The sequence below is a fragment of the Amycolatopsis sp. NPDC021455 genome (genome assembly GCF_040640995.1).
In the GTDB taxonomy this organism is placed as follows: Bacteria; Actinomycetota; Actinomycetes; order Mycobacteriales; family Pseudonocardiaceae; genus Amycolatopsis.
In genome coordinates, this window is the sequence record NZ_JBFACT010000008.1 from 111,498 (window position 1) to 168,280 (window position 56,783).

A 56,783-nucleotide genomic window follows, 5' to 3' on the forward strand; every position below is an offset into this window, starting at 1 on the left:
GCTCGGCTGTCCGCGTTGCGCGCGGCGGCCGGACGTCTCGGCGTCCCCGACCCGGTCGCGGCCCTGCGGCACCTCGACTGCTCACCCGCCTCGATCCGCGCGTCCGCCTCGGCGGTCGACACCGGCGCGCTGGCGGTGACCGCCGCGCAGACGGAGTTCCGCGCCGGCGCCGACCACGCGGAAAACGGTGGCAGCACCGAGGCTTTCGGCACGTGGGCGGACACAGTGGACGGTCAGTACATGGCGGCGGCCCGCGCGGCGGCGTCGACGGCCGCGGTGGGCGTCCGGATCGCCGAGCGGCTGGACGAGCTGGCCGGTTCGGTGTCGTCGGAGGTGTCCGAGATCGCCGCCTCCGCCGAGCCTTCGGTGGCGGCGGTGCTGACGGGCGACCGGTCCGCCGAGGTGGTGAGCGAGGTCAGCGCCGCGTGCACCGCCGTGATCCGTGCGGTGCAGGAGAAAGTCGCGGCGCTGGCCGAGCTCGCGGCGGAGCTGGAGCCGTTGACGGCCCCCGCCGTCCAGCTCAGCTGAAGTGCTCCCGCGCCCATTCCGCGAAGGTCCGCGCTGGATGCCCGCTGACCCGGGCAACGTCCGGTGAGACGGGTTCCGGTTCCTCGACGAGCGACGCCCAGTGGTTCAGCGCGCTCTCCGCGAATTCCTCGCCCATGGAGAGAGCCAGCTGCGTTTTCGCTTCCTCTCGAGGCTGTTCTTCCCACCGGACGGGCTTCCCGAGCGCTTCGCCGATCAACCGGGCCTGCTCGGCCTGGGTGAGGGCTTCCGGGCCGGTGACGAGGTAGCGCCGCTTGGCGTGGCCGTCCTCGGTTAGTGCTTTGACGGCCATGCCGGCGACGTCGCGTTCGTGGACGAGAGACCGCTTCGCCTGGCCGTACGGCCCTCGGACGACGCCGGCGCGCGCCTGCTCGGCCCAGCCGAGGGCGTTGGTGGCGAGCCCGGTGACGCGGAGGAAGGTCCAGTCGTCGGTGACCTCTTCGACGGCGGCTTCGACGTCTCCCCACACGCCGCCCGCATCGGCGGACATCGCGGAGAGGTAGACGATTCTCTTGCCCTTGAAGGGTTCCACGGCTTTCTTGATGCCTTCGGCGGCGAAGAAGGGCCAGAGAAGGTAGACGGCGTCGACCCCCTCGGCGGCTCGGGCGGGATCGGTGATGTCGCCCTGGACGACGTCGACGCCTTCGGGTGCCTTCGCGGGATCCCGGACGAGAACTCTCGTGGCGACGCCCGCGGCTTTCAACCCGGCGACGACGTGCCGTCCGGAGTGGCCGGTGGCCCCGGTGACGAGAACGGTCATGCTGCACTCCTCTTGATCAGCTGGTACCGGCCACGGTCACACTTCAAGAGCCCTTCAAGTCAAGGTTCTCTACGATCGGTCTCCGAAGGAACCGGTACGGATTGCGGACGAGGGGCGGCTGATGGATCTGACTCTCACCCGGTTCGAGGGTGACACGCTCCACGCGGTCCACGATTTGATTGGTCGCGGCCAACCGCTGATCATCGTGGCCAACAGGTCAGCCTGGGAGAAAGTAAGCGAGGGAGCAGACCCGGAGGAGGTCTCCCGAACGGTGATAACACGCCCGACGGGGAACTTCTCCGTCGTCCGGGCCGATCTCAATTTCGTCCGGGCCGAGCCCGAATCGCTGGCCCGGTCGATCGGGAATCTGGACGCTGATGCCGTTGCGCTGCGCAAGCCGGAGAACTGGGCGGATGCGGATTTGTCGGCATTGGTGGAACTCCTCCTCCGCCACGGTCGGCCGGTCGTCTTCTTCGTGGGCCGGACAGCTCGGCTCGGCGTCTTGGCGACGCTCACCCCTCCCGCCGTCCTGATCAGCCCGCTGTCGCAGAACGTGGTTCTGGTCGGCACTCTGTCGGGCTCGCCGCTCGCGCTTCCGCAGCCGGTCGAGTGGCTGGAGCAAGAGCTTGCGGACGATCCTCCGCCCCTGGCCGTCGAGCACGTGGACGATCCTCAAGGCCTGTCCATCGAGCATATCTTCGATCTTTACGCCGGCCGGCTGGTAGCGCGCAATGTCGATCTCCCCATCGTGCTGGATTGGTGGACCAGCTACGGCTCCGGCGAGGGCAGCGGTTACCCAGTCGGCCGGGTGCCGGAACATTCCGCCGAGCCGCCCGAGTTCGACGGGAAACCGCCCCAGCCCGCCGTGCGACAGCCGGAAGCACGCAGTGTCAACGCGCTGATCGTCCGCCCCGGCACCGAAGTGCCGGTGCCCGCGGACGAGCCGATGGAACCGGCCGGCGACTACGAACTGCTGGTGAACATAGCCGCGTACCGAACGGCGAGCCTGCTCGCCGAAACCGACTCGCGCTGGCCGAGCGAGCCGCTGCCGAGCGGTGACCTCGTGCTGCGGGCCCTGCTGAGCATGGACGGCGAAGCCGAGCCACAGATCGCCCGCTTCACCTTGCCGAGCGATCGGGCGAGCTTCGCCTGCGCCTGTCCGGACGACGGACATACACGCGACTGCGTGCCGCGGCGCTGGGTGCGGTTCTCCCTCACTGCTCCGGCCAAGCCGGTCGTGTGGACCGGCGAGCTGGTCGTCTACTACGGGGTGGTCGCCGTGCACGCGCAGCGGTTGTTCCTGCCCGTCGGCACGGCGGCCACCGATGGAATGCACTCCCGGCTCGTCTACCGGCTCACGCGCACGTTCGCCGACCTCGGCTCGCTGGCCGAGCGCACGGTGAGCGTGCTGGTCACCGACCGTAGCTCACGCACCTTGGTCAACGGCGTCACCTTCGCCCGGAACCCGGCGTGGATCAGTGCGAACGCCGCCGACAACGCGGTTCGCGCGGCTCGGCAGCTGCTTTACGACCTGCATCTCTCCGACGGCCGAAGCACGCTTGACGGGAACTACGGGAAATCCGCCGCGGAGTTCACCGCCGACCTGGCCGCCCTGGCTTGTCAGGGCGCGGTCCTCTTCGAGCGGCTGTTCCGCGACAACGACGTTTTCGACACCCTGCCGGAGCTGATCCGGCACGAAGCCGTCGCCAGGAACCGGCCGGCGGTGCTCAACGTCGCCGACCCGACGATCAGCGACCCGGACCGCCGGCACCCCGTCCCGTGGTCGCTGATCTACGACCTGCCCATGCCGCAGGACCCGCGTGGCGCGTACGAAATATGCCCGTCGGTGCGACGATTCGGTCCAGGGGGAACCGAGGAAACGATTCCGCCGCATTGCCCCGAAGGCGACCACACCGGCAATGTCCTGTGCCCGTTCGGGTTCTGGGGTCTGTCCGCCATAATCGAACAACCGGCGAGCACGGATTCGCTGGTGTGGCACGTTTTCGACGACGCGAAGCCGATGCAGGTCGAAGTGGCGGCCGACCCCCGGCTGGACCCCGAGCTGAGCGCCCGGCATCTCGCCGCACTCGAAACCGCGCTGCCACGCGGAACTGTCCACCTGTCGACCATCGAGTCGGCACAGCAGCTGGCGGACGCGCTCGCCCTCGAAACGATGGACGTCGCCTACCTTTACTGCCACGGCGGGTACCACAAGGTGGCCACCAACGCGCTGCCGTCGCCCGTGTTGCGGTTCGGCGCGAGCGTGCTCGACCCGGTCACGGTCGCGAACTGGCGCCGCGACGGCCGGTGGCCCCGACCGCACTGGCCGTCCCGCAAGCCACTGATCGTCCTCAACGGCTGCCACACCGCCGAACTCACCACCGCGACGCTTTCCAACTTCGTCGACGCGTTCGCCAACCGCGCCGGGGCCGCCGGCGTGATCGGCACGGAAATCACCATCGAACAAGGCATGGCGGGGTGGGCCATGGAAGAACTGCTCCGGTCGCTCGTCGACGGAGCCGGCGTGGGGCAGGCACTGCGCGCCCTGCGTTGGCGAATGATCAATCGCGGCAACGTGATGGGCCTGGCTTACACGCTGTACTGTGTGGCCGGCTTGCGCCTTCGCCCACAGGGACTCACGCTCAAGGAGCCAACATGACCGTCGTCGGAGGCCTGGTTTTCGGCCTGGTGGTCGGTTTCATCACCTACCGGACCCTCGTCCGCACCACCCCCAACGCGGCGATCACCGACCTCGCCGCCGTCATCAGCGCCATCGGCGGCGGCGCCGTCACGAGCCTGTACAACCCGACCAGCGCCGCATTCGCGTGGTACGCCATCGGCTTGGCCGTGGGGATGGGCACGTTCTTCTTCGCCTACTGGAAGCTGAACGGCAAAGCCGCGCTCGCCAAGGTGATGAACGGCGACACGACGGTGCTCACCCGGCGGCCCACCTCCGGCGGCAACTCCGACGACGGCCCGCAGGCTTGACCACGGGCCGCTCGAACCCGGGAGACGACCGGACCCCCGGCCAGCTGGGCTGACCGGGGGTCCGGATCGAATCGAGCGGTGGCGGTGGGATTTGAACCCACGGACGGGATTAAACCGTCACACGATTTCAAGTTCCGAGCCTACCTGTCCGGAGCGGTTCGAACGGATACATTTCCGCAGGTCAACGCGACCTCTGCAACACCAGCGCCGCGCCGAACCGGCACGAACTGAGACGCCGTCTGAGACCCCCGGAGCTGGCCACGAGCGACCTGGGTGCCGGGCAGCTCACCTCGCCCGTCGTCAGGTCGAGATCTCCAGGCCCAGCGCCCAGCGCCGAACATGAAAGTGGCCTCGCACATCGTGCGAGGCCACTTCAAGCCGATGGGCGCCCGGGCCATCGGGCGTTTCCATCGAGGCTCCCCAGCTGCTCGGCTCTAGTCCAGAACGTGCCCCGGGTCGCCGACGCAGCATACCGAGAATGTGGTCGCTCTGGCAGTGGTCGCCCAGAGCGTCTACCTGCGTCGTTGGACACGAGACACCCGTCTGGCGTGCACAGTGCGCCATGCGATGAGACACCGTCGTTGGACGCGGTATGTGCCTCATGGCACACAAGTAGGCAGTCGTTAGACATCGCGAAGAGCCGACTCGGCTGGGATTCTGATCCGGCCGCCGTATCCGATGGCGCTTCCCGCGCTATGCGCTGGACACCAAAATCGGCGTGCCTACCGCCACTGCTGGTGAAAGCCGTGTTGCGGGTGACAAGATGACCGGGTGCCCGGTCCGACACCGGGCATGCGTCGTTCGCAGGGTGGCCATACCCGTAGGCGTGCGGCGGGGTAGTCGAGGTCAAAGTCTCGGCTCTAGTCCAAAGGGTGTTCCCCGGGGCGGAGCTCTATGCGCACCCGGGGCGCCTGACGGTCACTTTGGTGGCCGTTCCCTTGAGGAGGCACCCCCCGGTGTCAGGACCATTCGAGAGGCCAGCTGACGCCTGGCCGAACCCGTTCGGGGCGGGCGAGCAGCCCTCGAACGTGGAGTACCTTCCCGGGCCGTTCTCGGCCGGGTTGCCGGACGCGCCGCCGCCGGAGTACGGGGGCGCGCCGCGTGCGTTCGGCTGGCCTGCGGCTGTGGCGCTGATCGTCCTCGTGATCGCGACGTACGGTTTCTCCTTCGCGCTGCTGCGGACCGGGTCCGACCCCAAGTCGGCGGTCGTCATCCCCCTTCTGCTGCTGTTCGGTGCCGGTCTGCTGATCGTCCCGGTCGCGAACACGAAGCTGCGGACCCGGATCGGGGAGGCGGCCAAGGGCGCCTACAACGGTGCGCGGGGGAAGAAGTGAATCCGGTGATGGCGAGCGAACATCTGCCGGGCTGGCCCAACGTGGACGACCTCATCCGGATGAACGCGGACTCCGTGGAGACCGAGGCGGAGTTCTTGTTCCTGCTGCGCGAGATCTTGTCCGGGTCCGGCCGGACCGCGGGCCGCGTTGCGGCGTACGCGGGGCCAGTGTTGCCGCGGTCTACGGCGTACCGGTTTGTCTCGAAGTCGAACCGGCGGGTGCCGCAACACGAGGACCAGCTGAAGGCATTCCTTGCAGGTTGCGGATGTCGAGCAGAGAGCATCGCCGTGATGGTGATCGCGTGGCGCCGCGCGCTCGATTCCGTCGCTTCCACATGTGACATAAGCGCGGGTACTGCTGTGATCCGGTCAATTCCGCTCGAGAACGTGCCGGTCGAAGGTGAGTTGATCGAGCACGCCGGCACGCGGACTGCCAGCCAGCCGCGGGAGCTCGAGCTGCGCCCGGTCGGCGAGGTGCGCCCGCTTCCGCGCTTCACGACCCGGCAGGACATCCCGACGTTGCCCGACTTGGTCGGCGAGAGTGGCGGCGTGGTGGTGCACGGCGACGTGCACATCAACTACACCAACACGTCGCACGCCACCAGCACGAACGGCGACGGCGACCTGGCGGGCGAGGAGCCGTCAATGCGGGGGGAGCCGGCCGTGTCGCGGGTTGTTGTCACCGAGTTCGCTTTTTCGTTGACGCCTCTCATCCGAATGCAATTCAAGATGGGGCATGGCGATCCCACCCGGCTGGTGAGGTTGTTCATGACGTACCTGGTCGTGCTCGTGCTCCTCTTCTTCGCGGGCGTCACCGCCTACGTGGCGCTCCGCTAAAGCGAACACAGAGGGGCCTCGTGCATCCAGCCGATGCGCGGGGCCCTTCTGCGCGTGTCTCGGCTGGATGCCCGGGTGCCGGTCGCGCGAGGCCGGCGGACGGGCAGGGCCGCCCCACCGAGGTGATGACCGCGGTCGAGTTGACCGCCGACGGCTGACCCCTGCGCGGTAAGCGCAGTAGCGCGGTAAGTCGCTGACCAGCGCAACGCGAGCGCGGTTCTCGACTTACCGCGCATCGTGCGCGGTATATCCCGCCCCAACCCGCCGCAAAACCGCAGATCAGGCAATTACCGCGCGCAGCCGCGCATACGGCGCTGCCGGATCGGCCTGGCGAGAGGTTCAGCGCGTCGGTGTGCAAGCACCTGATTCCGAGCATCGGCGCGCATCGGCTCGACAAGTTGCAGCCTGAGCACCTGGAGCTGGCTTACCGGAAGATCCTCCGAAAAGGACTCAAGCCGTCGACCGCGCACCTCGCGCACCGGACCGTCCGCGCGGCGCTCAACGAAGCGGTGCGACGGCGGCACATCACGGAGAATCCCGCGCGTATCGCGAAGGCGCCGCGCGTGGTGGGAGGAGGAGGCGCGGCGCCTGATCACCGCGGCCGGGGAGATCCGGAACGGCGCGCGGTTCATCGTCGCGCTTTCGCTCGGGCTCCGGCGCGGCGAAGCGCTCGGGCTCAAGTGGTCCGACGTCACGATCACGTGGAAGCACGGGTGCGCGCGGCGAAACCTGCCGCCGGAAGCTGACCGCCGTCGAGTGCCCGGCGCGGCGCGATTCCGGCACGATCACCGTCCGCGGCTCGATCCAGCAACTCAACTGGCAGCACGGGTGCACGCCCGACAAGCCGTGCAGGCATGAGCACGGCGCCTACTGCCCAGAGCGGTACGGCGGCGGCCTGGTCGTCGGTGAGGTGAAGTCGCGGGCCGGGCGCCGCGTCATCGGCCTCCCCAGCCCGTGATCGAGGCCCTGGAGGCGCACCGCGTCCAGCAGGCGGAGGAACGCGAGGCGGCGGCAGACCTCTGGGAGGGAGGGGATTGGGTGTTCGCCACGCCGATCGGCCGGCCGACGCACCCGACGCCGGACAACCGGGCGTGGAAGGCGTTGCTGCGCTTGGCAGGCGTGCGCAACGCGCGGCTCCACGACGCGCGGCACACGGCCGCCACGGTGCTGCTTGAACTCAAGGTGCCGCTGCCCGCGGTGATGGAGCTGATGGGCTGGTCCAACGCGGCGGTGGCCAAGCGGCACATACACGTCAACACCGAGCTCGTGACGTCGGTGGCGGAGCAGGTAGGCGCCCACATGTGGGCCTCCCCGGACGACGAAGACGAGGAGGACGACGGCCAGGAAGGCGCGCTCGCACCCGCCTGAGGACAGACTCGGGACGGAAAGCATGCAATACTGCGGGCGACGGTGAGCGGCGCTTGATGCCGATTACGTCGGAGCGGAGCGGGGTCGACCAGGTTGCTTGCCGCCCCCGCCCCTACCAATGAACAAGCTGGTCAGCTGCCCACGAAGCTGCGAACTTCGTGTACCAACAGCGTCAGCGCGATCAGGGGCGGGGTGCTGCTTAGCGCCGCGCCCCTGATCAACTTCAGAAGCTTGTCCACCTTGCTGCACTCGCTGCAGCGCGGTCTGTCATTGGACATTGCCTACCTTCGTTCGCACATTGAGGATCTTCTTGTGCCACGTGGCTTCGAAGGCCCCAGCGGATCGCGCTGAGGCGCTTCCGAGGTCGACGCACAGACTGTAACGTCTTGGGGCCGCTCCATCCGAGCGTCGAACAGTAATGAGTTGATAACCGGCCAAGGCGTGCGCCGATAATGACCTGGTTACTTGCCTGCAGAGGCCCTTCTACCAGCGGTTCCAGGCAGCGTCCCGGAACTTTCGTGCCACGCGAACTCGGCCACCTCGACGTTCGTTCGACCACGCCAACGCTGGGTCTAAACACATTTGGCCACGCAACACCGGGTAGATCAGCGCATCCGGCCACACCAACACCGGGTAGTTCAACAATCGTGAGGGCAGTACAAATTGCAGGCTTGCGAGTCATCATGTCTCCAAGGCCACTCATGACCCGACAGGCAAGGCCAGATCCTTGCACTAGCAAATCAGCCACGCCGCTTCCGAGCGGCTACGAAGGCCGCCCGGCTAGGGCTGCCCGCCTCCGGTCGACCACTTGAGAGTACGTATGAGACGGAAACTGAGACGCACACAGCAGAACGCCCGGCGACCTTCACCGGGTCGCCGGGCGTTCTGCCTGCTCAAGAGCGGTGGCGGTGGGATTTGAACCCACGGACGGGATTAACCGTCACACGATTTCGAGTCGTGCTCCTTCGGCCGCTCGGACACGCCACCGCCGAGAACAATACCGGAGGGTCTTCCCGAGCCTCACAAGGGGTCGACTGGGCGGTGGGAACGCCGCCTGACCTGGGCATCGCGTACCACGCCGCGCGCGCGGGTGCGCAGGTCGTGGGCCGCCTCGCGGGCCTGGGCGCCGCGCCGCTGGAGCATGCCTGACATCTGGAGCCTGCGGTTGCCCGTCACCGAGCCGAGCTTCTGACGAGCGCCGCCGACCGTCTGCTGGATCTTGTGCTTCATCGTCATACCGGAGAGGTACCCAGCAGCGGAGACCCGAATCAGCGCCGCATGGCGAAGTACGTCTCCATGAGCCCGGCGCACTCCCGCTCCAGGACGCCGCCGTGCACCTCGGGGCGGTGGTTGAGACGGCGGTCACGGACGACGTCCCACAGCGAGCCCACCGCGCCCGTCTTGGGCTCCCACGCGCCGAACACGAGCCGGGCGATGCGCGCCAGCACCAGCGCGCCCGCGCACATCGTGCACGGCTCCAGCGTCACCGCCAGCGTGCAGCCTTCCAGTCGCCAGCCGTCGCCCACCACGGCCGCCGCCGCGCGCAGCGCCAGGACCTCCGCGTGGGCCGTCGGGTCTCCCAGCTCGACGCGCGCGTTGCGAGCCGCGGCCAGGGGGGTGCCGTCGGGGCCGAACACGACCGCCCCGATCGGCACGTCCGCGCCGGGAGCGCGCGCCGCTTCCAGCGCGGCCTCCACGGCCTCGGTGTCGGACGGGCGTCTCAGAGCTCGTCCAGGAGCTTGGCGAACTCGTTGCCGAACCCGCAGCGCTGCGCGACCATCTGCAGCTGCTCGTCCGGGTACAGGTCGACCTCGCCGACGATGACCTCCAGCTCCGGCCCGGGCAGCCCGAGATCCGCCAGGATCTCCAGGTCGCCCTCGGGCCAGACCGAGTCGTCCTCTTCGTCGGGGGGATCGACGCGCAGGACGTCGAGGACGTCCGCCGCGATGTCGTAGTCCAGTGCCGCCGCCGCGTCCGAGAGCAGCAACGACGGCCCCCGCGGGCTCGGCCGGACGATGACGAAGAACTCGTCGTCGACCGCCAGCAGCCCGAAGCTCGCGCCGGTGGAGCGTAGTTTGCCCAGTTCAGTGATCGCTGCGTCCAGCTCGGTCAACGCCCCCGGGTCGAGCGCACTGCACCGCCACCGACCGTCTTCCCGGACCACAGCCACCGCGAAGCCCGTGACCGGCTCATCCACCGCCATGCGCACACCGTATTCCGCCGGTCGGCCGGGCGCACGCACGGTGCGCCCGAAGCGCCGCATGAGGCACTATCGGGACCATGACCGGCCCCACTGACCTGCCCACCCTGCCCGGCACGCCGTTCGCCGGCCTCCTCGACGACGCGCGGGCGCTGCAGGACCGCACGGTCGCCCTCCGGCGGGCCGTGCACCGCCACCCGGAACAGGGCCTCCACCTGCCGCGCACGCAGGCCGCGATCCGCGAAGCGCTCGACGGCCTGCCGCTGGAGATCACCGAGGGCAAGGCCACGACGTCGCTGACCGCCGTCCTGCGCGGCTCCCGGCCGGGCCCGGCCGTGCTGCTGCGCGGCGACATGGACGCGCTGCCGCTGACCGAGGAGACCGGGCTCGACTTCGCCTCCGAAGACCCGGAGTCGATGCACGCGTGCGGGCACGACACGCACGTCGCCATGCTGGCGTCGGCGGCACGGCTGCTCGCCGAACGCCGGGACCGGCTGGCCGGGTCGGTCGTGTTCATGTTCCAGCCGGGTGAGGAAGGTCACCACGGCGCCCGGTTCATGATCCACGAGGGTGTGCTCGACGCCGCCGGGACGCGGGTCGAGCGCGCGTTCGGCGTGCACATCCTCGCCAACGCGCGCAGCGGGCTGCTGCAGCTGCGGCCCGGCGCGCTGATGGCGTCGGCGGACTCGTTCCACGTGCGCGTCACCGGCAAGGGCGGCCACGGCTCGGCGCCGCAGCACACGATCGACCCGGTGCCCGCGGCCGCGGCGATGGTCGGCGCGCTGCACACGATGATCACGCGCCGGGTCAGCGTGTTCGACCCCGCGGTGCTCTCGGTGACCCGCATCCAGGCCGGCACGACGTCCAACATCATCCCGGAGACCGCCGAGCTCGAGGGCACCATCCGCACGCTGTCCGAGCAGACGCGCGCGCTGGTCCGCGCCGAGCTGCCGAAGGTGTGCGAGCAGGTCGGCGCGGCCTACGGCTGCCGGGTCGTCGCGGACGTCGAGCCGGGCTACCCGGTGACGGTCAACGACGACCGGATCGCCGCCGAGGTGCTGCGGCTCGGCGCGGCCGTGCTCGGACCGGAGAACGTGGAGCTGCTCGCCGACCCGCTGATGGGTGCCGAGGACTTTTCGTACGTCCTGCAACGCGTTCCGGGCGCCTACGCGTTCCTCGGCGCGTGCCCGCCCGGGGTCGACCCGGCCGAAGCGGCGGCGAACCACTCCAACCGGGTGCTCTTCGACGAGGACGCGATGCCGAGCGGTGTCGCGATGCTCGCCGCCTTCGCGCTGGACGCCCTGCGTTAAGGCGCGGTGCGCGACGGGCGGCCGTCCTCGAGGTGGCCGGCGAAGCGGCGGCGCCACCCCGGCGCCTCGAACGTGACGTCGTACCAGCCGTTCTCCGTCGGCACCGGAAAGTCTTGCGAGCCACCAGGCGGGACGGTGACGCCGTTCACCGTGACCGGCTCCGGCCCGCTGTTGGTCACCGTCACCCGCAGCTTGTTCACGAACGTGACGGCGGCATCGAGGCCCGAGCCACCCGAAGCCTCGACGACGAAGCCGTTCGGGCCGTGGATGGCCACGTCGTACGTCCCGCTGTAAGCGACTTCGCCGGTCATCTCGCTCTTCGGGCCGACGTCGAAGCGTTGTGACGTCCCGCCCGCGTGGTAGGCGTACGCGGCCAGCTGCAGTGCCTGCGTGCCGTGGTTGGCCAGGTTCAGCTTCAGGGCGTCCGCCCCGGCCGTGACCCAGGCGACCGGCTGGTAGGGCAGCGGACGTGCCTTCGCCGTGCCGGGCTCCTGCCGCAGCGCGCCCGGCCCCAGCCCGGGTTTGGGGAGCCGTTTCTGCGTCCGGTCGGCTTCGGCGCGCAACGCGTCCGCGTCCGGCAGCAGCGGGATCGTCGTGTCGTGGGTGCCGAAGTCGAAACAGCTGGTCAGGTCGCCGCAGATGGCGCGGCGCCACGCCGAGATGTTCGGCTCGCGCACGCCGGTCCACGTCTCCAGGAACCGCAGGACCGACGTGTGGTCGAAGACCTGCGAGTTCACCCAGCCGCCACGGCTCCACGGCGAGACGACCGTCATCGGCACACGCGGCCCCAGCCCGATCGGGACGGGTGGCCCGGACGGACGGCCCTTCTCCGGCCGGTTGCCGGGCAGGTACTCGCCGGGCGTGCCGGGCGGCGGGGTCGGCGGGACGACGTGGTCGAAGAAGCCGTCGTTCTCGTCGTAGTTGATGAAGACGACGGTCGACGCCCACAGGTCCGGGTTGTCCCACAACGCTCTCAGCATCCGCTGGACGTAGGCGGCGCCGTCGACCGGCCGCGCGGCGGGGTGCTCGCAGTAGCCGTACGGGGCGACGACCCACGAGACCGCGGGCAGTGTCCCGGCCGCGCAGTCGGCGAGGAACTCGGCCAGCACGTGGTCGAGGTCCTTGCCCTTCCCGGAGTCGGGCTTGAGCTTCGTGCGCAGGTTCGCGCGCTCGGCCAGCCGCCGCTTCACCGGGTCCATCGAGTGCAGCGCGTCGTGGAAGTTCTGGAACAGCCACAGCGGGTTGTCGCCGTAGTCGCCGACGAAGTGCTCGGGGACTCCGCGCTCCTCGTCGTTCGCGTAGATCCGCCACGAGACGCCCGCCGCCTCGAGTCGTTCGGGGTACGTCGTCCAGCGGAAGGAGGGCTGGTAGTCGGGCGCGTTGTGCGTCGCGGGACCACCGGCGAGGCCGTCCGGGTCGATCGTGCCGGTCCAGTGGTAGAGCCGGTTCGGGTGGGTCGGGCCCTGGATCGAGCAGAAGTAGTGGTCGCACAGCGTGAACGCGCTCGCCAGCGCGTGCTGGAACGGGATGTCCTCGCGCGTGAAGTACCCCATCGTCATGGGGCTCTTCGCCGCGATCCAGCCGTCGTACGCGCCGCCGTTCCACGCGCGGTGCGTGCTGTTCCAGTCGTGCGGCAGCTCGCCGAGGTCCTGGCCGTCCACAACGGACGTGTCGACCCGGAACGGCAGTACCGGCGCACCTTTTCCGCGTTGGCGGAAGACGTCACGCAGCGCGGCGCGGTCGCCGAACCCGCGTACGCCCGCCATGGTGCCGTAGTAGTGGTCGAACGACCGGTTCTCCTGCATCAGCACCACGACGTGGCGGACGTCCTCGATCGTGCCCTTCCGCGGCACCGGAGCGCACGCGGCGGACAGCGCACCCGCGCCCGCGACGGTGGCCGCGGCCGCGCCACCGAGCACCGTGCGCCGGCGGATCCGGCCCATGCCCACCTCCTCGTCCCCAGGTCAGCGGACCGCTCGAGGAGTACCTTCGCCGCCGAGAGAGGTGAAGCCATGCTCAACTCAGCGGAACTGGTCGCCTTCGCACCGTCGACCGACCTGGAGCGCTCACGTGCCTTCTACACGGATGTCGCCGGGCTCGAGTTCATCGAGCAGACCCCCTTCGCGTGTGTGTTCCGCAGTGGCTCGACCATGCTGCGCGTGACCGCCGTGGCCGAGTTCACGCCGCAGCCGTTCACGGTGCTCGGCTGGGCGGTCACCGACGTCCGGGCGGCGGTGGCCGAGCTGCGTGGCCGTGGCGTGGAGTTCCTCACGTTCGACACGCTGCCACAGGACACCGACAAAATCTGGACCACGCCCGGTGGCCGGATCGCCTGGTTCACCGATCCGGATGGCAACGTGCTGTCCCTGACCGAGTTCACTGGCGATTAAACAACACTGTTGATTTAATGGCGGCATGACCGACGCCGACGTCCTCGCCCAGCTCGCCGACCAGGAGGAACGCCTCCAGTTCGCGAAGTTCGACAACGAGACCGCACTCGCGCTGGGCCAGCAGCTTCTCGCGGCCGCGCGGGACCGCGGACTGCCGGTGACGGTCTCCGTCCGCCGCAACGGCCAGCGGCTCTTCCACGCCGCACTGCCCGGCACGTCGGCCGACAACGACGCCTGGATCGACCGCAAGAGCCGCGTCGTCGACCGCTACGGGCACAGCTCCTTCCTGGTCGGCGCGCAGTTCCGGGCGAAGGGCGGCTCATTCGAGGAGGACTCCCGCCTGGCCCCGGACGAATACGCGGCCCACGGCGGCGTATTCCCGGTGCTCGTCCGCGGCGTCGGCCCGGTCGGCACGGTCGGCGTGTCCGGGCTCCCGCAGGCCGACGACCACGCGTTCGTCGTCGAGCAGCTGGAGCTGTTCCTGGCCGACGGCGGGAAATGAGCTGGCGCCCGCTGTTACCGTCGAAGACATGAAGCGCGCTGTTTCCACGACGACGCCGGAGAGTGTCCCGGCGCGCTGAACGATGTTTCCGGCCCGGGGCGGTTCGCCTCGGGTTTCGTCTTGTGGTCATCCGCCTCGCCGTCCACGAGGAGTCCACATGCACGACCACCGAATGCACGACCACCGCAAGCTCGGCCGCGAACTCGGCCTGTTCGGTACCGACCCGCTGATCGGCGCGGGGCTGCCCTACTGGCTGCCCGACGGCGCGATCGTCCGCCACAGCCTCGAGGAGTACGTCCGCGGCCTCGAACGGCGCGCGGGATACCGGCACGTCCATTCGCCGGTGCTCGGCAAACGCGAGCTGTACGAGATCTCGGGGCACTGGGCGCACTACCGCGACGACATGTACCCGCCCATGGACGTCGGCGGCGAGCAGCTCGTGCTGCGGCCGAGCCTGTGCCCGCACCACGCGTTGATCTACCGTTCGCGCGGACGCAGCTACCGCGAGCTGCCGCTGCGGATCGCCGAACTCGGCGGGATGTACCGCAGCGAGCTGTCCGGCGTGCTCGGCGGGCTGAACCGCGTCCGCGCGATCCACCTCAACGACGCGCACATCTTCTGCACCCTCGACCAGGTCGAAGCCGAAGCGGCCGCCGCGTTGGCGATGATCCGGCGGGCCTACGACGCACTCGGCATCAGCCCGGCGCGGTACCGGCTTTCGCTCCCGGGCCCCGGCGGGAAGTACGTGGCCGGCGACTGGGACCGTTCGGCGGAAATCCTGCGGTCCGTCCTCGACGGCCTGCCGTACGACGCCGTCGAGGGCGAAGCGGCGTTCTACGGCCCGAAGATCGACGTTCAGATCGCCGACAGCGCGGGCCGCGAGTCGACCCTGTCCACCGTCCAGGTCGACTTCCACCAACCGGAGCGGTTCGGCCTGGAGTACGTCGGGGCGGACGCGGCGAGACACCGGCCGGTCATGGTGCACCGCAGCATCATCGGCAGCGTGGAGCGCGCGGTGGCGCACCTCCTCGAGGTCCACGGCGGCGCGTTCCCGGCTTGGCTCGCGCCGGTCCAGCTGCGGTTGCTCCCGTTGTCGGCTGCCGAACTGCCCTACGCGCAGTCCGTCCTGGACCGATGTGGGGACCTGCGCGCGGAGATCGCCTCGGAGGGCAGCCTCGGCGCGCGGATCCGCGAGGGACGACTGGTGCCGTTCCAGGCCGTGATCGGCCGGGACGAGGTCGCCGCGGGACGGCTTTCCGTCCGGTTGCGCGACGGGCGCCGCCGCGAAGCGCAGCCGGTCGAGAACGCGCTGGCCTCGATCCAGGAGGCGGTCAAGCTGCCATAGCCTCGGCCAGCCAATCGAAGGCGGGTGCCAGGCTTTCCGGTGCCGCCCAGCCGTTGATCACCCCCAATAGCTCCACGTAGCGCTCGCGGCGCGGATCGTTGACGACGTCGAGCCATTGCCGTAGCTCGCCGGGATCGCGCCCCAGGCCGTCGACGATCGCCTTCCCCTCGGGGGACGTCGGCGCGATCCCGGCCGCGACGGCCGGGGTGACGGCGTCCCGCACCTCGGCCGCCAGGTCACGTCGCAAGCCGGCTTCATGACCGTCCGCGAGCCGGCGAAGGTTCGCGCGGAACTCCGTGTCCCGCATCAGCGCGGCCAGCTCCACCCACGCCTCGGCCTGTTCGAGGCTGGGATCCTCGGGTAGCTCCGGGGTCAAGGTGCGGGCGATCCCCGCCAGCTCGGGACGATCACCCAAGGCATCGGCGAGGAAGTCGCCGACCAGGCATTGTCGCTCCACTTCGGACAGCAGGGCCTGCTGGCGCACGACACTCCTCTCTTCGGAAGGCGAACCGCGGTTCGCCACTGCCTTCAGCACCGCGCTTCGCCTGCGCAGCACGCCGATCTGTACTTCCACCGCCGCGGCGTGCTCCGCCGCGACCTCCGCGACGGTGGTCTCGCCGTCGATCACCCGCCGGATCGTGGCGAGGTCGATGCCGAGGTCGCGGAGGACGCGGATGACGTCGAGCCGGGCGAGCGCGGCGTCGTCGTAACGGCGCTGGCCCGCGGTGTTGCGCCCGGACGGCGGCACGAGGCCGCGATCCGAGTAGAACCGGACAGCCTTGACGGTCAGCCCGGTCCGGTGGGCGAGTTCGCCGATCGAGTAAGCCATGCCGTAAGCGTGGCAGCTCCCCTCAGGGGAGGCGCAAGACCTGCGAGTTCGCTCGATCGTGTCGATCACATGTTCGAAGATTCACGGTAGAGTCGATCACATGAGCGAACGGACTAGGTCTCCTCCCGGATCCGGGTCACCAGCTGGGTCGGGTTCACGAACCGCAACGCGATGAGAAGGAGCACGAGCATGGAGGCGGTGTAGATGGTCGCCATGGCGTCGACCGACTGGTTGGCCCGGATACCCGCGGCGAACACGGAGTTGTAGAGCGCCACGACGAGGGTCGTCGAGTCCGGGCCCGCGGTGAGGAAGGTCAGCTCGAACATGCCGACTGTCCGCACCAGCACGAGGATCGACGCGGCCAGGATCCCCGGCAGCAGGAGCGGGCCCAGGATGCGGGTGAACACCGAGAAGGTCCGCGCGCCGGACATGCGGGCCGCGGCTTCGATCTTCGGGTCGATCTGCTCGATGAACGGCGTCATCGTCAGCACGACGAACGGCACCGAAGGCACCAGGTTGGCCAGGATGACGCCGGTGATCGTGCCGGCGAGGTGGAACTTGTACAGCACGGTGGCCAGCGGGATCCCGTAGGTGATGGGAGGGATCAGGATCGGCAGGACGAACAGCAGCATCACCAGGCGCTTGCCGGGGAACGACCGGCGAGCCAGCGCGTAGGCGGCCGGGACACCGACCCCCACCGACACGGCGATCACCACCAGGGCGACGATCGCCGTCGTGAGGAGGACGTCCGACAGGCCGAACTCGCGCCAGGCGTCGGCGTACCAGTGGGTCGTGAAGCCGTCCGGGAGCCAGCTGCCGAACCACTGCGTGCCGAACGAGTCGACGACCACCGAGAGCACCACGCCCGCGAGGTTGACGAAGAAGAACACGACGACGGCCCAGACGACCCAACGTCCGGGACGCGCGACCCAACCGGTCATCCCTTGCCTGGTCGCCCCTTGCCCGATCAACCCCTGCCTGGTCAACCCTTGCCTCCGGTCGCTCCGCGGTACAGCGTGCCGCGCCACGCCATGACCAGGCCGATCACGATCAGCATGACCACCGCCATGAGCATCGCGACGGCCGAGCCCATCGAGTAGTCGTACTCCTCGAAGGCGGCGTGGTAGGCCGCGATCGAGATGACACGGGTCTCGTTCGCGGGGTCGCCGACGAGCTGCGCCGAAGGGAACACCGAGAACGCCATGACGAACGAGAGACAGAAGGTGATCGCCAGCCCGGGCGCCAGCAGGGGCAGCGTGATCCGCCGGAAGCGCTGGACGCCGTTCGCGCCGAGCGTGGCGGCCGCCTTCTCCAAGGAGGGGTCGATGCCCGAGAGATAGGACAACGTGAGCAGGAAGGAGAACGGGAAGCCGGTGATCACGAGCGACAACAGCACGCCGGTGTAGTTGTGGATCAGCGGCAGCGGCTGGTCGGTGACGCCGAGGACGGTGAGCACCTTGTTCAGCCAGCCCGCCGGCCCGCCGTACATGATCAGGCCCTGCGCGGTGAGCACCGTGCCGAGCGTGATCGGCACGACGAGGATCGTCGTCAGGAGGCGCTTGCCACGGACGCGGCCGCGCATCACGTACGCGATCGGGATGCTGGCGAGGACGTTGATGAACGTCGCGGGCAGCGCGATGCCCAGCGTCGTCCAGATCGTGTCGCGCAGGTAGGGGTCGCCGAAGAACCGCGCGTAGTTCGCGAAGACCCCGCCCTTGCGCGGGGCGAACGACAACTGGAGGCCGTAGAGGAAGGGGTAGAGGAACAGGCAGGCAATGACCAGCAGGCCGGGCACCAGGAGCAGCAGGGTGCGGTCGACACCGCGTTCGGCAAGGCGGTGCCGCAACGCGGGCCGAGCGCTCGCCACGGCGGTCACGGCGCGACCCTCGCGGCATGAGCGACGCCGATCCTCACGGCGGCCATCGAGGCACCGCGGGTGTCGCTGACTCCCGCGGCGGTCACCACCGCAAGGCGGGCAGGGGCCACCCGCGCAGTGGTCTCGGCTGGCGCAGCCGCCACCGGGGCGGCGTAGGCAGGATCCATCCGCACGGCCGTCTCGGCAGGTGTGGCGGTCACCACCGCAAGGCGGGCGGTGGCCACCAGCGCGGCGATCTCTGCAGGCGCCGCGGCCGCCAACGCGGCGCAGGCAGCAGCCATCCGCACGACGGCCTCGGCAGACGCAGCCGCCACCGGCGCGGCGCAGGCAGCAGCCATCCGCACGACGGCCTCGGCAGACGCAGCCGCCACCGGCGCGGCGCAGGGGGCAGCCACCCGCGCGGCGGCCTCGGCAGTCACGACGACCTCGCCGGTCGCGGCGGTCTCGGCAGGCGTGGCGGTCATGGCGCGAACACCAGGACCCGCTCGGCCGGGACACCGATCTTCGCCGTGTCGCCGGGGGCGAGGCGCTTGTCCGTCCGGAAGTAGACCGGCACCCCGGTCGCCAGGCGGGCGGAGACCGACAGCTCGCGGCCGTGGTACTCGACGATCTCGACCGTCACGTCCAGGGCGTTCTCCGCGCCGTCGCCGACCACGAAGTCCTCCGGGCGGATCGCCACCTTTGCCGGGCCCTCCGTGAGCGAGCCGCGGCCGGTCAGGCGGGCTCCCGCGCCCTCCACCGTGACCGATGAGCCCGCGGCGCCCGTGACCGTCACGTCCAGGAGGTTTCGATAACCCATGAAGGAGGCGACATAGCTGTTCACCGGCTGGGCGTAGACCTCCTCGGGCGTGCCGATCTGCTGGACCGCGCCCTCGCGCAGCACCACCAGGCGGTCGGCCAGCGACAGGGCCTCCTCCTGGTCGTGGGTGACGTACACCGTGGTCAGTCCCAACGTCTGGTGGAGGCGGCGGATCTCCATCCGCATCTCCAATCGGAGCTTGGCGTCCAAATTGGACAGTGGCTCGTCCATCAGGACCACGGGTGGCTCCAGCACCACGGCGCGGGCGATGGCGACGCGCTGCTGCTGGCCGCCGGACAGCTGGGCGGGGAACTTCGCCGCGTGCTCGGTGAGCTGCACCAGGCGCAACGCCTCGTCGACGCGGCGGCGGGCCTCCACCCGGCCCACCTTGCGCATCTTGAGGCCGAACCCGACGTTCGCGCGGACGGACATGTGCGGGAACAGCGCGTAGTTCTGGAACACCATCCCGAACCCGCGTTGCTCCGGCGGCTGCCCGTCGATGCGGGTGTCGTCGAGCCAGATGCTGCCGCCGGTCAACGGCAGCAAGCCGGCCAGGCAGTTCAACGCCGTCGACTTGCCGCAGCCGGACGGGCCGAGCAGGGCCACGAACTCGCCTCTCGCGATGGCGAGGTCGAGGCCGCTCAGGGCGTTCGCGGTGCCGAAGCTGCGCGACACCCCGTCCAGCCGCAGCTGCTCGAACGTCACTTCTTGCCGACCTTCGAGCCGCCGACCAGCTGGTTCCACTTGTCGAACGCCTTGACCTGCTGCTCGGCCGGCAGCGACGTCTCCTTCGGGTACTGCGCGATCCACTGCTCGTACTCCGGGCGCCCGAACTGCTTGATCGTGTCCTGGCTCTTCTGCGGAGCCATCTGCAGCGTGACGTCCTTGACCGCGGGGCCGGGGTAGAAATACCCGTCGTCGTAGGCGATGGCCTGCTGGTCCGGCTTGAGCATCCACGCGATCAGCTGCAGGATCGCCGACTCCTGGTCGGGGGACAGCCCCTTCGGGATCAGGGCGTACTGGGCGTCGGTGACCCAGTGCATCGGCTGCATGATCGCGGTCTTGACCGTGTTGGGCACCGTGCCGAGCTTGCGCGGGTTGATGTCCCAGCCGGTGGTCGACATGATCATGTCCACCGAACCCGACGCGAGGTTCTTCATCGTCTCCGTGGTGCCCGACGGGTAGTACTTCACGTACTTGCCCAGCTCCTGCAGGAACGCCCAGGTCTTGTCCCAGCCCTTGTCCGGGTCCTTCGGGTCCTTGTCGCCCAACAGGTACGGCAACCCCATCAGGAACGTCCGGCCGGGGCCGGAGTTCGACGGCTGGGCGTACTGGAACTTCTCCGGGTGCGCCTTCGCCCAGTCGAGCAACGCCTGCGGGGATCCCGGCACGGAAGAAACCGCCGACGGGTTGAACTCCAGCAGCGGGCCGGACGGGTAATAGACGACTTCGATGCCGTAGCCGTTGGCCAGCTCCTGCATCTTCGCCGCGGGTTCCTGGTAGTTCTGCATCAGGTTCGGGAACCGGCCGGCGAAGTCCGGGAGGACCTTGGCCAGGGTGCCGTTCGCGATGCCGGCCGACAGACCGTCGGTGCCGCTGAGGACCAGGTGCGTCTGGGCGACGCCGCCGTCCTGCTCGGCCTTGAGCTTGCCCGCCATGCTGGGTGCGGGCGCCGTCGAATAGGTGACCTTCGAGAGCACTTCGGGGTGCGCGGCCTTGAAGTTCTCGATCATCTGCTTGGTGAGCTGCAGGTTGCCCGCGACGTCGAGGATGTTCAGCTCGACCGGCTTGCTCGGCTTGTCCGGTACGGCCTGGGGATTCGCCGCCTGACCACCGTCGCCGCCGGGCGCGCCGCAGGCCGCCAGGCCGGCGGCCAAGCCTGCCGCCAGCAACACTCGTCGGAATCGGAAGCCGGTGCGACGCTGCATGGCTGCTCCCTCGGTCCGTGATAATGTTGTATGTCGCATCGTATATCAGATCGGACATGCCAGTGGCGAGCTCTTCTTCGGCCAGGAGGCCGCCGCCGCCCGTCTCGCGGACGGATTTCGTCCGTGACGCCATCAAGGAAGCGATCTTGAGCGGCGAGTTCGGACCGGGCGAAACACTCGTCGAAGCCGAGGTGGGCGCACTGCTCGGGGTGTCGAAGACCCCGGTGCGCGAGGCACTGCGGATCCTCGCCGGTTCCGGTTTGGTCACGATGAGCACGTACAAGGGGGCGGCGGTCCGGGTCATGGACGCCGAGAGCGCGTACGCGGTGTACGACCTGCGCGCGCTCCTCGAGCCCGAAGCCGTCCGGCGCGCGGTCGAGCGAGGCGCGGACTTCGGCGAGGCTCGGCAGGTGCTGGCCGAGGTCGAGACGGGCGCCGCGGCCGCCGACCGTGCGAAGGCGAGCCTGACCAACCGGCTGTTCCACCGCGCGCTCTACTCCGGGTGCGGGAACCCGCTGCTGGTCGAGGTCCTGGACGGGCTGCGCGACCAGGCGGCGCTGATCACCGTCACCGGCTGGGGCATCAGCCCGACCTGGCAGGGCGAAGCGGCCGAGCACCGGGCGATCCTGAACGCCGCCGAGAGCGGCAACGCCCGGCAGACCGAACACCTGCTGCGCATGCACATCACCGATTTCATCGACCGGGTCGCCTTCGGGCTCCCGGGCGACCGCACCACCGAAACCGGCGATCCGAAGGGGGCCCGATGACGTTCGAGGAGCAGAAGCGGCGGCTTTCCGGGGTGGTGGCCATCCCGGTGACGCCGTTCGACGCCGAGGGCGCCGTCGACGGCGAGACGTACGCGAAGCTGGTGGACCGGCTGGTCACCGGCGGCATCGAGGTCGTGACACCGAACGGGAACACCGGCGAGTTCTACGCGCTCGACGCGGGCGAAGCGCGGCAGTGCCTCGAGGTCACCGTCGAGGCCGTGGCCGGCCGGGCGAGCGTGCTCGCCGGGGTCGGGCACGACGTCGCATCGGCGACGCGGGCCGCACAGCACGCGCGGGACAACGGCGCCGACATGATCATGATCCACCAGCCGGTGCACCCGTACATCTCCGGTGACGGCTGGGTCGACTACCACGCCGCCATCGCCGCCGCCGTGCCGGAACTCGGCGTCGTGCTCTACGTCCGCAACCCGGCGATCTCCGGCGAGCTGCTGGGTGCGCTGGGCGAGGCGGCGCCGAACGTCATCGGCGTGAAGTACGCCGTGCCGGACCCGGTGCGGTTCGGTTCGGTGGCGCGGGACGCCGGCTTCGAGCGGTTCGTGTGGATCGCGGGGCTGGCGGAGCTTTCGGCGCCCGGCTACTTCGCCGTCGGCGCCACCGGCTTCACGTCCGGGCTGGTGAACGTCGACCCGGCGATCTCGCTGGAGATGTTCCGCGCACTGTCCACAGGGGACTTCCCGGCGGCGATGACGGTCTGGGAGCGGATCCGGCCGTTCGAAGAGCTGCGCGCCGCCAACGGGAACGCCAACAACGTCAGCGTGGTCAAGGACGCGCTCGGCCAGCTCGGCCTGTGCCGCCCCGACGTCCGGCCGCCGAGCCGGCTGCTGACCGGCGCCGAGCGGGAGCGGCTCTTCGGGCTCCTGTCGTCGTGGGGACTCTCCTAGGTGACGCAAGTTACTCGTCCGTCAAGGACGAGTAAGCGCGTCCGGGCAACCCGTCAGAACGGCATTCACGGGTGATCTCCGGACACGTCGGCGGGGGTGTCCTGGCGGAACCCGATCCGCCGACACCGGAGGCACCCGTGACGCTCAGCGAGCTTCTTCCCAGCCTCGGCTGTGAAGCCGCCGATCACCTCGAGCCAGGAGTCTGGCCGCGAAGCACGCGACTCGGCGAAGACGGCGAACTCCTCTTCGCCGGCGCGCGCGTCAGCCACCTCGCGGCGCGCTTCGGGACGCCGTCGTACCTCATCGACGAGCAGCAGGTCCGTGACACCGCTCGCGAGTACCGCGAAGCGTTGCCGGACGTCGAAGTCGCGTACGCGAGCAAGGCGTTGTGTACGCGGGCTGTACTGCGTTGGGTCGCCGAAGAGGGGTTGTCGCTCGACACGTGCTCCGCGGGCGAGATCGCCGTCGCCCGCGCAGTCGGCTTCCCCGCGGAGCGCATGCTGCTGCACGGCAACGCGAAGACGCCCGAAGACCTGAAGGCCGCGCTCGAATACGGCGTCCGGCGGATCGTGGTCGACTCCCTCGACGAGATCGAGCAGCTCGGCGCGCTCGCCCACGGCGCGCAGCAGGTGATGATCCGGGTGACGCCGGGTGTCGCGGCCGGGGCGCACGCGGCCATCAGCACCGGAACCGAAGGCCAGAAGTTCGGCTTCTCGCTGCTCGACGGCGTCCCCGACAACGTCGACGCCGCCGTCGAAGCAGCGAAAAAGCAACCAGGGTTGCGGCTCGCGGGACTGCACTGCCACATCGGCTCGCAGGTCTCCCGCGTCGACCGGTTCGAGTCCGCCGCGCGGCGGATGGCCGAGGTGCTCGCCCGGATCCGCGACACTCACGGCGTCACGCTGCGGGAGCTCGACCTCGGCGGCGGCCACGCGGTGCCGTACACCGGCGGCGAGCCCGCGTTCGACCTCGGCGGCTACTCGCGACGCCTGCGCGTCGCGCTGGCCTACGAGTGCGCGGCGCACGGCTTCCCGTTGCCCCGCTTGACGATCGAGCCGGGCCGGGCGATCGTCGGGCCCGCCGGGATCACGGTGTACCGCGTGTGCGCCGTCAAGCGCGGGAGCCGCACGTTCGTCGCGGTCGACGGCGGCATGAGCGACAACGCCCGCCCGTCGCTGTACGGCGCGCGCTACACGACACGCCTGGTCGGACGGCGATCCACGGCGCAGCGGATGCCGATGACGGTCGTCGGACGGCACTGCGAATCCGGCGACGTCCTCGCCGACGGCATCCGCCTCCCCGGCGACCTGCACGCCGGCGACCTCCTGGCCGTGCCGTGCACCGGCGCGTACCACCACTCGCTGGCGTCGAACTACAACCAGGTCGGCCGTCCCCCGCTGGTCGGCGTCAAGGACGGCGTCGCGACGCTGCTGGTGCGCCGCGAGACCGAGGAAGACCTCAGCCGCCGCGACCTGGGCTAAGCCTCGACGATGACGTCGCCGCCGCGCGGCACCACTCCGCGCGGCAGGCGGCGGCCGGCGAAGAACTCCCGGCACGCGCGGTGCACCGCGAACATCAGCGGCACCCCGAGCACGATCGACACCACGCCGATCACCGCGACCCCGCCGATGCCGAACACCGTCGTCTCGCCCGCGTCCGGCCGCGCGTACTCGATCAGCGCGAACACCAGCACCGCCAGGAAGAACACGCCGCCGGTGAACGGCAGCAGCCCCCGCAGGAGGAAGTTGCGCAGGCTCGCGAAGAGCGTCCGGCGGAACACCCAGACGCAGGCCAGCGCGGTCATCGTGTACTCGATGGCGATGGTCAGCCCGACCGCGTCGACCGAGTCCGAAAGCACGTTGCCGCTCACCAGGGCCAGCAGCACGTACACCGCCAGCGAGACGAGCCCGAACGCCCAGGTGGCGACCGAAGGCGTCCGGAACCGCGGGTGCACGCGCCCGAAGACCCGCGGCAGCGCGCCGTGGCTGGCCATCGACAACGTCGTGCGCGCCGCCGGCATGATCGTCGCCTGGCTGGTGGCCGCGCCGCTGGTCAGCACGGAGACGATCAGCAGCACGCCCAGGACCTTGCCCGTCGTCCCGTCGCCGAACACCGCGCCGCCCAGCCCCGCGAGGACGTCCTCGGCGTTCGCCTCGTTGCCCAGGCCGATCCCCTCGGTCCCGACGCCGGCGAAGGCCAGCGCGGCGACGGTGACGAGCAGGTAGTTCAGCACCAGCAACACCGTCGAGAGCACCGCCGCGCGCCCGGGCGCGCGGCGCGGGTCGGCGGACTCCTCGTTGACCGAAAGCGAACTTTCCCAGCCCCAGTAGATGAACACGGCCAGCAGCACCGCCGAGACCGCCGTCCCGGCGGAGACTCCGCCGGGCCACAGCCAGTCCAGCCGCGGCAGTGAGGCCTGCGGGCCGGCCGTGCCGTCGAAGACGCGGACCAGCGCGACGGCCGAGAAGAGCACCAGGACGGCGAGCTCCACCCCGAGCAGGATCCACTGCGCCCGCGCGGACACCTCGATCCCGCGGTAGCACAGCCAGCAGAGCACCAGCAGCCAGGCGGCGCCGATCGCCGTCGTCACCCACCGGTTGTCCGCCGCTCCGGTCGCGCCGAACAGCAGCAGCGTGTACCGGCCGGTCAGCGCGGACTGGCTGCTCATGACCAGCAGCTGCGCCACCGTGACGACCCAGCCGGTGAACCATCCGGCGTGCGGGCCGAACGCCCGCGACGCCCAGGTGAAGTTGGTGCCGCAGTCGGGTTCCGCGGTGTTCAGCTCGCGGAACGCGACCGCGACGAAGAGCACCGGCACGAACGAGAGCAGGACGAACGCGGCCGCCTTGAACCCGGTGCCCGCCAGCACGATCAGGCCCAGCGTGGCCGCGATCGAGTACGCCGGCGCGGTCGACGACATCCCGATGACCATCGACGACACCATGCCCAGAGCGCCGCCGCGTAGCCCCTTCTCGGGCACGGCGGGAGCGACGGCGAGCGCCATTTGTTGGTCCTCCTGGGGTTGCTGGAGACGACGGAGCCGCCAGACCGTACCCGGCGGCGGCCTGCAAGTGCGTCCGGCTGTGCGCGGGCGCACAAACCGCCTCGGAAAGCCTCGTGAATTCCGTCTCCTGCCACCGATTCCTCGGCCGATCGGGACGTGTACGCCGGATCACGCGAAGCTGGCGTGGGGGTCTCGCTTTCTGGTCAGGTCTCGATACGCTGCGCACTTGACAAATCACCTGCCGAAACACAGGGAGGGACGGCATGGGTGACGAATCACGGGCGCGCGCGCTGGACAATACGGACAGATCGCTGATAGCTCTGCTGCAACAGGACGGCAGGGCCTCGTTCACCGCGCTCGCCAAAGCGGTCGGGCTTTCGGAGGGTGCCGTCCGCCAGCGCGTGCAGCGGCTGCTGCGCGACGACCTGATGCAGATCGTCGCGGTGACCGACCCGGCCAACGTCGACCTGACGCGGCAGGCCATGGTCGGGATCAGCGTCGACGGGGCCGATCCCCGCGAAGTCGCGGACAAGCTGTCCGAGCTGCCGAACGTGCACTACGTGGTGCTGTGCGCCGGGCGCTACGACCTGCTGGCCGAGCTCGTCTGCCGGGACGACGACCACATGCTCGAGGTGCTCGGCGAGGAGGTCCGGAAGATCCCGGGCGTGTCCGGCACCGAGCTGTTCGTGTACCTGAAGCTGGCCAAGCAGAACTACTCCTGGGGCCGGCTCACGGCGTAGCGGCCGGGGATGACGGGAAACCCGCCATCCCCGCACCGGCTACAGGAACCGCCGGTGCCCGGCCCGCGCCGGGGCTCCGGCTTCGGCGAGCCCGGTCAGCGCCGCCGGGAGCGGATCCCGGTGCAGCACCCCGAGGCGCTGCGTGGCGCGGGTCAGCGCGACGTACAGCTCGGCCGCGCCGCGCGGGCCCGCGGCCAGGATCCGGCCCGGGTCGACGACGAGGACGGCGTCGAACTCCAGGCCCTTGGCCGCCGACGGCGGGATCCATGGGTTTCGGGGGTTCCGGGTGGCGAAGCCCCCGGTTGTCATCGTGCCCGGCACGTCCGGCGGGCCGATCACGACGCTGGTGCCTTCACGGCCGGCCTCGTCGCGGACGAACTCGGCGACGGCGTCGGCCAGTTCGCCGTCCGAGACTCGTCTGGACCACGGCCGGACGCCGCACGCCCGCACCGACTCCGGCGGCCGCGCGTCCGGCGCGAACCGCGCGAGCAGGGCGCCGGCGACGGTCATGATCTCCGCCGGGGTGCGGTAGTTCACAGTCAGCTCCCGGTACTGCCAGCGGTCGCCGACGTACGGCGCCAGCACCGGGCCCCACGCCGTCGCCCCGGCGGCGCTGCGGCGCTGGGCGAGGTCGCCGACGATCGTGAAGGAACGGCTCGGGCACCGCCGCATCAGCACCCGCCAGTCCATTTCGGACAGTTCCTGCGCCTCGTCGACGACGACGTGCCCGTACGTCCAGTCGCGGTCCGCGGCCGCGCGCTCGGCGAGGTCGCGGGTGTCGCGCTCGACGAACCGCCCGGCCAGGTCCCCGGCGTAGAGCAGGTTCTCGGCGACGAGCATGACGTCTTCGTCCAGCTCCTCGCGGTCCAGCTTCATGACGTCCATGACGCCGGCGGCGTACTCGGCCTCCTCGTCCGCCTGACGTCGCGCGGCGGCGCGTGCGGCGGAGTCGTCCCGGCCGAGCAGGCCGGCCAGCTCGTCGAGCAGCGGCAAGTCCGACACCGTCCAGGCCGAGCCGTCCGCGCGGAACAGGGCCGGGTCGGCGCCGGCGGCTTCGAGGCGGCGCGGCGACATGTACAGCGGCGCCAGCAGCGTCTCCGGCGTGAGTTCCGGCCACAGCCCATCGAGCGTGGCACTGAGCTCTTCGTGCTCCCGCAGCTCGTCGAGGACGTCGGCGCGGAGATCGGCCCACGGCCCGCGGTCTTCCCTGGTCAGCCAGCCCTCGCCGATCTTCGCCACGGCCCGCTCGGCGACGAGCGCCAGGACGTGCCGGCGGAAGATCGGGCGCGCCTCGTTGTGCGGCCGCCCCGAGCGGCGCGCCTCGCGCCGGGCCTCGTCCACCAGACCGGCGTCGAGCTGCACGGTGACGTCCCCCAGCTCGACCGGCACGGGTTCGTCCGGTACCCGCTGCCGGTCGGCGACCGCCGCGTTCAGCACGTCCAAGATCTTCAACGACCCCTTGAGCCGCGCCACCTCCGGTGGGTCCTCGGCGGTGACGTGCAGCCCCGGCACGAGGTCGCCAGTGGTCAGGAAGACGACGTCCGACTCGCCGAGGGACGGCAGCACGCGGCCGATGTGGTCGAGGAACAGCGGGCTCGGCCCGACCACGAGCACGCCGGTGCGCGACATCCGCTCGCGGTGGGTGTAGAGCAGGTACGCCACCCGGTGCAGCGCGACGGCGGTCTTGCCGGTCCCGGGCCCGCCTTCGACCACCAGCACACCCGAGTGGCCGAGGCGGATGATCTCGTCCTGCTCGGCCTGGATCGTCGCGACGATGTCCCGCATGCCCTCGCCGCGCGGCGCGTTGACGGCCGCGAGCAGCGCCGCGTCCCCGCGTTCGCTGTCACCGGGACGACCCAGAACCTCGTCGGTGAAATCGAGGACCCGGCGCCCCATCGTGTGGAACTGACGACGGCGCCGCATGTTTTCCGGCGTCGCCCCCGTGGCGGTGTAGAACGGCCGCGCCGCCGGCGCCCGCCAATCCAGCAGGAACGGCTCGTAGTCGTTTTCCGCGTCGAAGAGACCGATCCGGCCGATGTAGCTCGTTTCGCCCGAAACGGCGTCCAACCGGCCGAAACAAAGCCCGTTGTCGGCGAAGTCCAGCCGGGTCGCCTCCCGCGACCGGCACCGGACGTCGGTCTCCCGTTCCCCCGGCGTCAGACCGGTTTGCCCGAGCGCGCCGTGGTAACGGGCCTGCGCCACCGCGCGCTCGCGGTCGAGCCGCTCGTACAGCGCGGCGACGTAGGCCCGTTCTTCCCGCAATTCCTCGTCGTACCCCTGATTTGACAAGTTCCCCTCACAGCGGTTAGACTGTCGACAAGTTCGGCGAGTTCTCCTGTGGTTTCCGGAGGGCACGCCGATTTTTTATTGTCCACCCGCTGTCAAGGCCCTCAGCCCAGCATGAATTCACGCGGGTTCAGCGGCCGGTCGACCACCCGCACGTCACCCAGCAGCCCCGCGAAACTGCGGTCGACCTTCCCGTCGTAGGACGAGGCACCGACCAGCCACGACCCGCCCGGGTCGGCCAGCCCGACCGCCGGCGTGGCCGGGTTGCGGACCACCGGGCAGCCGTCGACGTACATCGTCGTGCGCCGACCGTCGTTGACCACGGCTACGTGCCACCACTTCTCGACCGGCAGCTCGTGGCCCCAGTTCGTCGACGTCCGGTCCTGGTTCAGCGGGTACACGGCCCACTGCAGCTCGCCACCGTCCGAAAGGGACAGTGTGGCGGCCGATTCCTTCGGGTCGTCGCCCGTCTTGCCCGCGGCCGCGCCGCTGCCCTGCCGGGAGAACAGGCCGCACCAGCCGTGGTGGCCGTCCTTGAAGTTCGCGGGCAGCCAGAAGAACGCCTCGACCGTGTAGCCGCACTCGAACTTCAGGCGGTTCATCGGCGCCGCGTCGACGGTGCGCAGGTACGCGCCGCGGCTCGGGTCGCGGCTGCCGTCGAACCGCAGGCTCGCCCGCGACGGCTGCCGCGGGGAGAACGCGCTCGCGTACTTCAGCGCGTCCGGCCCGCTGCCGGGCGCGGTGACGCGGGTGAGGTCGTTGCCGTGCCCGGTCTGGTCGCGCACGACGACGTCGTCCGGCACCGGCTTGCCGTCCTGCCCGCCCTCGAAACGCCAGTACGCGACCGTGCCCGGCACCAGGAGCTGCCTCGCCGGCCGTCCCGGCGGGACCGGCACCGGCGCGAAGCCCTTGAAGCGCTCGGCGAAGTCGATCTCCAGGCTGAAGTAGTCGGCCTTGCCACTGCGCTCGACCTCGACCTGCTGCATTTCCGACAGGTGGTCCTGCGCGGCGAGCCAGGGCGAGAACGTCCGGACGTCGATCACCCCGCGGGCCAGGTCGAACTGGTAGAGCCGGATCATCGCGCTGCCGCCGTAGTAGCGGTCCTGGTAGTTGGCGATGTGGACGTGCACGTCGTGCCCGGCGGCGTTCTTCCGGACGGTGCGCCCGGTCGGCCAGTAGTGGCCGTTGAGCGTCAGGAAGATCTGGTCGTTGCCCTCGACGAGCTCCTTCCAGACGTGCTCGCCGAACGTCGAGAACTGCGCCTGGGCGTCGTCGTCGGCCCAGACCAGCTCGTGGATGGTGAGGATCGCCGGCAACGTCGGGTGCTGCGCGAGGACCTGCTTCGCCCAGTTCAGGCCGCCCGCCGAGGGCCGCCAGTCCAGCGCGAGCAGCAGCCACTCGCGGCCACCGCCGCGGAAGACGTGGTACCTGTTGTAGCCGTCCTTCGTGGCACCCCGGAACGTCGGGGAGTTGCGCTGGCGCTGCGGGCCGAACGCGTCGAGGTACGGCGACGGGCCGCGCTGGTCGTCCTTCGAACCGTCGATGTCGTGGTTGCCGGCGAGCGTGCTGTAGGGGAACCGCCGCCGGTCGAGCGCCTGGAACGAGCGGCTGACGCGGGCGAACTCGTCCGCGCGGCCGTTCTGGGTGAGATCCCCCAGGTGAGCGAGGAAGACAACGTTGTCGTCCGCCTCGTCGAGGACATAGCGCAGCGAGGCGTCCAGCGGGGCCGCGTCACCGCGGTCCTCGTCGAACAGGTACTGCGTGTCGGGCATGACCACGAGCGTGAAACGCGGATCTTCGGGGTCCGGGCGGAAACCGCGCGCTTCGGCGACCGGCGCGCCGAGGACGTTCGGCAGGGTCGCCGCGGCGGCGACGGCCGGGGCGCCGAGGAGGAAGGTCCGGCGAGAAGTGTCTGTCACGGGCGGGAAGCTACGGGCGGCTTTCGACGGCCCCGGCAACTGCTGCCGAACAGGGGATGAACAGCGGTACTGTGCCCGCATGAGCGAGCTTGCGAGCGAATCATTCAACACTGCGCTTCCCGCTCAGGGCACACCGAGCGTCAGCGAAGTGTGCGCATGAGCGAGCTTGCGAGCGGATCGTTCAACACTGCGCTTCCCGCTCAGGGCGCACCGAGCGCCGGCGAGGTGTGCGCATGAGCGGCCCGCGGGTGTTCCGGCTGATCCAGCCCGTCGACGACATCGAAGTCGCCGTCGCGTTCTACGCCGCCGTCTTCGGCGATCCGGGCGAGCGGATCTCGGTCAACCGGCACTACTTCACCTGCGGCGGCGTGGTGCTCGCCTGCGTCGAAGCCCCGCTCGAACACCGCGAGCCGCGGCCGCGGAAGGACCCGCGGATCGTCTACCTCGCGGTCGAGGACGTCGAGGAGACGTTCGAGCGGGTGCGCGCCGCCCGGCCGCGCTGGCTCGACGACGCCATCGAGACCCAGTTCTGGGGCGAACGCTCCTTCTACGCCGACGACCCCTTCGGCAACCCGCTGTGCTTCGTCCAGGAAGACACGCTCTACTTGGGCGGGCCCGTCGGCTGAGTGTCGTTGTCCGGGTGCAGCCGCATCGGCATGACGAACCAGAGGGCCCCGAAGATCAGCAGGCACAGCACGCCCAGGACGACCATCGCGATCCAGCCGTAGACCACCTTGGCGATCAGCGCGACGGTCGACGTGATCGCCAGCGCCAGGCAGACCAGCCCGACCAGCACGAGCCGGTTGCCGACGGTGAGGATCCGCTCGCGGCTGCCCGTGCGGAACAGCAGCCGGTGCCACGCCGCGGGCGCGGTCAGCAACGCCGTGGCCGCCACCGCGAGGGCCACCGCGGACAGGTGCAGCGACTTCTCGAACCCGCTGGCGTCGTGGAACCGGTCGGTGAACACGACCGACAGCAGGAAACCGAAGAGGATCTGCACGCCGGCCTGGGCGACCCGCAGCTCCTGCAGCAGCTCGCCGATGTTGCGCTGCAGCTGCTCGTTGCGGGTTTCGCCGGTGTGTTCGGGCACGAATGCACAATAACCGGACACGGGACGGTCCACCGGCTGGGAAATCCGTGACTTTCCCACGAACTCCCGGCCGGCGACCATCCTAAGTGGACTGGTTCAGAACCCCCAGGAGCGTTCGGGCACCACGCGGATGCGGACGGAGTACTTGGCGTCGAACCCCTCCGCGGTCAAGCCGATCGCCGCGTAGTGGGAGCCGTACTTGTCGAGGTACCCGGGCGCCTCCGAAGGCTTGCCCGCTTCGACGTGCGCTTTCCCGTTGACGACGAGGATCGAGCCGCCGTGGGAGTCGCTGTTGAGGTGGAAGCTGACGTCGGGGTTCGCCTCGATGTGCCGGAGCTTCGCGGTGCCGGGCTCGCTGAACACCACGATGTCGTCGCCGTCGAGGACGAACCACACGGGCCGGGGTGCTGGCCGCCCCTTCGGCGTGACGGTGGTCAGCCAGGCGATCGGCTCGTCCGCCCGGTCGGCGAGCTTCGGTTCTGCCATGTCGGTGCCCCTTGGTCGTCGGTGTGTGATCCAGACAACCACGGGGCACCGACGATTTCTTCCCGCCTCAGCGCGACGCCACCCGCCGGGCGTACCGCGTCCCGGCCGCGAGCAGCACCAGCCCGGCGCCGAGGAACGCGCCCACCCTGGCCAGGCCGTCGAGCGCCGAAAGGTCGAACAGGACCAGCTTGAGGACCGCGGCGCCGACCAGGACGAGCCCGGTCACCCGCAGCCCGACGACGTCGATCCCGCGCAGCAGCAGCACGAGGGCGGCGATCGTCCAGGACACCGTGATCAGCGCGTGGCCGAGGAGGAACCCCGGCCGGTCCGGCACCGCCAGCAGCGACCCGCACAGCACCACCCCGGCGGCGCCGTACAGCGCCGAGACGCCGGCGAGGAGCCACACCGGCAGGTCGTCGGCCGGTCCGCGGAAGACCTCGAGGCGGGCCGCCGCCCACGGCAGCGCGACCGACACGGCGAGGACGAGCGCGGCGACCGCGAGCGCCCCGGTGAGCTCGGCGACCGGCCGGGCCCGCGGGACGACCAGGAGCGCGGGCGTGACGTCGAAGAACACGCCGATCAGCCCGCCGATGGACGCGAACCCGAGCGCGGCGGCGAGCGTGACCCGGTTGCGCCCGGCCACCGCGGCCACGACAAGCAGCAGCGCCTCGCCGAGCAGCACCCCGGCGCGGGCCGGGCCGTCGAACCGCGTGACCGTCGCCTGCAGGATCGCCAGCAACCCGGCCAGCCCGGCCAGGTGCCCGGCGAGCCCTGGCCACCAGCGGCGCGCGGCCCAGACGGTGAGCAGGACGGCCCCCGCCCCGGCCGTGATCGGCACCGACTGGGCCTTCGGCAGCAGCAGTGCCGCGACGAGCGTCGGGACGACCGCCGTCGCCAGCAGCGTGAGCGCCGCGGGGTCGTTCTCGCGGCGGCGCAGCACGATCAGGGCGAGCGCGACGCCGGTGACCCCGGCACCCCCGGCCGCGGCGGTGTTGGCCCAGCTGTCCCCGCCACCCAGCACCGCGGTGCTGATCACGGAGGCGAACAGCGGCGGGACGCCGGCGGCGAGCGTCAGCGACGACCAGTCGCGGCGCAGCTGCACCGGCGTCGTCGCGAGCTGGACCATCAGCAGGAAGGTGACCAGTTCGGGGGTGAACCCGCGGACGATCATCGGCGCGCACACGACACAGCCGATGACGACGGCGGAGGCCAGCAACGGCGACTCCCAGCGCACGGCCACGAGCAGCCCGACGGCGGCGACGGCCAGCCCGGCGGCGAGCCCGGCGAGCACCGGCAGGAACTCGTACAGCGTCGTCGCGGCGACGACGTCGAGGTAGAGCGTCGCGATGCCGGTGGCGGCCAGCGCGAAGGCCCCGGTGCGACCGGCGGGCTTGCGGTGCAGCCACACGCCGGTGCCGGTCAGCGCCAGGCCGAACCCGGCCCCGACGAGCACTCGCGGCAGCGGCCCGAGCCAGCCCCGCTGGACGGCCAGCACGAGCAGCAGGACGACGCCGAGCAGCGTCACGGCACCGCCGACCCAGGCGAGCACGCGGCTCCCGGCGCCCTCCTTGCCGAGCTTCGCGCCCAGCGTCTCCCGCGGAGCGGGCGGGACGTACTGCTGCTGGGGCGGCGGGAAGTACTGCTGCTGCCGGGGCGGCTGCCACTGGTACTGCGGGAACGGAATCGACTCGGGCCGCATCGGCCGGGGCTGGGGTTGGGGCTGAGGCGGCGGCTCAGGCCGCGGTTGCGGTGCCTGTTCGGCCGGCTGGGGCTGGTCGGCCTGCCCGTCCCGCACGGTCCGCAGTTCGGAACCCACCAAGGCGAGACGACGCCCCAGGTCGTCGATCTCGCCGGCGAGCCGGAGGAGCACATCTGCTTCGGTGGTCATACCGGACAGGGTCACGCACCGGCGTCCACCTGCGGATCCGTAGCACTACTCAAACCCGGGTCACGTCCTGGTCGCGGCGAGAACGGCGTCCATGGTCGTCATGATCGAGACGGTTTCGTCGAGCGGCATGAGCGGGCTTTCGGTTTCGCCGGCGGCCAGCCGGAGAGCCACGTCGTCGGCCTGGTGCCGCAGGCCACGGCCTTCGTCCCGGTATTCGTGCCGGCTCGGCTCGCCTCCGCGCGGAACGAACGTGAAGGACGCCGGAGCGTAGAACGGCCCGTCGATCTCGATCCGCGCGTCCGTGCCGACGATCGACGCCGTGGTCGGCGAAACAGCGCTCAACGTGCAGGTCAGCACGGCTTGAGCACCACTCGGGTAGCCGAACAGCATCGACATCTGCGCGTCGACCCCGGTGAAGGCGGGCGTCGCCAGGGCGGCGACGCGGTCCGGCGCGCCGAGCACCATCGACGCGAACGACACGGGGTAGATCCCCAGGTCGAGCAGGGCGCCACCGCCCAGCTCCGGAGCGAAGAGCCGGAAGGCGGGATCCTCGGCGAACCACTGCCCGTGGTCGGCGGCGACGGTGACGATCCGGCCGAGGCTCGGCAGCAGCTCCCGGACGTGCCGGACGTGCGGCAGGAACCGCGTCCACATGGCTTCCATCAGGAACAGGTGCTTGCCGCGCGCGAGGTCGACGAGGTCACGGGCCTCGTCGGCGTTCATCGTGAACGGCTTCTCGACCAGCACGGGCTTGCCGGCCTCGAGCGCGAGCCGGGCGTTGCCGTGGTGCAGGGGATGCGGAGTGGCGACGTAGACGACGTCGACGTCCGGATCGTTCGCCAGGGCTTCGTAGCTGCTGTGACGTGCGGGAACGCGGTGCCGGTCGGCGAACCGCGCGGCACTTTCGGCAGCACGTGACCCGACGGCGGCGACGACGCCGGAATCGGTGAGCTTCAGGTCTTCCGCGAAGGCGCCGGCGATGAGACCGGTACCCATGATTCCCCAGCGCAGCGGCTTGTCGGTCATGCCGGAACCCTAAGCGAACCGAACTTTCCCCGGCTAAGGTTGGTCATCGCGCATGAAGGCGTCGATGATTTCCTGGTCATGGCGGGTGCGGGCGCCGGTGATCTCCAGTGACCGGCCGTCCTTGCGGATGATCAGGGAGCGGCCGTTCGCCCGGTTGACCCAGTCGCGCAGGGTGCGGCCGAGGATGATCAGCACCGGGGAGGAGCTGAGGGTGACGACGAGCGAGGTCACGGTCGACGCGTCGACCCCTTTGGCGCCTTCCGGCGGCGTCGGACCGGGGCCGAATTCGACCGCGTCGACATCGAGCCCGAGCAGTTCTTCACGAAGCCGCCGGATTTGTTCGTCGGCCACCGCCGGATCGTCGCCGGGCACCGTCACCGAAATGTCCGTCACCTTTCGCACGATATAGCACCCGTGCCGGAAGAAGCAGGTACTCATACGATGGAAGTCCCCCGTGGCCACAACGCCGTGGCAGCGACCGGGAAACGCTTGGCGCTGCTCATCGCCTGCGACGACTACGCGGACCCGGGGCTGGGGCCGCTGCGCGGGCCGACCCGCGACGTCGATGAGCTGAGCGAGGTCCTCGCCGATCCGGCCATCGGTGACTTCGCGGTGACCGTGCTGGCCAACCGGTCTGCGCACGAGGTCCGGGTGGCCGTCAGCCGGCTGTTCAGCACGGCCGCCAGGAACGACCTGGTGCTGTTCCACATTTCCGGACACGGCGTCAAGGACGCCGCCGGCCGACTCCACTTCGCGGCCGCCGACACGACACTCGACCTGCTTTCCGCGACCGGCGTTTCGGCGGACTTCGTCCGTGACGAGGTGGATCGCAGTCCCGCCCGCCAGGTGATGCTGTGGCTGGACTGCTGTTTCAGTGGGGCGTTTCCCGCCGGCCTGATCCCCAAGACCGGCGGCCGGGTCGACGTGGTCGGCCAGCTTTCGGCGAGCACCGGCCGAGGCTGCCTGGTGATGACCGCGTCGAACCACGTCGAGCACGCCTTCGAGATCGGCTCCGGCCCGGCCCCCGGCGAGCGGACGGCGCCGTCGTTCTTCACCGAAGCGATCATCGAAGGATTGCGCACCGGCGATGCCGACCTGGACGCCGACGGCGAGATCGAGGCCGGCGAGCTGTACACCTACGTCCACGAGCGCGTCCGGTCCCGGACCGAACACCAGACCCCCTCGCGCAATGACCGGGTGAGCGGCCCGATCTTCGTCGCGCACAGCAGGAAGAGCCCTCCGCTGCCACCGGGTCTCGACCCCGAACTCCGAGCGGCTCTGCGGAGCAAGCACGCGGCGGTCCGCCGAGGCGCCTTCCGCGCCCTCAGCGTGGCGGCCGACAACGGCGATCGCGTCGCGATCGAGACGCTTCGGGCCCTGGACGACCTCAGACCGCCACCGGTGTCCGCCTTGGACGTCTCCCCTCAGCCGCCGGCACGCCGGCGCAGGGTGCTGGTTTCGGCCGGGGTGGCCACGGTCGTCGTCGCCGCGCTGGCGATCGTGCTGGTGAAGCTGCTCGGCGGTACCGACGACACCAAGGCCGGCGGCACGACGACTCCAGCGCAGAACACGTCGTCCTCGAACACATCGTCACGACCTGCCACCACGCCAAGCCCGTCGAGTCTGAAGTGGGTGACCGTGCGCGTCTTCAACAACTCGGTCATCAGAGATCTGGGCACTCGAGCGGCCAACGACTTCCGCGCGGGGGGCTGGAACGTCAGTGAGGTAAGCAACTACTCACAAGGCATCATCCCAAGGACAACGGCGTACTATCGCCCTGGAACGGATGAAGAAGCAGCCGCGAAAGCTTTCGCGGCCGAGTTCGGTATCCTCGCCGAACCCCGTCTCGAAGGAATCAAGGACGCGAGCCCCGGCGTGGTGGTCATCGTCACCAAGGATTACGGCTGATGCCGGCTCCGCCTTCGGCTGCTCACTCCGGCGAAGTGGTCCACAACGCGCTGATCGGGACGCAAGCGAGGTCGTCGCCGAAAGGAAGGTACTGGTCGCCGCAGTGGACGACGAAGCCGGCGCGAAAGCGGTCGCCCAGGCGCCGTTGGAGGACGCGGATCGAGCGGAAATCGTTGGCACGAACCGTTTCCGCGGCCTTCACCTCGACGGCGACCACCCGGCCGGTGTTGTCCTCCAATACCGCGTCGACCTCGTAGCCGTCACGGTCGCGATAGTGGTGCAACCGCGGCATCGTCCGGCTCCACGTGATCTGGCGCGCGAGTTCGCCGATGACGAATGTCTCGATGAGCCCGCCCGTCGTGGCGTCGTTGGCGACTCCGGCGACCAGGTGCCCGGCCAGGCCGGCGTCGTTGAACACCAGTTTCGGCGTGGCGACCGCCCGCGTCGTCGCGTTCGCCGACCAGGCCGGGATCAACCGGATCAGGTAAATCAGTTCGAGGAGGTCGACGTAGTCGCGAACGGTCGACACGGGAAGCCCCAGGTCCGAGGACAGCCTGCTGTAGTTGAGCAGGCCACCGGACTGTGCGGCCAGCGCTCCGACAAGACGACGCATGTCGGAGCCCCGCCGGATGTCCGCGACCTGGTGCACGTCCCGGCTCATGATGTCGTCGAGGTAGGACCTGAAGAACTGGTCCCTGCGCCGGGGAGTGGTCCGGCGAACAGCTTCGGGATAGCCGCCGCGGGCCGCGAGAGCCAGGTAGTCGCGGCGACGCAGCTCGGAAGGTTCTCCGCGGAGCCGGCTGCCGTGGGCGAACGCGGCATCGACGAAGCCGTCCGGTTTGCCGTCGATCTCGCCCTGGGACAGGGGGAACAGTTCGATCGTCTCCGAGCGCCCGGGCAGGGCGTCGGGGAGCTGGCTCAGGCCGAGCAGCCGGGCCGAACCGGTCAGCAGGAAACGTCCTGGACGGGGATCGCGGTCGACGGTGTGCTTGATCGCCAGCCACAACTCCGGAACACGCTGGACCTCATCGATGAGCATCGTGCCCGGCGCGTCCAGGAAGGCCACCGGATCCGCGTCGGCCGAGGCCCTGGTCCGTGGATCGTCCAGATAGCGCCGCACGCCGTCCGGGTGGTCGCGCAGGCACAACTCGGCCAGCGTGCTCTTACCAGTCTGACGTGCTCCGTTGATGATGACCACGCGTGTGTCCGCGAGTGCCTCCGCAACCAGTTCGGCAGCTCTCCGTGACAGGTATTCCTCGGCTCCGCGCACGACCCGACCATACGCCCACTCTCGTGAATCTGCCGAGAGCTATCTCGTCATTTTGCCGAAACAGGTGTCGTGGATCTGCCGAAGATCCTGCTGTGAATCTGCCGAAGCCGGCCGGCCGCAGCGCCGCCCGCCTGCGCGTGATCGACACCACAAGCGACAATGGAGGACGTGACCGCCACCCTGAGCAAGCCCGCCCTGAAGATCGGCCCCTACCAGGTCGATCCTCCCGTCGTGCTCGCCCCCATGGCCGGGATCACCAACGTCGCCTTCCGGCAGCTGTGCCAGGAGTACGGCGCCGGCATCTACGTGTGCGAGATGATCACCGCCCGCGCCGTCGTCGAGCGGCATCCCGGGACCATGCACATGATGACCTTCGGCGCGAACGAAAAGCCCAGGTCGATGCAGCTTTACGGGGTCGACCCGAAGACCATGGCCGAAGCCGTGCGGATCATCGTCGGCGAAGGGCTCGCCGACCACGTCGACTCCAACTTCGGCTGCCCGGTCGCGAAGGTGACGCGCAAGGGCGGCGGGGCGGCGCTGCCGTTCAAGCGGAAGCTCTTCGAAGCCATCGTCCGCGAGTCCGCCAAGGCCGCGGGCGACGTGCCGTTCACGGTGAAGTTCCGCATCGGCATCGACGACGACCACCACACCTACCTCGACGCCGGCCGCATCGCCGAGGGTGAAGGCGCCGCCGCCGTCAGCCTGCACGCGCGCACCGCCGCGCAGCGCTACTCCGGCCAGGCCGACTGGACGAAGATCGCCGCGTTGAAGGAAGCGGTGACCAGCATCCCGGTCCTCGGCAACGGCGACATCTTCAGCGCGGACGACGCGCTCCGCATGGTGGCGGAGACGGGCTGCGACGGCGTCGTCGTCGGCCGCGGCTGCCTCGGCCGGCCGTGGCTGTTCGGCGAGCTGGAAGCCGCCTTCGCCGGTCGTCCGCTGCCGACCCCGCCCAACCTCGGCGAGGTCGCCCAGGTGCTGCGGCGCCACACGGAGCTGCTCATCGAGCACGACGGCCACGACAAGGCCATGCGCGACATCCGCAAGCACATGGCCTGGTACCTGATGGGCTTCCCGGTCGGCTCGGAGCTGCGCCGCGGCTTCGCGATGCTGTCCTCGATGCAGCAGCTGGACGACCTGATCGCCCAGCTCGACCACTCGGCGCCCTTCCCGGCCGCCGCGACCGGGCCGCGCGGGCGTCAGGGCTCGCCGGGCAAGGTGACGCTCCCGCACGGCTGGCTCGACGACCCGGACGACGACTGCGTCCCCGAAGCCGAGGACATGCACTCCGGGGGCTGACCTGACATCGGGTGTCCAAGTCTTGACAAGGTGACACAAGATGGACACCATGATGTCATGGAGACCCACTGAGCTTTGGGGTCGCAATGGCCTCGGAGAAAGGGCACCTCATGGGTGCGGTCGGGACATTTGCCCTTGCGGCCTGCACGGTGCTCTTGGCCCTCCGCATGATCGCCTGGCTCGTCGGGCTGTTGATCGTCCTCCGCGGGAGCGAACCGAAAGATCGCGTTCCGCTGATCCGCGAATACACGAAGTGCCGTCCGTGGACCACACCGATCCGCAAGAAATCATGAACCCCGTATCTTCCAAGACCGACAGCGAAATCGACGAAGCAGTCCGCGAACTGAGCGAGCTCCGCCGGGGTCGCGGGATCTTCGCGACGGACATCGAGCAGCGCACCGGCCGGATCCTCCGCGAAACGTGCGCGATCCAGGCGACCGACAACGAACGCCAGATCAGGGAGAAACTGATCCAGGCGATCACGAGCCTGGCGACAATGCTGCCCGACGACCTCCAACTGGCGGCCCTGACCGCCTTCGGCATGGAGGAGAGCGCATCGAGCGAGTTCCTCGACCAGCGCCTGAAGTGGCTGGCGGAGGCGCTCGGCCGGGATCCGCGGACCGCACGCAGGCGCGTCGACCTGGCCTTCCGGCGGATGGCCGAAGAACTGATCGAAAAGAAACGGCGTCCCGCGGACGACTACTCCACCGAACAGTGGCACACCGAATCAGTCCGCGGCGTATTCCGGCTCGACCTGGAATTTCCCGTGCTGACCGAAATCCGCCAGATAGTGTCGTCGGTCAACGGCCTCGACGAAATCCAGCTCCCCGCGACGGCCCCGCGGCGGACGCCGAGCCAGAAGGACCACATCCGCGCGGAGTTCGTGTACGGCGGGAGAATCCTCGAACACCGGCAGGCCTCGCCGAGCCACATGATCCTGACCGTCCGGCTCGCCAAAACCCTCCACATCGGCGAGCGCTACGAATACTGCGTCCAGTACACGGTGCTGTCCCCCGAACTGATGCACCCGTATTACTTCCTGACCCCGCTGCGAAAAACGAGCCGTTTCAGCGCCCGCGTGAAGTTCGCCCCGGACCGGCCGCCGCGGCACGTGTGGGCCGTCCACGGCATACCCCCGCGAGCGGCCGAAGAGATCAATTCCGAAGACGTCCCCATGACGATCGACCGGATCGGCGAGGTGAGCGCCGAATTCGAGCCGCTCAGGCAAGGCCTGACGTACGGGCTGCGCTGGTCGGATTCCTGACCTGGGCGAGCCGCAGCAGGCTGATCCCGAACAGCAGCACACCCAGCGGGACGTGCACGGTCTTCACGTGCGCGATCCCCAGCGCCACCTGCGCCGACGTGAGCGCCAGGAAGACGGCCGCGTGGACGATCGGACGAGCTGAGCCGCCACCCGGCCGCCACGCCAGGACCGCGGCGACGACGTGGACCATCGCCACGACGAACACCGTGTACGCCGAAGCGCTGTGCAGAACGTGCCCGTTCGGGGTGGTCAGCAGCAGCCCGGCCGTGACCGGTGCGAGGAAGACGGCCAGGGTCTGCAGGGCGATCGTGACGCGCAAGAAGGTTGCCATGCGAACCCGACGACGCAGCCACCCGAAACGTGAGGTGGCGCCTTCACGGCTCTTCCCGGCCCTTGCGCTTGATCTCGAGCGGTGGGTGCAGGGCCTTCGCGATCTCGGGGATGTCCTCCGGCCGCGCCTTGGACACCAGGGTCTTCGCGGTCAACCACTTGCAGAGTGGCCTGACAACGGATCCGACCGCGATTCCACTCACGCTCACGATGACCGCAAGCTCGGGAAGTCCAGCTGCCACACTCTGCTCCTTGCCTACCCGGCCGGGCAGGCGAGAGCGCGCACCAACCGGCCAGCGTTTCCACTGGGGCAGGCCGAGTCCCGATCTCAGCACTAGCGACTTTGCGAACCGGCCGTCCCCCCTTCAACACCGGCAGCCAGCTCAATCGCGATGCCGATCCTACCAAGCCAGGCCCGTGACATCTGTCAGGCCGAAGTCGTGGCGGACGGCATCCTTTCCCGGCCCGCCGCCGCGACAAGCTCTTCTCATGACGACGCAGACGACGAACCAGCCCGGCAGCAGCCTCCTCAAGACCCTCGCGATCGACATCGCCGTCCCGATCGGCGCCTACTACGCACTCCACTCGTTCGGCGCGAGCGACTTCGCCGCGCTCGCCCTCGCCGGGGTGTTCCCGCTGGCCCGGACCCTCTACCAGTTCGCCAAGGACCGGACCATCAACGGCCTCGCCCTCGTCGTCCTGGTCACCAACGTCGTCGGCATGCTGCTGACCTTCGTCTCCGGTGACGCCCGGATGATGATCGCCAAGGACTCGCTCGGCAGCGGCATCACCGGACTCGTCATCCTCGTCTCCGCGTTCACCGCGGCCCCGATCATGACCAAGACCATGCGCCCCTTCCTCACCCGCGGCAATGCGGAACGGGAAGCCGCGTGGGAACGCCTGAGCGGCACCGCGAAGTTCGACGCCATCCTCCGGCGCTGCAGCGTGATCTGGGGCATCGGCTTCGCGCTGGAAAGCTCGGTTCGCGTCCTCGGCGCGTTCACCCTGCCCGTCGCGACCATGGTCTGGCTGAGCACCACCATCTTCGCGGCCTCCTTCGCGGTCATCATGGTCGTCTCCGGCAAGGTCGCCGAGAAGGCGGGCAAGATGATCGCCGCCGACGCGCAGGCCCGTGCGCTCGTGGCCGCTTGACCTGCGACAACACCGGGTGTACAGGTGTGTACATGTTCAGCAAGCGGCAGCAGCTGGTCGGGGACCTCACGGAGCTGATCCGCTCCGGCCGGCTCGCCCACGGCGAACGGCTCCCCGGTGAGAACCAGCTCGCCCTGCGGTACCAGGTCAGCCGCGGCACCGTGCGCAGCGCGTTGTCCGAGCTCCAGCAGCTCGAGCTCATCTCCACCCAGGCCGGCGTCGGTTCGTTCGTCACCTTCGACGGGGTCCAGCTCGACCAGCGGATCGGCTGGGCCCGGGCCCTCGCCGACGCCGGTGCGCCCGTCACCACCGAGCTCCTCGGGATCGAGACCGTCGAAGACGCCGCCCTCGCCGAGGAGTTCGGCGAGACGACCTACGTCGCCGTCCGGCGGGTGCGGCGGGAGCAGGCCCGCGGGATCTCGCTGGAAACCGCCACCGTGCCCGCCGCCGGACCGCTCGCCGCCCTCCCCGAGACGGGCCTGCGGGACGGCTCCCTCACCAAGACCCTCGAAGCCGCCGGGCGGATCTCCGTCGGCGGCGACCAGTGGATCAGCACCGAACGCCTCGACGCCTGCGCCGCCGAACTGCTGGGCCGCGCCATCGGCGAACTCTTCCTGCGAGCCGAACGCACCTCCGTCGACGTCGAAGGCCGGCTCGTCGAGCACGTCGTCAGCCTGCTCGACCCGGACCGCTTCCAGTTCCACCTCACCTTCGGGCACCGGTGAGCGCCCGGGACCGGGCGCTCGGCGCGTTCACCGGGCTGGCCGTCGGCGACGCGCTCGGCATGCCGACGCAGTCGATGTCCCGCGCCGCCATCGCCGCGACCTACGGCCCGGTGACCGGCCTGCTCACCGCCGTCGCCGAGCAGCCGGTCGCGCCGTCCATGCCCGCCGGGTCGGTCACCGACGACACCGAGCAGGCCATCCTGCTGGCCCGCCTGCTCATCGACGGCCGCGGCACCGTCGAACCGTACGTCTTCGCCGACGCGCTGCTGATCTGGGAGGCGGACATGGTCCGCCGCGGCTCCGCGGACCTGCTCGGGCCGTCCACCAAACGGGCGCTTTCCCGGCTGCAGGACGGTGTTCCGGCGGACGAGGCCGGCCGCACCGGGACGACCAACGGCGCCGCCATGCGCGTCGCGCCGGTCGGCATCGCCACCCCCGCCGAGAACCTGCACACGCTGGTCGACGCCGTCGTCGCGACCGCGCGGGTCACGCACAACACCAGCCTCGGCATCGCGTCGGCCGCCGCGGTCGCCGCCGCCGTTTCGGCCGGGGTGGACGGTGCGAGCGTGGCCGAAGCGCTCGACGCGGGCGAGCGCGCCGCCGTCGTCGGCGGGGAACGCGGGCACTGGGCACCCGGCGGCGAGATCGCCGCCCGGATCCGGTGGGCCCGCGACTGGGTGCGCGGCATGGCCCCGGACGCCGTCGCCGACGCGGTCGCGCGGGTGATCGGCACGTCGGTCGCGTCGCAGGAGTCCGTCGTGGCCGCGTTCGCGCTGGCCGAAGCCATGGGCGACGACCCGCCCGCGGCCCTGCGCCTGGCCGCCGGGCTGGGCGGCGACACCGACACCGTCGCCGCGATCTGCGGGGCGATGCTCGGCGCCGCGCACGGTGTCGGCGCCTTCCGCCCGGACGTGGTCGAAACCGTGCTCGCCGTCAACCGGCTCGAATTCGGGCCGCTGGTCGACGAACTCCTGAAGCTGCGCCGCCGATGACCGGGCGGCTGGTGCACACCGGGCAGGTCGTCGTCGACCTCGTCATGGCGGTGCCCGCCCTGCCGCCACGCGGTGGCGACGTGCTCGCGTCGTCGACGAACCTGGTGCCCGGTGGCGGTTTCAACGTCATGGCCGCTGCCGCGCGTTCCGGCGCCCGCGTGCTCTACGCGGGCAGCCACGGCACCGGTGGCTTCGGCGACCTGGCCCGCGCCGCCCTCGCGGCCGAAGGCGTGGAACTCGCGCACCCACCAACGTCCGAAGTGGACACTGGTGTCGTCGTCGTGCTCGTCGACGCGTCCGGCGAGCGCACCTTCGCGACCGGTACCGGCGCCGAAGGACGGCTGCACGCCGAACTGCTCGGCCGGGTCACCCCAAAGACTGACGACGTCGTGTATGTGAGCGGATACAGTTGGGTGCACGAGATCAACCGCGGAGCCCTCCTCGAGTGGCTGCCCCGGCTGCCCGGCTCGACGATCCTGTTCGACCCCGGCCCGCTCATCGGCGACATCGACCCCGGAGACCTTCATGACTTGCTGTCCACAATAGACATAGTGAGCTGCACCGCCCGCGAAGCCGAGGTGCTGGGCGAGCTGCCGCCTGTCGCCGTCGTCCGCGAGGGCGCGAAAGGCTGCCGTGTCCACGAAAACGGCCGGATCACCGACGTCCCCGGGTTCCCGGTCGACGTCGTGGACACCACCGGCGCCGGCGACACGCACTGCGGTGTACTGGCCGCGGAGCTGCTGCGCGGCAGTACTCTCCGCGACGCCGCCGTGCGCGCCAACGCGGCGGCCGCGCTTTCGGTGACCCGGCGCGGCCCGGCGACCGCGCCGGGCCGGGAAGAGATCGACCAGCTGGTGGAGGCCACGCCATGACCGGTACCCGCAGGCTCGAGGTGGAGACCAACGGCCTCGACGTGATCGACGACGCCGAGCGCCGGGGGACGCCGCGTCAGCTGTTCTGGCCCTGGTTCGGCGCGAACGTCTCGGTGCTGGGGCTGAGCTACGGCTCGTTCACCCTGGGCTTCGGCATCTCGTTCTGGCAGGCGCTGATCGCCGGCGTGGCCGGCATCCTCTTCTCGTTCCTGCTGTGCGGGTTCATCGCCATCGCGGGCAAACGCGGGTCGGCGCCGACGATGCTGCTCTCGCGGGCCGCCTTCGGCGTGCGCGGCAACCGGCTGCCGTCGGCGATCTCGTGGCTGCTCACGGTGGGCTGGGAAACCGTGCTGACCGCGTTGGCGACGCTGGCCACGGCGACCGTGTTCGAGCGCCTCGGCTGGGGTGGCGGGACACCGACGAAGGTGGTCGCGCTGGTCGTCGTGGCCGCGCTGACCGTCGCCGCCGGCGTGCTCGGCTTCGACGCGATCATGAGGCTGCAGACGTGGATCACCTGGATCACCGGCGTGCTCACGGTCGTCTACGTCGTCCTCGTGGCCGGCGACGTCCACTGGGATGCCGTCCGAGCGCTGCCGTCCGGCTCAGCTCAGCAATGGGTCGGCGCGCTGGTGTTCCTGATGACCGGCTTCGGCCTCGGCTGGGTCAACGCGGCCGCGGACTACTCGCGGTACCTGCCGCGGTCGTCGTCGAGCCGCGGGGTGGTCGGCTGGACGACGTTCGGCGCGTCCGTGGCGCCGCTGGTGCTGCTGGTCTTCGGGCTGCTGCTGGCCGGGTCCTCGCCCGACCTGAACAAGGCGATCGCGGCCGACCCGATCGGCGCGCTGACGACGTTGCTGCCGCTGTGGTTCCTGGTGCCGTTCGCGATCGTCGCGGTGCTCGGCCTGGTCGGCGGCGCGGTGCTGGACATCTATTCGTCGGGGCTGGCGCTGCTCTCCGCCGGGCTGCGCGTGCCGCGGCCGGTGGCGGCGCTCGTCGACGGCGTGATCATGGTGCTCGGCACGGTCTACATCGTGTTCTTCGGCGGCGAGTTCCTCGGCCAGTTCCAGGGTTTCCTGGTCACGCTGGGCGTGCCCGTCGCGGCGTGGTGCGGCGTGATGCTCGCGGACGTCCTGCTGCGGCGGCGCGACTACGCCGAGCAGGAGCTGTTCGACCCGGCCGGCCGCTACGGCGACGTCCGCCTCGGCCCGATCGCGCTGGTGCTGGTGGCGACCGCACTCGGCTGGGGCCTGGTGACGAACACGTCCGCGGACTGGCTGAAGTGGCAGGGTTACCTCCTCGAGCCGTTCGGCCTCGGCGGGCGGGACGGCTCGTGGGCGTTCGCGAACCTCGGCGTCCTGCTGGCTTTGGTGCTCGGCTTCGCCGTCACGCTGCTGACCCGGCCGCGCGTCCGGGCGCAGGAGGCTGCGTGAAGGCGATCCTGGCGGTCATCGACCTGCAGAACGTGTTCGCCGACCCGGCGAGCCCGTGGTTCACCCCGCGGTTCGCCGAGGTGGTGCCGCGGATCCGGAAGCTGGTGACGGCGTTCGGCGACGACGTCGTGTTCACCCGGTTCGTCGCGCCCCGGCAGCCGGAGGGGGCGTGGAAGCAGTACTACGCGCAGTGGCCGTTCGCCCTCCAGCCGCCGGACGCGCCGCTGTACCAGGTGGTCGATGCGTTCCAGCCGAAGTCCACAGTGGACGCGACAACGTTCGGCAAGTGGCACGCCCGGATGGCGACCCGCGTGGGCGGCGCGAGCCTGGTCCTGGCGGGCGTGTCGACGGACTGCTGCGTCCTTTCGACGGCCCTGGCCGCGGCGGACGCGGGTGTCGACGTCACGGTGGTGGCCGACGCGTGCGCGGGTGCGGACGACGCGAGCCACGCGAAGGCCCTCGACATCATGCGGCTGTACGGCCCGCTGGTGAAGGTCGCCACCACCGAGGAGGTGCTCGCGAAGTAGATTCGCCTCCGTGATCGACCACATCAGCATCCCCACCGAGGCCGGTTCCTTCGACGCCATCGCCGCCGGGCCCGAGGACGGGCGGCCCGTGCTGCTGCTGCACGGCTTCCCCGAAGCCGCCACCGAGTGGGAGCACCAGGTCGCCACCCTCGGGGTGCTCGGGTTCCGGGCCGTCGCGCCGGATCAGCGGGGGTACTCGCCGGACGTGCGTCCCGAGCAGGCCGGCGACTACTCGATCGATCACCTCGTCGGAGACGTCGTCGCCGTCACCGAAGCGCTGGGCTGGCCGAAGTTCGACCTCGTCGGGCACGACTGGGGTGGCGCCGTCGCGTGGTGGACCGCCGACGCGCACCCGGAGCGGCTGCGCAGCCTCTCCGTCGTGTCGACGCCGCATCCCGCCGCGCTCGCCGACGCCTTGAAGACCGACGAGGACCAGCACCTGCGCAGCCGCTACATGACCGAGTGGCGGCAGACCCGCGTCACCGAGCGGCGGATGCTCGAGAACGACGCCCGTGCGCTGCGCGACATGTTCGAGCGGCGCGTGTCACCGTCCAAGGTCGACGACTACGTGCGCCGCCTGTCCGAGCCGGGCGCGCTCACCGCCGCGCTCAACTGGTACCGCGCCGGGCGGCCGGGCGGGAAGATCGGCGAGATCTCCGTGCCGACGCTGTACATCTGGAGCACCGAAGACGCCGCCTTCGGCTCCACCGCCGCGCTCGACACCGCGAACTGGGTCACCGGGCCCTACCGCTTCGAAATGCTCGAAGACGTCACGCACTGGGTCCCAGAGGAGGCCCCCGAGGCCGTCACCTCTCTGCTCGTCGAGCACCTCAACGCGCGGTGAGGACGCGTCACCCCGCCGAGCGGCCGGGAACCCACCCGCCTTGCGGTACGGCTCACCGTGGGCGGTCGTGTTCACTGGGCGGGTGGACACCGCGACCGAACCCGAGACCGAGCAGATCGTCTTCGTCACCGAGGACGGCGTGCCCACCGGCGAGACCGGCCCGAAGCTGGCCAGCCACCACGAACACACCCGGTTGCACCTGGCCTTCTCCTGTTACGTGCTGCGCCGCGACGACAACGCGCTGCTGATCACCCAGCGCGCCCTCCACAAGAAGGTGTGGCCGGGGGTCTGGACCAACAGCGTCTGCGGCCACCCCGCGCCCGGCGAACCCCTCGAGGACGCCGTCCTCCGGCGCGCGGCCTACGAGCTCGGGTTGCCTTCGCTGTCCGGCCTGCACTGCGTGCTGCCCGCCTACCGCTACCGGACACCGCCGTTCCAGGGGATCGTCGAGAACGAGTTCTGCCCGGTGTTCGCCGCGTGGGCGGACGTCGAGCCGTCGCCGAACCCGGCGGAGGTCGAAGACTGGCGCTGGGTCGCCTGGACCGACTACACCGAGCTACTGAACGATCCCACGGCTGATGTGAGTTACTGGGCCAAGGATCAGTTCTCGCAGCTCAAGGGCATCGAGCCGTTCTCCGGACTTGCCACACAGCACTCCGCAGAGTAACCAGCCAACTCCCGTTTGAGCGAAATTCACCTTCGTCCGCACCGACGCCTCAAGCGGGGCCTCCGCCGCGACGACAACCAATGCGTGGTGGAGGTGGGCATGGTCGCCGAGGGCGAAGGCGCGGTGCCCCCGCCGCGGCAGCCGGACCTGCTCCGCCTGCACGAGGCCATCGCCGGCCTCTTCGCGACCCAGGGCGACTGGCGCCGCGCCTACCAGCACCTGCGGTCGGCGCTGGACATCGCCCGCGACGGCAGCCTGCGCGACGCGTTGACCTCGAGCTACAACCGCCGTTACCTCGACGAGCGACTGTACGGACCGTTCACCGACCGGCAGGCGGCCCGTTCGCCGCTGGGCCTCGCGCTCGTCGACGTCGACCGCTTCAAGAGCGTCAACGACACGTACGGTCACCTCGTCGGCGACCGCGTCCTCCGCCGGGTCGCCGACCTCCTCCAGGAGGACCTGCCGCCGGACGGCTTCTGCGCCCGCTACGGCGGCGAGGAGTTCGTGCTGTGGCTGCCGGGGGTCGACGCCGGGCACGCCGTCCGCATCGTCGACGACGCCCGCCTGCGCGTCGCCCGTCATCCCTGGTCAGAACTCCAGCCGGGGCTGCGGGTGACGATCAGCGCCGGCCTGGCGCACCACGCGCCGGGAGCCGGGACCGGGCCCACGTCGCCCGAGCGGCAGCTGCGCAGCGCGGACACCTTGCTTTATGCGGCCAAACGTGCCGGGCGGAACAAAGTGGCCTATCACGACGCGCAAACGACACAGTTAATAACCCACTCTGAGTAACGCAAACCCCGCATTACTCCGCTTTGCCGACAGGGTGCATCACCCGTTTGTCGACGCACACCGGCCGTTCGTCGACTCAAGGTGAAGAAAATTCCGGGAGGGTGTCGTCACGAACGGGGGGTATCCGTACGATAACGAAAACCTCCGGGGGAACGATCACCTCCTGCGGGGGAAGACGGCCATGAAGACCTGAGCTCGAAAGGAGACCGAGTGCCGGACGAGCACGACAGCCCGGGAACCGGTCGCCGTCTCGACGGTCCCGCGCGGCCCCGGGCCGGCAGGCGCCGGTCGATGGAGGACCAGGGCGGGATCAGCGTCTCCGACGTCGTCGCCAAGACCACCGGCGTCCGCCCCCTGCCGGCCCGCGAGCACGAGCAGCAGGACCGCTTCGAGCAGCCGGGACAGCGCGGCCGCGCCGCCGAACCACCCGCTCCGCCGGCTCCGGCCCGGGCCGCGCGTCCGCCGCGTGCGCCGCGGCCCGCGCAGGCTCCCGCCGAAGACCCAGTACCCACGGACGCCACGCGTCAACCGCGCCCGCCGCGGCCGCGTCAGCCACGCCGCACGACCGCCGCCGCCCCGCTGCCCGAGGCCCCGCTCCAGCGCCGCCCGGCCGCGAACCCGGGCCCGCAGCAGACGTCGGCGGCACCCCAGCCGCCACGGCGGCCCCGCCGCCCGGCCACCGACGCCGCGCCGCAAGCCGCCGAGGGCGGCACACCTCGCACGCCGGCCCGGCGCCCGGTAGCCGCCCCCGAGGGAGCAGCGCCCCGGCCCTCGGCCGCCGACCGCCGCGCACCCGTCGCCCCGGAAGCAGCCGCACCCGAGGCGGCCGGCCGCACCCAGGCTGCCCCGGTACCCGACGCACCGGCCCGTCCCCTGGCCGGCGGAGTGCCGCCGCGCGCCGAGCTCGACCCGCTGACCATGACCGACGAGATGGAAGCGATCGACGAGGCCACGCAGTACCGCCGCAAGATCGACCACACGCTCGCCCGGTTCTCGGCCGCGCACGACGAGATGGAAGCCGAAGAGGCGAAGCGACGCGAACGCCGTGAGCGCCTCTCGCCGGCTTCGCTGCTCGAAAGCACGCGTACGGCGCTTCAGCGCGTCGTCGCCCCTACGCCGTCTCCGGAAGAAGAGGCCGACGCCGCCGAGAAGGCCGAGCAGGCCCGGCTGCAGGAGAAGAAGCAGCGGAAGATCGAGCGTTCGGCCCGGTTCGGCCGGATCGCCGCGGCCGTCGTCGCCGGTCTCGTGTTCCTCGGCATCGGCGGCGCGTGGGGCGCCCAAACCTACTTCGACGCCAAGTTCACGCAGGTCTCCGCGCTCGACGAGAACTCGGCCGACATCCAGGACGCCGAGGCGCAGGCCAACGACGAGAACTTCCTGATGGTCGGCTCCGACACCCGCGACGGCGCGACCGACGAGGAAGGCGTCGGCACCGCCGACAGCACCCCGGGCGCCCGGAGTGACACCGTGATGGTGGCGCACATCCCGGCCGACCGGAAGCGGGTCGTCGTCACGTCGTTCCCGCGCGACCTCGAGGTCAACCGCCCGGACTGCCAGAAGTGGGACCCGGCGCAGAACAAGACCACCGACGAGGTCTACAAGGGCGCGAAGTTCGCCAAGCTCAACACCGCCTACGCGGTCGGCGGCCCGGCGTGCGTGACCAAGGTGATCCAGCAGATCACCGGCCTGCGGATCAACCACTTCGTCGGCATCGACTTCAACGGCTTCAAGGAGATGGTCGACGCGGTGCACGGCGTCACCATCCACAACGAGATCCCGATCGACGACAGCGTTCTCGGGAAGGTGCTGCTGCAGACCGGCGATGTGACGATCTCGGGCGACCAGGCGCTGAACTTCGTCCGCGCCCGGCACGTCAAGGGCGACCCCACGTCGGACTACGGCCGCATCAAGCGGCAGCAGGAGTTCATCGGCGCGCTGCTGAAGAAGGTCATGTCGTCGGACGTCGTGCTCGACCCCGGCAAGCTCAGCGACTTCATCACGGCGTTCGCGAAGGCCACCTTCGGCGACAACCTCGGCGTCAAGCAGATGATGACGCTGGCGCAGTCGATGAAGGGCCTGGACCCGACGAAGATCACGTTCCTCACCGTCCCGACGGTCGGCACGGCCAACAGCCGCGGCAACGAGGTGCTCGTCGTCAGCAAGACGAAGGCCCTCTTCGACGCGCTGCGCAACAACACCCCGCTGCCCGACCCGAACGCGCCCATCCCGCGCAACGAGCAGGCCGCCCCGCCGACCAGCACGTCGAAGTCGAAGAGCAGCGGCAGCTCGAAGTCGACCACCACCCGCAAGAGCACCAGCAACGGCTGAGCCGCGAGGATCGTTAGACCGGGTTCACGTGCGGTTCACCCGGCGATGCGGTATTCGGCCACGGTTGGCCGTAGGGTTGGGCCATGCGTGAGGCTTACCATGTCGAACTCGAACAGCTCGCCGACCACCTGGCCGCGATGTCCGTCCAGGTCGCCGACGCCATGGAGCGCGCCACACGGGCACTGCTGGAGGTCGACCTCAGTCTCGCCGAGCAGGTGATCAGCGACGACACCAAGGTCGACGACGCCCGTGCCCAGTGCGAGGAGCAGGCGTACGCGCTGCTGGCCCTGCAGGCGCCGGTGGCGACGGACCTGCGGACCGTGCTGGCGGCGATCCACGCGGCGGAAAGCCTGGAGCGGATGGGCGATCTGGCGCTGCACGTGGCGAAGGCCGCGCGGCGCCGTCACCCGGAGCCGGTGCTGCCGGAGTCGGTGCGGCCGTACTTCGCCGAGATGGGCGAGGTCGCGGTCAAGCTGGCCCGCCAGGTCGAGCAGGTCATCCACTCCAAGGACGTCGAAGCGGCGAAGACGATCGAGTCCGAGGACGACCAGGTGGACGACATCCACCGCCACCTGTTCACGGTCATCATGGACCGCGAGTGGCCGCACGGCGTGGCCGCGGCGGTCGACGTGACGTTGCTGGGCCGCTTCTACGAGCGCTACTCCGACCACGCGGTGTCGGTCGCGAAGCGGATGATCTTCGTGGTCACCGGCAAGATGCCGGGCTACGGCACCGACGAAGACATCTGAGCCGCACCAACGAAAAAGCCCCCGGCTTCGGCCGGGGGCTTTTCTTGTTCCACTTAGGACTCAGCCGAAACGGCCGGAAATGTAGTCCTCGGTGGCTTTTTCGTCCGGGTTGGAGAAAATCTTCTCCGTGTCGTTCAGTTCCACCAGCCGGCCGGGCTGGCCCACGCCGGCGAGGTTGAAGAACGCCGTCTGGTCGGAAACCCGCGCCGCCTGCTGCATGTTGTGCGTGACGATGACGATCGTGTAGTCCTTCTTCAGCTCGCCGATCAGGTCTTCGATCGCCAGCGTCGAAATCGGGTCCAGGGCCGAGCACGGCTCGTCCATCAGCAGGACGTCCGGCTGGACCGCGATCGCCCGCGCGATGCACAGACGCTGCTGCTGACCACCCGAGAGGCCGCCGCCCGGCTTGTTGAGGCGGTCCTTGACCTCGTTCCACAGGTTCGCGCCGCGCAGGGCGCGCTCGGCGATCTCGTCGAGGGTCTTCTTCCCCTTGGTACCGCCCAGCTTCAGGCCCGCGACGACGTTGTCCTTGATGGACATCGTCGGGAACGGGTTGGGGCGCTGGAACACCATGCCGATCGTGCGGCGCACCTGCACCGGGTCGACCGACGACGCGTAGATGTCCTCGCCGTCGAGCAGCACCTGGCCGTCCACGCGGGCGCCGGGGATCACTTCGTGCATGCGGTTGAGCGTGCGCAGCACCGTCGACTTGCCACAGCCCGACGGGCCGATGAACGCGGTGACGTTGCGCGGCGGCACCGACAGGGTGACGCCGTCCACGGCGTGGAACTTGCCGTAGTAGATGTCCACGTCCTTGACGTCGATTCGCTTGGCCATCAGGAACAGCTCACTTCTTCTTCGGGGCGACGAGGCGCGCGAACACGGTGGCGAGGAGGTTGATCAGCGCGATGATGAGCACCAGGGTCAGGGCCGCGCCCCAGATCCGGTCGAAGCCGACCGTGCCCGGGTCCATCGGGTTGCTGACGCGCTCGTTGTTCATCAGCAGCGGCAGCGCGGCCTGCTCGCCGTGGAAGATGTCCCAGTTCGTGTAGGCCGAGTAGCCGACGAGGACCAGCAGCGGCGCGGTCTCGCCCATCACGCGGGCGAGGGCCATCATGACGCCGCCGACGATGCCGGACAGCGCCGTCGGCAGCACGATCTTCATGATCGTCTTCCACTTCGGCACACCCAGCGCGTACGACGCCTCACGCAGGTCGTCCGGGACGATCCGCAGCATCTCCTCCGACGAGCGGACGACGACCGGGATCATCAGCAGCACCAGGGCCAGCGAGACGGCGAAGCCGCTGCGCGGCAGGCCGAGCGTGGTGATCCACAGCGCGTAGATGAACAGCGCGGCCACAATGGACGGAACGCCGGACAGGATGTCCACCATGAACGTGGTGGCCTTGGCGAGCTTGCCGTTGCGGCCGTACTCGACGAGGTAGATCGCGACCAGCATGCCGATCGGCACCGCGATGATCGCGCAGACGAGGCCCTGCAGCAGGCTGCCGACGATGGCGTGCAGCACGCCGCCGCCGACCTCGTCGGACAGCACCGAGCCGAAGTCCTCGGTCCACCAGTTGCTGTACGGGATGCGCTTGATCCCGTTGACGATGACCGTGTAGAGCACCCACACGAGCGGGACGACGGCGATCAGGAACGAGAGCCAGACCAGCGTGGTCGCGATCCCGTTCTTGACCTTGCGGCCCAGGCTGACCTGCTGGAACGCCGGCGTGGACGCGGGCGCTTCGAGCGAGGTGACGGACATGCTCAGTCCCCCTTCTTGCCGATGACGGACCGCGCGGCGAAGTTCACGACGAAGGTGAGCACGAACAGCACCAGGCCGGCCGCGATGTACGCGCCGGCCGAGACCTCGTTGTTGAACTCGCTGTAGTTCGCGGCGATCTTCGACGCGAAGGTCGCGCCGCCGTCGAAGAGGCTCCAGCCGAAGTTCTTGCCCTGCGGGATGAGCAGGATGACGGCCAGCGCGATCGTCTCGCCCAGCGCGCGGCCGAGGCCGAGCATGGACGCGCCGACGTACCCGGCCTTGCCGAACGGCAGCACCGTGGTGCGGATGACCTCCCAGCGGGTGGCGCCGAGCGCCAGCGCGCCCTCGATGTGCGGCGTCGGCGTCCGCTCGAACACCTCGCGCGAAAGCGAGGTGATGATCGGCAGGATCATCACGGCCAGGACGATGCCGGCGGTGAAGATCGTGCCGCGCACGCTCGGCTCGACGTTGCCGGGCGCGAGGATCGGGAACCACGAAAACGTGTCGTTGACCCACTGCGCGAACGGCTCGATCGCCGGCGCGAACACCAGGATGCCCCACAGGCCGAAGATGATCGACGGGACCGCGGCGAGCAGGTCGATGATGTAGGCGAACGGCCGCGCGAGCCGCGGCGGCGCGTACTGGGTCAGGAACAGCGCGATGCCCAGCGAGACCGGCATCGCGATGATCAGCGCCACCACCGACGTCGCCACCGTGACCTCGAGCAGGTCCAGGATGCCGAACGACATGTTCGCCGGGTCGCTGGTCGACCAGCCGTGGTTGGTCAGGAAGTTGACCTTGTCGGCCTTCAGCGCCGGGATCGCCTGGATCAGCAGGAAGAGCCCGATCAGGCCGATCAGGGCGACGACGAAGACTCCGGCCCCGGTGGTCAGGTTCTGGAAGATGCGGTCACCGGGCCGCACCTTCTTCGGTTTCTCGCTCGCGGGCGGCGCGGACGCCGCCGGGGAGCCTGATTGCTCCGAAATCGGATCCTCCGGGGGCTTCGTGGCGGACGACGAACGCCCACCGGGGTCGCCGGTGGGCGTTCGCGTCGAGGATGACTCGCTCATCGACTATCCATCCATGCCCCCGCCGCCACCCTCAACGGAGCAGCGGGAGCTGCACTGATTTTCAATGTTCCAGCCTGTATCACTCGGATGTCAGTCGCAACAGGTCAGGAGATGGCCTTGACCGCGGTCAGCACCTTGGTCTGCAGCGACTGCGGGATCGGCACGTAGCCCTTCGCGGACAGCGGCTGCTGGCCGGTGGTGGCCGCCACCGTCAGGAACGCCTTGACGGCCTTCGCGACGTCCGGGTTCGAGTACTTCGAGCAGACGATCTCGTAGGTCGTCAGCAGCAGCGGGTAGGCACCCGGGGTGTTGCTGGCGTAGATGCCGTTGAGGTCGAGCGCGAGGTCGTTCGAACCCTCCTTGAGGAACTTGGCCGCGTCCAGCGACTTCGCCACGTTCTCCGAGTTGAGCTCGACACCGCCGGAGCCGCTGTCGATCAGGGCCGGGGTCAGGCCGTCCTTGGCGAACGCGCCCTCGACGTAGGTGATGCCGCCGTCGGAGGCCTTCACCGCGGTCGCGACGCCGTTGGAGCCCTGCGCACCGTTGCCGACGCCACCGTTGAACTTCTTGCCGGCACCCTTGGTCCAGTCGGCCTTCGCCGCCGCGCCCAGGTACTTCTGGAAGTTGTCGGTGGTGCCCGACTCGTCGGAGCGGGAGACGACCTGGATCGGCTTGTCCGGCAGGTTCAGGCTCTCGTTGCCCTTGACCGCCTTGATGGCCGGGTCGTTCCACTTGGTGATGCCACCGCTGAAGATCTTGGCGGCGACCGACGGGGTCAGCGTCAGCTTGTCCACCCCGGAGAGCTTGTAGGCGATCGCGATCGGGCCGACCACCATCGGGATGTTCCAGGCGTCGCTACCGCAGCGGGTCTTGGCGGCCGCGGCGTCGGCATCCTTGATCGGCGAGTCCGAACCGCCGAAGTCGATCTGGTTGGCGTTGAACTGCTTGACGCCGGCGCCCGAACCGCTCGGGTTGTAGTTGACCTTCTGGCCCGAGCACTTCTTGCCGTACTCCTGCGTGAAGATGTCGATCGCGTTCTTCTGCGCCGACGAACCCTCCGCGGAAAGCGGGCTCTTGCCGCCGCACTCGACGTCGGCCGTGCCCGTCGCGGCCGGGGCGGCAGCGGAGTTGGAGCTGCTGCTGTTGGTCGCCGCGGGGTCGGAGCCACAGGCGGCGAGCACGAGGGCGGCGCTCGCGACGATGCCCACCGCGCTCAGGGGCCGCATGATCTTCACTGCTGTTTCCTCCATCAGGAGCTTGACCGGGTCGTCGCGGCTGTGCAGCCGCGCCGGATCCGGACATTAGGCAGCCTCGGTGGACGGTCGCCCCTGTCCTGATGAACGGAAAGTGAACAAGGCCCGGGATGTGAGGAGTGCTACTGGCCTGAAAGGGTGCCGTGTCCCGCCTGTGACCTGGGCGTTCGCGCACCGTGACGGACTGTTCGCACGGAGTCCATCGTGTTCACCGACCGTACTGGACGTCGGTTTCGTAACGGGCAAACCCGAGCTTGGTGTAGACCGCCAGAGCCGGGGCATTGTCGCCCTCGACGTACAGGATGATCTGCCGCAGCCCCCGGCTCGCGAGGTACCGCAGCCCGGCCAGCGTCAACGCCCGGCCGAGGCCGCCGCCCTGCGCCGCGGGGTCGACGCCGACGACGTACACCTCGCCGACGCGCTCGCC

55 protein-coding genes and 1 tRNA gene (2 of these 56 cut by a window edge) are annotated in these 56,783 nt (G+C 70.0%); 29 read left to right on the forward strand and 27 right to left on the reverse strand.

Features of this window, described 5'->3' with window-relative positions:
- A protein-coding gene (locus tag AB0G28_RS13840) for a hypothetical protein (protein WP_361087750.1) crosses the window boundary here: on the forward strand, window positions 1–528 show its 3' portion. The gene continues 45 nt to the left of window position 1, outside the view; 528 of the gene's 573 nt are visible here — the last part of the coding sequence; its start codon lies off the left edge, out of view; it ends in the stop codon at window positions 526–528.
- On the opposite strand, the gene AB0G28_RS13845 is transcribed toward AB0G28_RS13840, so the two are convergent.
- On the reverse strand, window positions 521–1,306 hold the full coding sequence (locus AB0G28_RS13845) for an NAD(P)H-binding protein (RefSeq protein ID WP_361087753.1): 786 nt from the start codon (window positions 1,304–1,306) through the stop codon (window positions 521–523). The two genes, AB0G28_RS13840 and AB0G28_RS13845, sit on opposite strands and share 8 nt — an antisense overlap.
- A 121-nt stretch (window positions 1,307–1,427) precedes the next feature.
- Between AB0G28_RS13845 and AB0G28_RS13850 the strand changes: the two genes are divergently transcribed.
- The 5 genes from AB0G28_RS13850 (at window position 1,428) to AB0G28_RS13870 (ending at window position 7,832) form a co-directional block, all read left to right on the forward strand.
- Entirely contained in the window at window positions 1,428–3,965 is a 2,538-nt protein-coding gene (locus tag AB0G28_RS13850; RefSeq protein ID WP_361087756.1) for a hypothetical protein, read from the forward strand.
- Window positions 3,962–4,294: a hypothetical protein gene (locus AB0G28_RS13855; RefSeq protein ID WP_361087759.1), complete on the forward strand. Its 333-nt coding sequence runs from the start codon at window positions 3,962–3,964 to the stop codon at window positions 4,292–4,294. The genes AB0G28_RS13850 and AB0G28_RS13855 overlap by 4 nt, the downstream gene beginning before the upstream one ends.
- Before the next feature lie 1,028 nt (window positions 4,295–5,322).
- A complete protein-coding gene (locus AB0G28_RS13860; RefSeq protein ID WP_361087762.1) occupies window positions 5,323–5,628 on the forward strand; it encodes a hypothetical protein in 306 nt (101 codons plus the stop codon).
- A gap of 5 nt (window positions 5,629–5,633) precedes the next feature.
- Entirely contained in the window at window positions 5,634–6,464 is an 831-nt protein-coding gene (locus tag AB0G28_RS13865; protein ID WP_361087765.1) for a hypothetical protein, read from the forward strand.
- Between the two features lie 954 nt (window positions 6,465–7,418).
- Window positions 7,419–7,832, forward strand: coding sequence for a tyrosine-type recombinase/integrase (locus AB0G28_RS13870; protein ID WP_361087768.1), 414 nt, complete (start codon window positions 7,419–7,421; stop codon window positions 7,830–7,832).
- A 900-nt stretch (window positions 7,833–8,732) separates the two neighbouring features.
- On the opposite strand, the gene AB0G28_RS13875 is transcribed toward AB0G28_RS13870, so the two are convergent.
- The 4 genes from AB0G28_RS13875 to AB0G28_RS13890 form a co-directional block, all read right to left on the reverse strand.
- Window positions 8,733–8,819 (reverse strand) — tRNA-Ser (locus AB0G28_RS13875).
- 33 nt (window positions 8,820–8,852) lie between these two features.
- The gene (locus AB0G28_RS13880; protein WP_361087771.1) at window positions 8,853–9,062 is read right to left on the reverse strand and encodes a CsbD family protein; all 210 of its coding nucleotides are present in this window, start codon (window positions 9,060–9,062) and stop codon (window positions 8,853–8,855) included.
- 38 nt (window positions 9,063–9,100) lie between these two features.
- Window positions 9,101–9,529, reverse strand: a complete 429-nt coding sequence (locus AB0G28_RS13885; RefSeq protein ID WP_361087773.1) for a nucleoside deaminase — start codon at window positions 9,527–9,529, stop codon at window positions 9,101–9,103.
- Window positions 9,530–9,552: 23 nt separating this feature from the next.
- Complete coding sequence (locus tag AB0G28_RS13890) at window positions 9,553–10,035, reverse strand: tRNA adenosine deaminase-associated protein (RefSeq protein WP_361087776.1); 483 nt, start codon at window positions 10,033–10,035, stop codon at window positions 9,553–9,555.
- A gap of 77 nt (window positions 10,036–10,112) precedes the next feature.
- Between AB0G28_RS13890 and AB0G28_RS13895 the strand changes: the two genes are divergently transcribed.
- On the forward strand, window positions 10,113–11,342 hold the full coding sequence (locus tag AB0G28_RS13895) for a M20 family metallopeptidase (protein ID WP_361087779.1): 1,230 nt from the start codon (window positions 10,113–10,115) through the stop codon (window positions 11,340–11,342).
- Here the strand turns inward: AB0G28_RS13895 and AB0G28_RS13900 are convergent.
- Entirely contained in the window at window positions 11,339–13,285 is a 1,947-nt protein-coding gene (locus AB0G28_RS13900) for a phosphocholine-specific phospholipase C (protein WP_361087782.1), read from the reverse strand. The genes AB0G28_RS13895 and AB0G28_RS13900 overlap by 4 nt on opposite strands.
- A gap of 69 nt (window positions 13,286–13,354) precedes the next feature.
- Between AB0G28_RS13900 and AB0G28_RS13905 the strand changes: the two genes are divergently transcribed.
- The 3 genes from AB0G28_RS13905 (at window position 13,355) to thrS (ending at window position 15,579) form a co-directional block, all read left to right on the forward strand.
- The gene (locus tag AB0G28_RS13905) at window positions 13,355–13,732 is read left to right on the forward strand and encodes a VOC family protein (RefSeq protein WP_361087784.1); all 378 of its coding nucleotides are present in this window, start codon (window positions 13,355–13,357) and stop codon (window positions 13,730–13,732) included.
- A gap of 25 nt (window positions 13,733–13,757) precedes the next feature.
- Window positions 13,758–14,234: a heme-degrading domain-containing protein gene (locus AB0G28_RS13910; RefSeq protein WP_361087787.1), complete on the forward strand. Its 477-nt coding sequence runs from the start codon at window positions 13,758–13,760 to the stop codon at window positions 14,232–14,234.
- Window positions 14,235–14,406: 172 nt separating this feature from the next.
- The gene (gene thrS / locus AB0G28_RS13915; protein ID WP_361088011.1) at window positions 14,407–15,579 is read left to right on the forward strand and encodes a threonine--tRNA ligase; all 1,173 of its coding nucleotides are present in this window, start codon (window positions 14,407–14,409) and stop codon (window positions 15,577–15,579) included.
- Here the strand turns inward: thrS and AB0G28_RS13920 are convergent.
- From AB0G28_RS13920 to AB0G28_RS13945, 6 genes are all read right to left on the reverse strand, one after another.
- Window positions 15,566–16,408, reverse strand: coding sequence for a MerR family transcriptional regulator (locus AB0G28_RS13920; RefSeq protein ID WP_361087790.1), 843 nt, complete (start codon window positions 16,406–16,408; stop codon window positions 15,566–15,568). The two genes, thrS and AB0G28_RS13920, sit on opposite strands and share 14 nt — an antisense overlap.
- A 113-nt stretch (window positions 16,409–16,521) precedes the next feature.
- Complete coding sequence (locus AB0G28_RS13925) at window positions 16,522–17,349, reverse strand: ABC transporter permease subunit (RefSeq protein ID WP_361087793.1); 828 nt, start codon at window positions 17,347–17,349, stop codon at window positions 16,522–16,524.
- A 41-nt stretch (window positions 17,350–17,390) separates the two neighbouring features.
- Window positions 17,391–18,284, reverse strand: coding sequence for a sugar ABC transporter permease (locus AB0G28_RS13930; RefSeq protein WP_361087795.1), 894 nt, complete (start codon window positions 18,282–18,284; stop codon window positions 17,391–17,393).
- Window positions 18,281–18,748, reverse strand: a complete 468-nt coding sequence (locus AB0G28_RS13935; RefSeq protein WP_361087798.1) for a hypothetical protein — start codon at window positions 18,746–18,748, stop codon at window positions 18,281–18,283. Before AB0G28_RS13935 ends, AB0G28_RS13930 begins: the two co-directional genes overlap by 4 nt.
- On the reverse strand, window positions 18,745–19,788 hold the full coding sequence (locus AB0G28_RS13940) for an ABC transporter ATP-binding protein (RefSeq protein ID WP_361087801.1): 1,044 nt from the start codon (window positions 19,786–19,788) through the stop codon (window positions 18,745–18,747). The genes AB0G28_RS13935 and AB0G28_RS13940 overlap by 4 nt, the downstream gene beginning before the upstream one ends.
- Window positions 19,785–21,011: an extracellular solute-binding protein gene (locus tag AB0G28_RS13945; RefSeq protein ID WP_361087803.1), complete on the reverse strand. Its 1,227-nt coding sequence runs from the start codon at window positions 21,009–21,011 to the stop codon at window positions 19,785–19,787. Before AB0G28_RS13945 ends, AB0G28_RS13940 begins: the two co-directional genes overlap by 4 nt.
- A gap of 62 nt (window positions 21,012–21,073) precedes the next feature.
- On the opposite strand from AB0G28_RS13945, the gene AB0G28_RS13950 reads away from it, so the two are divergent.
- From AB0G28_RS13950 to lysA, 3 genes are all read left to right on the forward strand, one after another.
- Window positions 21,074–21,778: a GntR family transcriptional regulator gene (locus AB0G28_RS13950; RefSeq protein ID WP_361088014.1), complete on the forward strand. Its 705-nt coding sequence runs from the start codon at window positions 21,074–21,076 to the stop codon at window positions 21,776–21,778.
- Window positions 21,775–22,680, forward strand: coding sequence for a dihydrodipicolinate synthase family protein (locus AB0G28_RS13955; protein ID WP_361087806.1), 906 nt, complete (start codon window positions 21,775–21,777; stop codon window positions 22,678–22,680). Before AB0G28_RS13950 ends, AB0G28_RS13955 begins: the two co-directional genes overlap by 4 nt.
- Window positions 22,681–22,817: 137 nt before the next feature.
- The gene (gene lysA, locus AB0G28_RS13960; protein WP_361087809.1) at window positions 22,818–24,161 is read left to right on the forward strand and encodes a diaminopimelate decarboxylase; all 1,344 of its coding nucleotides are present in this window, start codon (window positions 22,818–22,820) and stop codon (window positions 24,159–24,161) included.
- Here the strand turns inward: lysA and AB0G28_RS13965 are convergent.
- Window positions 24,158–25,684, reverse strand: coding sequence for an APC family permease (locus tag AB0G28_RS13965; protein ID WP_361087812.1), 1,527 nt, complete (start codon window positions 25,682–25,684; stop codon window positions 24,158–24,160). The two genes, lysA and AB0G28_RS13965, sit on opposite strands and share 4 nt — an antisense overlap.
- Window positions 25,685–25,947: 263 nt before the next feature.
- Between AB0G28_RS13965 and AB0G28_RS13970 the strand changes: the two genes are divergently transcribed.
- Window positions 25,948–26,424, forward strand: a complete 477-nt coding sequence (locus tag AB0G28_RS13970; RefSeq protein ID WP_361087815.1) for an Lrp/AsnC family transcriptional regulator — start codon at window positions 25,948–25,950, stop codon at window positions 26,422–26,424.
- A gap of 39 nt (window positions 26,425–26,463) precedes the next feature.
- Here the strand turns inward: AB0G28_RS13970 and helR are convergent, their stop codons facing one another.
- Complete coding sequence (gene helR, locus AB0G28_RS13975) at window positions 26,464–28,713, reverse strand: RNA polymerase recycling motor ATPase HelR (protein WP_361087817.1); 2,250 nt, start codon at window positions 28,711–28,713, stop codon at window positions 26,464–26,466.
- Between the two features lie 101 nt (window positions 28,714–28,814).
- Window positions 28,815–30,629: a LamG-like jellyroll fold domain-containing protein gene (locus tag AB0G28_RS13980; protein WP_361087820.1), complete on the reverse strand. Its 1,815-nt coding sequence runs from the start codon at window positions 30,627–30,629 to the stop codon at window positions 28,815–28,817.
- A 233-nt stretch (window positions 30,630–30,862) separates the two neighbouring features.
- On the opposite strand from AB0G28_RS13980, the gene AB0G28_RS13985 reads away from it, so the two are divergent.
- Window positions 30,863–31,255 (forward strand): VOC family protein, encoded by a 393-nt coding sequence (locus AB0G28_RS13985; RefSeq protein WP_361087822.1) that lies wholly within the window; start codon window positions 30,863–30,865, stop codon window positions 31,253–31,255.
- Here AB0G28_RS13985 and AB0G28_RS13990 read toward each other — a convergent pair.
- The 5 genes from AB0G28_RS13990 to AB0G28_RS14010 form a co-directional block, all read right to left on the reverse strand.
- Entirely contained in the window at window positions 31,231–31,719 is a 489-nt protein-coding gene (locus AB0G28_RS13990; RefSeq protein ID WP_361087825.1) for a DUF6328 family protein, read from the reverse strand. The genes AB0G28_RS13985 and AB0G28_RS13990 overlap by 25 nt on opposite strands.
- A 96-nt stretch (window positions 31,720–31,815) precedes the next feature.
- Window positions 31,816–32,205 carry a TIGR03667 family PPOX class F420-dependent oxidoreductase gene (locus tag AB0G28_RS13995; protein WP_361087828.1) on the reverse strand — a complete coding sequence of 130 codons (390 nt, stop codon included), beginning with the start codon at window positions 32,203–32,205 and terminating at the stop codon, window positions 31,816–31,818.
- 67 nt (window positions 32,206–32,272) lie between these two features.
- Window positions 32,273–34,093, reverse strand: a complete 1,821-nt coding sequence (locus AB0G28_RS14000; RefSeq protein WP_361087831.1) for a DUF2339 domain-containing protein — start codon at window positions 34,091–34,093, stop codon at window positions 32,273–32,275.
- A gap of 60 nt (window positions 34,094–34,153) precedes the next feature.
- A complete protein-coding gene (locus AB0G28_RS14005; protein ID WP_361087834.1) occupies window positions 34,154–35,119 on the reverse strand; it encodes a Gfo/Idh/MocA family oxidoreductase in 966 nt (321 codons plus the stop codon).
- A gap of 33 nt (window positions 35,120–35,152) precedes the next feature.
- Window positions 35,153–35,470: a hypothetical protein gene (locus AB0G28_RS14010; RefSeq protein ID WP_361087837.1), complete on the reverse strand. Its 318-nt coding sequence runs from the start codon at window positions 35,468–35,470 to the stop codon at window positions 35,153–35,155.
- Between AB0G28_RS14010 and AB0G28_RS14015 the strand changes: the two genes are divergently transcribed.
- Complete coding sequence (locus tag AB0G28_RS14015) at window positions 35,456–37,027, forward strand: caspase family protein (RefSeq protein WP_361087840.1); 1,572 nt, start codon at window positions 35,456–35,458, stop codon at window positions 37,025–37,027. The genes AB0G28_RS14010 and AB0G28_RS14015 overlap by 15 nt on opposite strands.
- 22 nt (window positions 37,028–37,049) lie before the next feature.
- Here AB0G28_RS14015 and AB0G28_RS14020 read toward each other — a convergent pair whose 3' ends face one another.
- Window positions 37,050–38,225, reverse strand: a complete 1,176-nt coding sequence (locus AB0G28_RS14020; RefSeq protein WP_361087843.1) for an ATP-binding protein — start codon at window positions 38,223–38,225, stop codon at window positions 37,050–37,052.
- A gap of 231 nt (window positions 38,226–38,456) precedes the next feature.
- On the opposite strand from AB0G28_RS14020, the gene dusB reads away from it, so the two are divergent.
- Window positions 38,457–39,596 carry a tRNA dihydrouridine synthase DusB gene (dusB, locus tag AB0G28_RS14025; protein ID WP_361087845.1) on the forward strand — a complete coding sequence of 380 codons (1,140 nt, stop codon included), beginning with the start codon at window positions 38,457–38,459 and terminating at the stop codon, window positions 39,594–39,596.
- A 40-nt stretch (window positions 39,597–39,636) separates the two neighbouring features.
- Entirely contained in the window at window positions 39,637–40,860 is a 1,224-nt protein-coding gene (locus AB0G28_RS14030) for a hypothetical protein (RefSeq protein ID WP_361087848.1), read from the forward strand.
- On the opposite strand, the gene AB0G28_RS14035 is transcribed toward AB0G28_RS14030, so the two are convergent.
- Complete coding sequence (locus AB0G28_RS14035; RefSeq protein WP_361087851.1) at window positions 40,817–41,191, reverse strand: hypothetical protein; 375 nt, start codon at window positions 41,189–41,191, stop codon at window positions 40,817–40,819. The genes AB0G28_RS14030 and AB0G28_RS14035 overlap by 44 nt on opposite strands.
- Before the next feature lie 488 nt (window positions 41,192–41,679).
- Here AB0G28_RS14035 and AB0G28_RS14040 point away from each other — a divergent pair, with 488 nt between their 5' ends.
- From AB0G28_RS14040 to phoU, 11 genes are all read left to right on the forward strand, one after another.
- The gene (locus AB0G28_RS14040) at window positions 41,680–42,342 is read left to right on the forward strand and encodes a VC0807 family protein (protein ID WP_361087854.1); all 663 of its coding nucleotides are present in this window, start codon (window positions 41,680–41,682) and stop codon (window positions 42,340–42,342) included.
- Between the two features lie 32 nt (window positions 42,343–42,374).
- Window positions 42,375–43,067 carry a GntR family transcriptional regulator gene (locus AB0G28_RS14045; protein ID WP_361087857.1) on the forward strand — a complete coding sequence of 231 codons (693 nt, stop codon included), beginning with the start codon at window positions 42,375–42,377 and terminating at the stop codon, window positions 43,065–43,067.
- Window positions 43,064–44,059, forward strand: coding sequence for an ADP-ribosylglycohydrolase family protein (locus AB0G28_RS14050; RefSeq protein WP_361087860.1), 996 nt, complete (start codon window positions 43,064–43,066; stop codon window positions 44,057–44,059). The genes AB0G28_RS14045 and AB0G28_RS14050 overlap by 4 nt, the downstream gene beginning before the upstream one ends.
- Entirely contained in the window at window positions 44,056–44,931 is an 876-nt protein-coding gene (locus tag AB0G28_RS14055; protein ID WP_361087863.1) for a PfkB family carbohydrate kinase, read from the forward strand. The genes AB0G28_RS14050 and AB0G28_RS14055 overlap by 4 nt, the downstream gene beginning before the upstream one ends.
- On the forward strand, window positions 44,928–46,361 hold the full coding sequence (locus AB0G28_RS14060) for a cytosine permease (protein WP_361087866.1): 1,434 nt from the start codon (window positions 44,928–44,930) through the stop codon (window positions 46,359–46,361). The genes AB0G28_RS14055 and AB0G28_RS14060 overlap by 4 nt, the downstream gene beginning before the upstream one ends.
- Complete coding sequence (locus AB0G28_RS14065; RefSeq protein WP_361087869.1) at window positions 46,358–46,888, forward strand: isochorismatase family protein; 531 nt, start codon at window positions 46,358–46,360, stop codon at window positions 46,886–46,888. The genes AB0G28_RS14060 and AB0G28_RS14065 overlap by 4 nt, the downstream gene beginning before the upstream one ends.
- A 10-nt stretch (window positions 46,889–46,898) precedes the next feature.
- The gene (locus AB0G28_RS14070) at window positions 46,899–47,732 is read left to right on the forward strand and encodes an alpha/beta hydrolase (protein WP_361087872.1); all 834 of its coding nucleotides are present in this window, start codon (window positions 46,899–46,901) and stop codon (window positions 47,730–47,732) included.
- Window positions 47,733–47,814: 82 nt separating this feature from the next.
- A complete protein-coding gene (gene idi / locus AB0G28_RS14075; protein WP_361087874.1) occupies window positions 47,815–48,399 on the forward strand; it encodes an isopentenyl-diphosphate Delta-isomerase in 585 nt (194 codons plus the stop codon).
- A gap of 99 nt (window positions 48,400–48,498) precedes the next feature.
- Entirely contained in the window at window positions 48,499–49,188 is a 690-nt protein-coding gene (locus AB0G28_RS14080) for a GGDEF domain-containing protein (protein ID WP_361087877.1), read from the forward strand.
- 885 nt (window positions 49,189–50,073) lie between these two features.
- On the forward strand, window positions 50,074–51,516 hold the full coding sequence (locus AB0G28_RS14085; RefSeq protein ID WP_361088017.1) for an LCP family protein: 1,443 nt from the start codon (window positions 50,074–50,076) through the stop codon (window positions 51,514–51,516).
- An 83-nt stretch (window positions 51,517–51,599) separates the two neighbouring features.
- Window positions 51,600–52,265 carry a phosphate signaling complex protein PhoU gene (phoU, locus tag AB0G28_RS14090; protein ID WP_361087880.1) on the forward strand — a complete coding sequence of 222 codons (666 nt, stop codon included), beginning with the start codon at window positions 51,600–51,602 and terminating at the stop codon, window positions 52,263–52,265.
- A 60-nt stretch (window positions 52,266–52,325) separates the two neighbouring features.
- Here the strand turns inward: phoU and pstB are convergent, their stop codons facing one another.
- The 5 genes from pstB to mshD all read right to left on the reverse strand — a co-directional run.
- Window positions 52,326–53,102, reverse strand: coding sequence for a phosphate ABC transporter ATP-binding protein PstB (gene pstB / locus AB0G28_RS14095; protein WP_043775860.1), 777 nt, complete (start codon window positions 53,100–53,102; stop codon window positions 52,326–52,328).
- A 10-nt stretch (window positions 53,103–53,112) separates the two neighbouring features.
- Window positions 53,113–54,033, reverse strand: a complete 921-nt coding sequence (gene pstA, locus AB0G28_RS14100; protein WP_361087883.1) for a phosphate ABC transporter permease PstA — start codon at window positions 54,031–54,033, stop codon at window positions 53,113–53,115.
- A 2-nt stretch (window positions 54,034–54,035) separates the two neighbouring features.
- Window positions 54,036–54,956: a phosphate ABC transporter permease subunit PstC gene (gene pstC / locus AB0G28_RS14105; protein WP_361088020.1), complete on the reverse strand. Its 921-nt coding sequence runs from the start codon at window positions 54,954–54,956 to the stop codon at window positions 54,036–54,038.
- A 251-nt stretch (window positions 54,957–55,207) separates the two neighbouring features.
- Window positions 55,208–56,338: a phosphate ABC transporter substrate-binding protein PstS gene (pstS, locus tag AB0G28_RS14110; protein WP_361087886.1), complete on the reverse strand. Its 1,131-nt coding sequence runs from the start codon at window positions 56,336–56,338 to the stop codon at window positions 55,208–55,210.
- Window positions 56,339–56,564: 226 nt separating this feature from the next.
- Window positions 56,565–56,783: the 3' portion of a mycothiol synthase gene (mshD, locus tag AB0G28_RS14115; RefSeq protein ID WP_361087889.1), read on the reverse strand. 681 nt of this gene lie beyond the right edge of the window; 219 of the gene's 900 nt are visible here — the last part of the coding sequence; the start codon falls outside the window, past its right edge; it ends in the stop codon at window positions 56,565–56,567.

Bases quoted from the DNA above. Each gene is read 5' to 3' on its own strand.
- AB0G28_RS13970 (WP_361087815.1), top strand. From the start codon at position 25,948: ATGGGTGACGAATCACGGGCGCGCGCGCTGGACAATACGGACAGATCG.
- AB0G28_RS13955 (WP_361087806.1), top strand. From the start codon at position 21,775: ATGACGTTCGAGGAGCAGAAGCGGCGGCTTTCCGGGGTGGTGGCCATC.
- AB0G28_RS13905 (WP_361087784.1), top strand. From the start codon at position 13,355: ATGCTCAACTCAGCGGAACTGGTCGCCTTCGCACCGTCGACCGACCTG.
- AB0G28_RS14080 (WP_361087877.1), top strand. From the start codon at position 48,499: ATGGTCGCCGAGGGCGAAGGCGCGGTGCCCCCGCCGCGGCAGCCGGAC.
- pstB (WP_043775860.1), bottom strand. From the start codon at position 53,102: ATGGCCAAGCGAATCGACGTCAAGGACGTGGACATCTACTACGGCAAG.
- dusB (WP_361087845.1), top strand. From the start codon at position 38,457: ATGGAGGACGTGACCGCCACCCTGAGCAAGCCCGCCCTGAAGATCGGC.
- AB0G28_RS13895 (WP_361087779.1), top strand. From the start codon at position 10,113: ATGACCGGCCCCACTGACCTGCCCACCCTGCCCGGCACGCCGTTCGCC.
- AB0G28_RS13890 (WP_361087776.1), bottom strand. From the start codon at position 10,035: ATGGCGGTGGATGAGCCGGTCACGGGCTTCGCGGTGGCTGTGGTCCGG.
- AB0G28_RS14000 (WP_361087831.1), bottom strand. From the start codon at position 34,093: ATGACCACCGAAGCAGATGTGCTCCTCCGGCTCGCCGGCGAGATCGAC.
- AB0G28_RS14030 (WP_361087848.1), top strand. From the start codon at position 39,637: ATGGACACCATGATGTCATGGAGACCCACTGAGCTTTGGGGTCGCAAT.
- AB0G28_RS14045 (WP_361087857.1), top strand. From the start codon at position 42,375: ATGTTCAGCAAGCGGCAGCAGCTGGTCGGGGACCTCACGGAGCTGATC.
- AB0G28_RS13845 (WP_361087753.1), bottom strand. From the start codon at position 1,306: ATGACCGTTCTCGTCACCGGGGCCACCGGCCACTCCGGACGGCACGTC.
- phoU (WP_361087880.1), top strand. From the start codon at position 51,600: ATGCGTGAGGCTTACCATGTCGAACTCGAACAGCTCGCCGACCACCTG.
- AB0G28_RS14060 (WP_361087866.1), top strand. From the start codon at position 44,928: ATGACCGGTACCCGCAGGCTCGAGGTGGAGACCAACGGCCTCGACGTG.
- AB0G28_RS13995 (WP_361087828.1), bottom strand. From the start codon at position 32,205: ATGGCAGAACCGAAGCTCGCCGACCGGGCGGACGAGCCGATCGCCTGG.
- AB0G28_RS13985 (WP_361087822.1), top strand. From the start codon at position 30,863: ATGAGCGGCCCGCGGGTGTTCCGGCTGATCCAGCCCGTCGACGACATC.
- AB0G28_RS13855 (WP_361087759.1), top strand. From the start codon at position 3,962: ATGACCGTCGTCGGAGGCCTGGTTTTCGGCCTGGTGGTCGGTTTCATC.
- AB0G28_RS13850 (WP_361087756.1), top strand. From the start codon at position 1,428: ATGGATCTGACTCTCACCCGGTTCGAGGGTGACACGCTCCACGCGGTC.
- AB0G28_RS13900 (WP_361087782.1), bottom strand. From the start codon at position 13,285: ATGGGCCGGATCCGCCGGCGCACGGTGCTCGGTGGCGCGGCCGCGGCC.
- AB0G28_RS14055 (WP_361087863.1), top strand. From the start codon at position 44,056: ATGACCGGGCGGCTGGTGCACACCGGGCAGGTCGTCGTCGACCTCGTC.
- AB0G28_RS13935 (WP_361087798.1), bottom strand. From the start codon at position 18,748: ATGACCGCCACGCCTGCCGAGACCGCCGCGACCGGCGAGGTCGTCGTG.
- AB0G28_RS13880 (WP_361087771.1), bottom strand. From the start codon at position 9,062: ATGAAGCACAAGATCCAGCAGACGGTCGGCGGCGCTCGTCAGAAGCTC.
- pstA (WP_361087883.1), bottom strand. From the start codon at position 54,033: ATGTCCGTCACCTCGCTCGAAGCGCCCGCGTCCACGCCGGCGTTCCAG.
- AB0G28_RS13920 (WP_361087790.1), bottom strand. From the start codon at position 16,408: ATGGCTTACTCGATCGGCGAACTCGCCCACCGGACCGGGCTGACCGTC.
- AB0G28_RS14040 (WP_361087854.1), top strand. From the start codon at position 41,680: ATGACGACGCAGACGACGAACCAGCCCGGCAGCAGCCTCCTCAAGACC.
- AB0G28_RS13925 (WP_361087793.1), bottom strand. From the start codon at position 17,349: ATGACCGGTTGGGTCGCGCGTCCCGGACGTTGGGTCGTCTGGGCCGTC.
- thrS (WP_361088011.1), top strand. From the start codon at position 14,407: ATGCACGACCACCGCAAGCTCGGCCGCGAACTCGGCCTGTTCGGTACC.
- AB0G28_RS14035 (WP_361087851.1), bottom strand. From the start codon at position 41,191: ATGGCAACCTTCTTGCGCGTCACGATCGCCCTGCAGACCCTGGCCGTC.
- AB0G28_RS13945 (WP_361087803.1), bottom strand. From the start codon at position 21,011: ATGCAGCGTCGCACCGGCTTCCGATTCCGACGAGTGTTGCTGGCGGCA.
- AB0G28_RS13910 (WP_361087787.1), top strand. From the start codon at position 13,758: ATGACCGACGCCGACGTCCTCGCCCAGCTCGCCGACCAGGAGGAACGC.
- AB0G28_RS14005 (WP_361087834.1), bottom strand. From the start codon at position 35,119: ATGACCGACAAGCCGCTGCGCTGGGGAATCATGGGTACCGGTCTCATC.
- AB0G28_RS13965 (WP_361087812.1), bottom strand. From the start codon at position 25,684: ATGGCGCTCGCCGTCGCTCCCGCCGTGCCCGAGAAGGGGCTACGCGGC.